Origin of the sequence: Zoogloea sp., assembly GCF_023150065.1 — a bacterium.
In the GTDB taxonomy this organism is placed as follows: domain Bacteria; phylum Pseudomonadota; class Gammaproteobacteria; order Burkholderiales; family Rhodocyclaceae; genus Zoogloea.
In genome coordinates, this window is sequence record NZ_JAKLLN010000014.1 from 57,672 (window position 1) to 113,991 (window position 56,320).

Genomic DNA, 56,320 nt, shown 5'->3' on the forward strand with positions numbered 1-56,320 from the left:
TGCCCAGGTTCTCGGTGAGGCTGCCCGACCACGAAGCCATCGGCGCGGGGATGAACACTTCCTTGATCTGGGTGCCCGGCACGTGGAACTTCTGCAGGTCGATGGCGTTGATCTGGTTCACCCCGCCGAGGATGAAGATGTCCTCACCCCAGGAAATCACCTGGTTGCCCAGCTTGAGCTTGCCGCGCTGCTCGCCGTAGCGGATCTCCTTGGCCACCCAGGCGTCCAGCAGGTTGGCCCGGGAGGTGGCCGACGACTCGGTGACGTCGGTGCGGCGGGTCTGGTCGGCCTTGAAGTCATGCAGCCAGTAAACCCGCGCCAGGGCGCTCCAGCCCTCCGGCGCCTTCAGGGCCAGGTCGTGGGTGCCCTTGAGGGCCATGGATACGATGTCGCCCTTCTTGTAGTTGAGGGTGCCGTCGTCGAAGTTGGTGTAGTTGAAATCGGCGTTGGCGTAGCCATTGCTGCCCTGGCGCGCCTGCAGCTGGTTGTTGGCGCCCCGGTTGGTGCCGCCGCTGTCGTTGCCGATGATGCGGGAGTCGGGGGACGACATGCGCCGGATGGCACCGAAGGACACGATCGAATCAAAGCTGCCCGAGAGGCCCTCCTCGCTGCCGAAGCGGAAGGCCTGGGAGGGGTCGGACCAGGCCGACAGGGCCACCGCCACGGCCAGGGTGGCCGGAGCCAGGCCGAAGCCGGCCCGGCGACGGGAAATCGCCATTGTCTTCATGATGGAAAACTCCTGGGTGAGGATCGTTGGCTGGGGGCGGGGATCAGCGCTCGCCGCGGCGGCGCAGTTCGTCCTGGCTGAAGGTGCCGGCATTGACGCGGCCTTCCTTGCCGGCGGTGAGATCCAGCACCTCGCCCTCGGCGGTCCAGTTGTCGGTCACGTAGCGGCGGGCCACCAGGTCGTACATCTGGTACTCGTAGGAGATGCACGCCCCCACGTCCGGCGCGGCCCACAGGCTGCCTTCCTGCACGCGCCACAGGTTGCCCTTGGCGTCATACATGTCCACGTGCAGCAGGGCCCAGGAATCCTCGTCGATGTAGAACACGCGCTTGGCAAAGCTGTGACGCTTGTCGCCCTTCACCGCAGCCTCCACCACCCACACCCGGTGGTTCTCGTAGCGCATGAAGTCACGCTTCACGTACTCGGGTCCGAGCATGTCCTTGAACTTGTTCTTCTTGTCGATCAGCCGGTAGCTGTTGTACGGGACCAGCATCTCCTTCTTGCCGACCAGCTTCAGGTCGTAGCGGTCGGGGGCGCCGGTGAACATGTTGATCTGGTCGACGAAGTACAGGTTGTCGAAGCCGGCAATCGGGTTGTCATAGGCAAAGGTGGGGGAGCGGCGCACCCGGCGCTGGCCCGGAAAGTAGATCCAGGCGTCCTGGGGCTTGTCCAGGTAGGCGTGGATCAGGTAGCCCTCGCCGGCCCGGGACGGGGGGCTGAGCACGTCGAACAGCAGCTTGGAGTCGATGCCCTCCAGATCCTTCAGGGTGCTGGTCTTGGGGTCATTGAAGGGGTAGAGCTCGAAGGCCCACTGGCGCAGCTCGACGATGCTGCCGTCCTTCTCGGGCATCAGGGCGGCGATCTGGGCGCGGCGGCCCTGGCCGGTGTAGCGGGTCTTGTAGTTCCACAGCACCTCGACACCGGTCTTGGGAATCGGGAAAGGCACGCCGGCGGTGTGGGCCTGCTCCAGACGCCAGCCGTCATCGCCGATCTTGGCGAAGGTGGCGTTCTTTCTGGTGCGCTCGGCCACCAGGTCGGGGGCCGGGCAGCTGCGGCGGGTCGGATAAACGTCGAGCTTGTAGCCCTTGTAGGCCTTGATCAGCGCGGCCTGGCCGGGGGGCAGCCGGTCGGCGTATTTGTCCAGGTTGCTGGCGTCCACCGAGTAGAGCGGCTTGTCGGCGGCGTAGGGGTCGAGGCGGCCGGGTTTCCAGCCCGCCGGCACCTTGCTGAGGCCGCCGTCCCAGGCGGGGATGCTGCCGTCCTTGCTGGCGGCCTTTTCGGCGCCGACGGGGGTGAGATCCTTGCCGAGGCGGGCGGCGTCCTGCTCGCTCACCGCGGCCTGGGCCGACATCGAGAAGGCCAGGGCCAGGGCACAGCCCAGGGCCTGGGGCCGGAAGAAGAAGTTCGCGTTTCTTTTCATGATGTGACTCCCTGTCAAAGTATTGAATCGGTGGCTAGCGGATGGCGATGCCCTGCTCCGCCAGCCGGCTCACCACCGTCGCCCGGGCGGCCGCCACGTCGTCCAGCGGGGCGCCGCGCAGGGCGGTCACCTCGCTTTCGGTGTACGGGGCAAAGTCGGCCGGCAGGGTAGGCGCCGAGAAGCTGCGCAGCATCCAGTTGAGGAGGCGGGCAATGTCGGCGTTGGAGAGTGCAGCGTTGGAAGTGCCGGGCACCTTCACCAGAAAGGCCCGCCCCTCGGGCACCTTCAGAAAATGGCCGAGCTGCGAGCGCATGTCGGGCACCCCGCCCGAATGCACCCCGCTGCCATCGGCCTGGTGGCAGCCGGTGCAGTGCAGGATGTACTGGCGGCGTGCCGCCAGATCGGCGTCGGCCAGGGCGTTGCCCGACAGCAGCAGCGCAGCGGCCAGCAGGGCCAGGCGGGCGCGTATCGGGGCCGGCCTCATGATCCGCTCCCCTTGCGCCCTGCCCCGTCACGCAGCTTGCGCACGTCATTGGGCCCCAGGCGCTCGGCCCGCGCCTCGGCCAGATCGGCCGCGGTGTAGGGCTGATGCCCCTCGGGCAGTGCACCAGCGTTGAAGCCGTCGAGCACATGGTTGAGGACGGCCGCCAGGGCCTCGTCGGGCAGCTGGGCGGCAAAGGGCGGCATGGCCCCGGTGTAGCGCTGCCCCTGGACGGTGATGGGGCCGACCATGCCGTGGGTGACGACCCGCGGCAGGTAGCCCCGGCCCGCCACCTGCAGGCGTTCGCCGAGGGTGCCGGCCAGCGGGGGCGCCAGGCCGGGCAGGCCGACCCCGCCCGGCTGGTGGCACACCGCACAGTGGGCGGCAAACACCGCGGCACCGTCGGCAGCCACCGCCGGGAGGGCGGCAGCGCTCAGGAAGAAGGCGAGCAGGCTGCGCATGACCGCCTCAGCCCTGCCCGTCCGCCACGCCGACGACGGCGGCCAGCGTGCAATGGAACATGGACGAGTCGTTCGACATGCACCAGTTGATGTCGTTATGCACGCCCATCCGGTAGGCCGGCCGTTCCCGCTCGTTGGTGTTGCACAGGCAACGTCCGCAGGCGGTCTTGCCGCAGCAGTCGTTGTAGCTGATGAGGTAGTCCTTGCCGTCGTCCGGGTTGCGGCAGGTGCCGATCCACGCCACCTTGGAGGCCTCGGTGCCCGGCGGGCAGGTGTTGGCGCTGCCGCCGCAGCACGAGCACAGGTAGCCGTCCTGGGCACAGTAGCGCCAGTATTCGCAGTCGGCCTCGCCGGGCTTGGCGTTGGCGGCCTTGCGGGCGGCGCCGGCGGCGGCCTGGGCAGTGCGGTCGAAGGGCAGCACCGGCAGCACGAAGGCGGTGCCCACCATCAGTTTTCCGATGCGGATCAGGGCGCCGCGCCGGGAGCTCTGCTGAGCCACCTTGCGGGTCTTCCGCTCGAATAGATCATCCAGCCATTTCATGTTTTCTCTCCTTGGGTTGGGGCGCTCAGGCGTGTTGGTGGTCGATGAACTCCTGCACCGAGGCCACGCCCATCTCCTTGGCGGTGAACAGGCTTTCCAGTTGCTCGCGGGAGTTCACCAGGCCCTTGGCCACCACCCGGCCGTGCTCGTTGAGCAGCACGGCGTAGGGCAGCTTGGCGACGCGGTAGGCGATGCCCGGCTCGCTGGACAGGACGTAGGGGAATTCCTTCAGATCGGCTTTCTCGTAGAAGGCCAGGTGCTCGGGCTGCTCGCCGTCGGAGGTGAGGATGACCCGCAGCCAGTCCTTCTCGGTGTTGTTCACCGAGCGCAGGATGGGCAGCAGCTTCTTGCACACCGGGCAGGTGGGCGACAGGAAGAACAGCAGGGTGCTCTTGTCACCGGGGCGGCCGATGGTGACGCGGGTGTTGCCCACCAGGGCCGGCAGGTCGAAGACCGGCGAGGCCTCGCCGACCTTGGGGCCGGTGTCCATCATCAGGGCGCCCATGGGGGCGACGCGTTCGTAGAGCACGCCGATCTGGCGGGCCAGGGCAAAGAGACCCACGAGGGCGGCCAAGACCGCGACCCACAGCAGGACGTTCGAAATCATCAGGGCTTCGTTCATGATCAGTTCCTCAGTTGAATCAGTCGGGGGTGGTTGGCCATCAGCTGGTTGGCGGCGGCGTAGATGCCCAGCAGGGCGAGGGTGCCGCCGGCCACGGAGAGGTAGTCGATCCACAGCAGGTCGCGCCCGCTGCCGTCCTGCCCGCCCAGTACGGCGACGATCAGGAGCAGGGTGTTGCGCGCCGGCAGGGCCCAGGTGAGGGTCGTGTGGCCCTCTGCCCCGCCGCAGCCACAGTCGATCTCGGTGTGGCCGCGCAGCAGGTTGGCGATGACGCCGGCGGTGGCCACACCCAGCACGGCCAGGGCCATCAGCAGGCCGGCGGTGCGGGTGGTGTCGAACAGCAGGGCGACACCGGCCAGGGCTTCCAGCACCGGAAAGGCCCGGGCGAACAGGGGCACGAGGGCCTCGGGCAGCAGGCGGTAGATGTCCACCGAGGCCTCGAACACCGCCAGGTCGCGCAGCTTCTGCCAGGCGCCGGTGAGCAGCACCACGGCCAGGGCCGCGCCACAGGCCCGTGCCAGCACGGGGTCAAGGGCAAGGGTGTCCATCAGTGCAGCTCCATCTGGGTGGGCGTCTCGCCAACGCCTTCCATGCGCTTGCTCAAAGTCAGCTTGCGGCTGGCGTCGAACACGGCGATGGCGGCCTTGACCCCGTCGTAGGCAAACAGCCGCGGGCGCTCGCCCTGGCTGACGGCCAGCGCGATGGCGTCGTTGCCGGGCGTGCGGGCAATGCGCTTCTTGCTCGCCAGATCGACGGTCCAGATCTCCTTGGCCGGCGTCTTGTGGCTGCCTTCCTTGCCCTTGTCGTGCATGCCGACATAGAGGCGGCCGCTGGCGTTGTGCTGGGCGAACACCTGATAGCCGCCCGGGCGCCAGCCCTGCTTGCGGTCGGCGGCGCCGAGCACGGACCACGGGGCGTCGTAGCTGGCCACCTCGCCCCCCACGTGGGCGGTGTGGATCTCGCCGTGGAAGGACACGAAGCGGTAGGTGTCGCCGTCCTGCTCGCTGTGGATGAAGATCGGGTCCTTGTCCGGATCGAAGAAGCGGGCGCTACGCTTCTGGGTGCGCACCTGGCCAGCATCGTCGAGGCTGACCGTCAGCAGGGTGCCGTCGCCGCACACGGTGGAGAAGCGCCCGCCCACGCTGGCCGCCGGCAGGATGGCCCAGCAGCCGGGGGTGGCCACCTCATTCACCGCTTTGCGGGTCTTCAGGTCGATGATGCCGACCGAGGTGGCCGGGGTGGCGTACTGCACGAAAAGCCAGCGCCCGTCGGCGGAGGGGCGGATGGTGCCCTTGTAGTGGAGGGACTGGGCGTGACGCGGCGGGATCTCGATCTCACCGGTGAGGGCCAGGGTCTGGGCGTCGTGCACATCCACCACGTCGGTACGCACGCCATGGCTGAGGCGCGAGTAGTAGGTGGTGGCGACGAAGATCTCCTTGCGGTCCGCCGACAGGGCGGCCTGCCCGGCCAGGCCGGTGGCGATGACGCCCTCGTAGCGCAGCTTCTCGCCATCGATGACGTGCAGGCGTCCATCCACGATGTGCCCGATGGCCACATCGTGCAGGTAGATCCGGTAGGGGTTGGGGGGCGGCAGCTTGCCGGTGGTGATCGATTCCGTGGGCAGCTCCGCCATGGCGCCGGCACTGGCGCCCAGTGCCAGGGCTGTGCTCAGCAGGCTTCCCGCAAAGGCTTTTCGCAGCACGTTTTCCTCCTTGTTGCCGCGGTGCCCGGTACGGTCTTTCTCTCTGCCGGGGCACCTGTTCGTCTGTCCCCCGGTGTGCTTCCGATACCGGGGTCTGCCTCAGGCCGGAAGGGCTTTCCGGTCTGCGGTCGAACAGATCTTGAGCGCGACAGGCGACCGGGCGTTATCCGAGATCGGCAATGCCAAACTGGTGCAAGTGCCTGTCCAAAAAGGGGATTTTTGTGTGCAGCGCACCATTTTCGGGCGCCTGACGGAAAGTCATGCAAGTCCCTTGCGCAAACCGGGGAATTGGTATTACTTTGGATATAAAGCGCCGGGCTACAGGCGCATGAACACACACAGAGAACACACACCATGACCTTTTCAGCCCGGCAGGACGGCCCGATCGAGAGCGAGCATTTCTCCTTCGCCGCCGCCTCGAGCGACGATGCCCACGACCACGCACGCAGCCTGCAGCACTGGAAGCAGGACTACGAACAGCTCTCCCCCGGGCGCTTCAGCGGGCACATCGAAGAGGTGTGGTTCGGCAACATCCAGATCTTCCGGGAGCGCACCAACCAGATCGTCCACGAGGCCGGATTTCCCTGGGAAGGCTCGCGTACCTTCGGAATTCCGCTGGAAGCGGAAGGTGAGGGCTGGTACTGCGGCGAGGTCTTCGACCGCAACTCGATGCTGACGCTGAAGGGCGGAGACAACCTGGATTTCCGCACCCCGCGGCTGCTCGACATCATTGCCGTGACCGCCGACACCGCCACCTTCAACGACTACTCCCGGCGCATCGAGGGCCGCGACATCGAAGCCGAAATCGGCAAGCAGCGGATCATCCAGGGCTCACCGGCGAAAGCCGGCGAGCTGCGTTCCTTCCTTCTGACGGTGCTCAACACGGTAAAAAGCACGCCGCACGTTCTTGAACACGCGGCGATGCGCAAGGCACTGGAACAGGCGGTGTACGGAAGCCTGATAGCCGCAATCGGCAACGGCAACGATGCGGTGCGCCCCCAGCACACCAGCCAGGCCCGCCGCCAGATCGTCGATCGGGCCCGCGAATACATGCGCACCCACATCGACGAACCCATCACGGTGGCCGATCTGTGCGCCGAACTGGACGTTTCCCGGCGCACCCTGCAGTACAGCTTCCAGGATGTGCTCGAACTCAACCCGGTGAGCTTCCTGCGCGCCATGCGCCTCAACGGCGTGCGCCGGGCCCTGCGCAAGGCCGACGGGGTACATGAATCGGTGGCCGACGTGGCTGCCCGCTGGGGCTTCTGGCACCTGTCCCACTTCGCCGCCGACTACAAGGCCATGTTCGGCGAGCTGCCCTCCGAGACCCTGCGCAACGGCAACCTGCGGCGCCTCGCGCCCCCCACCGGCAGCTGATTCCCCCCGCCCCCGCTCAAAAAGCACACAGCCCTCCGAAGAGGGCTGTGTGCTTTTTACTTCACCCGCGTCCAGCGGCGCTCAGAAGCGGCCCAGCTTGCGGTACAGGGTATTGCGGCTGATGCCCAGGCGCCGCGCGGCCGACGAGATGTTGCCGTTTTCGGCTTCCAGGGTGCGCTGGATCATGTCGCGCTCGATTTCCTCCAGCCGCCCCATGCCGGCGGCGGCGACACTGCGGGCAGGCGCTGCAGCATCGGCCGACAGGGGCGCACGACCCGCCGGCTGCAGGGTACAGGGCTGGGCGATCTCGCCGATCTCCTCGAAGATGTCGTCCGGCAGGTGCCAGGTTTCGATGGACTCCTCGTCGTCATCGAGCAGCGCGATGGCCACCTTGATGACGTTGTTGAGCTGACGGATGTTGCCCGGCCAGCGGTAGCTGAGGAAGGCCTCCATGACCTTGTGGGACACCTGCACCTTGCGGTCCGGGCCGGCCTCCTCACGGAGCAGCTTGTCGATCAGGCTGTCGATGTCGCTGCGCTCGCGCAGGGACGGCAGGTTGATGCACAGGCCGTTGAGGCGGTAGTACAGATCCTCCCGGAACCCGCCGCGGGCCACCTCCTCCTTGAGCCGCCGGTGGGTGGCGCAGACCAGGGTGATATCCACCGGAATGCTCTTGTTGGTGCCCAAGGGGGTCACGCAGCGCTCCTGCAGCACCCGCAGCAGGCGGGCCTGCAGGGACAGGGGCATGTCGCCGATTTCATCCAGGAACAGGGTGCCACCATGGGCCTGCTGGATCTTGCCCACGGCGCCCTCCTTGCGCGCGCCGGTGAAGGCGCCGCCGGAGTAGCCGAACAGCTCGGACTCGATCAGGGTTTCCGGGATGGCCGCACAGTTGAGGGCCACGAAGGGGCCGCTGGCCCGCGGGCCGCTGTTGTGGAAGGCCTTGGCGAACATTTCCTTGCCGGCACCGGATTCGCCCTGGATGAGGATGGGGATGTCACGACCGAGGATGCGGGTGCCCTTGTCGATGGCCGCCTGCAGGCGCTCGTCGCCGGTGGACAGGGATTGCAGGGTCAGGCGCGGCTTGGCGCCAACGGACGCAGCAGCCGGCACCACGGGCTCCTGGCGCCCGCGACTGGCCATGCGCTCGCCCTTCGCATCCACCAGCACCGGCGCATTGGCCGACAGGGAGCCGAAATTGCCACGCAGGCGGGCATAGAAGCGCTCGCCGTTACGACCCGAAATGGCAATCAGCGACGAGGGATCACGCCGCGCCCGGTCGATCAGGGTGCCCAGGGGCACGTCGAAAAGCATGTTGTAGTGGCGCCGGGGCAGATCCTCGCGGCGCATGCCGAGCAGTTCCAGCGCCGCCTGATCGGCCCCCAGCAGGTCGCCGTCGGGGCTGATTGCCAGCAGGGCCTCGCACAGGCTGCCCACGTGATCGGGGCGGGAGTGGAAGCTCAGCAGGCCCTGGTGGGCAAACTCGGATTCAAAGAGACGTTTTTCGATGATTCGTGAGGACATCTTGACCAGGCCGAGGGAGTGACGCTGAAAGGCGCGGTAGTCACTGGAGATGTCCAGAACTCCCATCAGGCGGCCCTGGGCATCCTGGATGGGTGAAGCGCTGCAGGTGAGGAAGGCGTTGCCTTCGAAGAAATGCTCCGATCCGAACACATTGACGGCGCCCCGTTCGGCCAGGGCCGTACCGATGGCATTGGTGCCCCGTTCAAATTCGTGCCAGCTGGCGCCAGGATGCAGGGCCACCTGTTCGGCCCGGCTCAGAAAGTCGGCGTCGCCGTAGCTCTGCAGCACCATGCCGCGGGCGTCGGCCAGGATCACCATGCTGTGGGAGTTGCGGATCTGCTCGAAGAGATGTTCGAGCACCGGTTGGGCGTGGGAAATCAGGGTGCGGTTGCGCTCCCGTGCTTCGGCGACTCCGCGCACGTTGGGCTCGCCAACCTCGACCCGGGCCGGGTCCAGCCCGGCCTGGCGGCACCGCTCCCAGGAACGCAGCACGTTCTGGTCGAGCAGGGCCTCCGGGAGTTCGCCCCGGCCAAAGTACAGCGAGCGCGCTTCCTGGAGGCTCACGGCACGAGCCTCGACGCTGAAAGGAACCTGCATCATCTCCTCCTCCGCTGATGCGGATTGTCACCGGCCCGGAGGCCGATTTTATCGGTGTGTTCCAAAATGTAGCAGGTGGGTCACATTTCAACAATGCGACTGCTCCACTACGACTCCTTTACAGCAAGTGTCGGGCCAGCTTATTGCACCATAAGAAAAACTGAAAAAGGGCGGCCCCATCAATGCCCTTCATCGCCCCCCTGCCCGACCCTCCGAATTGGCACGCCCCTTGCTGAATGGACAAGCACACGGTGGCCTGCCAACCCGCGGCCCACTCGATGAATTCCAATCATGACCAAAGGTGATCCAGGTGACTGTTCGCAACTCTTCCCTTCTCCGTGCCCTTTCCGCCGCCGCCCTGACCCTGGCCACGAGCCTCGCCCTCGCCCACGGTGACGTGGTACCCCAGGCCGTCGACACCTCTTCCCTCACGCAGGTCGGCAAGGACTGGCTGACCAAGAACCCCTATCTGGGCAACAAGGAAGCGATCCGCATCGGCGACTCCGCCTTCAACCAGAACTGCGCCCGCTGCCACGGCCTCGGCGCCGTCTCCGGCGGCATCGCCCCCGACCTGCGCTACCTGCCCGCCGGCCAGGAGGGTGACGAGATCTTCATGCAGCGCATCCGCAAGGGTGCCACCCGCGACGGCCGTGTGTATATGCCCCCGTTCGAAGGCATCCTGAGCCAGGAAGCCATGTGGACCATCCGCGCCTGGCTGGAGACCGTCCGTGAAGACTGATCGTCGCAGCTTCCTGCTTGCCGCCGGCGCCATGGCGCTGGCAGGCAGCCTGCCCGCCCGGGCCGACAGCCTGGAGGACATCCGCAAGCGCGGCAGCCTCCGGGTTGCCGTGTACAACAACTTCCCGCCCTACTCCCACCAGGGCAAGGGCATCGACGTGGAGCTCGCCGAGGCCCTCGGCAAGCAGCTCGGGATCGCCGTCCAGATCGCCGGCTACAACGCCGACGAGGACATGGACGACGACCTCCGCAACATGGTCTGGAAGGGGCATTACCTGGGCACCCAGCCTTCCGACGTAATGATGCACGTGCCGGTGGACTCCTACCTGCAGGGCAAGAACGACAAGGTGAAGATCTTCGGACCCTACCACCTGGAATCCATCGCCGTCGCCCGCCTGCAGCGCATCAACCCGATCCGCGGCTCGGCCGCCAACGCGCTGGAAGTGTTCACCCGCGAGAAGATCGGCGTCGAAGGCCGGACCCTGGCCGACGGCTTCCTGCTGGGCGCCCTCAACGGCCGCCTGCGCGACAACGTGGTGCACTTTGCCAACGTGGCTGCGGCAGTGGACAAGCTGAAAGCCGGCGAACTGGCCGCCGTGATGGGCTCGCGCTCGGAGATCGAGGCTGCGATGGGCAAGGATGGCCGCTTCGTGATCGAAGCCGTGCAGATGCCCGAGCTGAAGTTCAACCACTGGCCCCTGGGCATGGCGGTGAAGGCCGACGAGAACGCCCTCGCCGAGGCCCTGGCCGGCGCCCTCAAGGAACTGCAGAAGAACGGCACGGTCGCAGCCATCTTCGCCCGCAACGGCATCACCTACCTGGCCCCGACCCTCTGACCCCATGCGCCCAAGCCCTCTCCTGCTCCCGGCCCTGCTCGCCGGCCTGATCCTGCCCGCCGGCGTGCTGGCTGCGCCGTTCGCCTACGTCCCCAACGAAAAATCCGCTTCGGTATCGGTGATCGACACCGCCACCGACACCGTGGTGCGCACCCTGCCGGGCGGCAAGCGCCCCCGCGGCATCGCCACGGACGGCAAGCATCTGTACATCAGCGAAGCCCCCAGCAACAGCCTGGTGGTGGTCGATATCGACAGGGCCAGGCAGGTGAAGAGCATCCGCCTGGGCGAGTCGCCGGAGGGGGTCAGCGTATCCGCCGACCACCGCCTGATCGCCGCGGCAGTAGAGGAATCCAACAGCGTGGTGGTGCTGGATGCGCGCAAGCGCAAGCCCCTCGCCGAGATCAAGGTGGAAGGGGAAAACCCCGAGCACGCGGTGTTCAGCCCCGACGGCCGCTGGCTGCTGGTCAGTGCCGAGAATGCCGAGCAGGTGGACCTGATCGACGTGAAGGCACGCCGCCAGGTGGGCAGCATCCCGGTCGGCAAACGCCCCCGCGGCATCGGTTTCACCCCGGACGGCAAGCGCGCCTACGTGGCCTGCGAGCTGGCCAGCACGGTGTACGCCATCGACATGGAGAGCCGCAAGGTGATCGCCGAGATCAAGGCCGGCACCTTCTCCAACGGCGTGACCATGGCACCGGACGGCAGCCGGGCCTATGTTTCCAATGGCAAGGACGGCACGGTGAGCGTCATCCGCACCGCCGACAACCAGATCGAGGCCACCATCCCGGTGGGCAAGCGTCCCTGGAACATGGCCATCACCCCGGACGGCAACAAGCTCTACGTGGCCAACGGACGATCGAACAGCGTTTCGGTCATCGACACACGCCGTCTCGAGGTGGTTTCCGAAGTTCCGGTCGGCGAATTGCCCTGGGGAGTGGTCATAAACTGATCCTGCCGGTACAGCGCAAGCGACCGACTTCTGCACACCCCTGCGCAACGATGGAGCAATTGCTCCACTCTGGAGCAGCAATACAAAAAGGCCCTCACGGGCCTTTTTGCTTATCCGGAGACGGGATTACAGCTTGAGGATCCACTCCACCGCCGCCTTCAGATCCGCATCGCTGATCTTGTCGGCCCCATGCGGAGGCATCGGGATCTGACCCCAGTGGCCGCTGCCGCCATTGCGGATCTTGGCACTCAGCACGGCCACGGCATCGCCCTGCCCCTTGTACTTGGCCGCCACGTCCTTGTAAGCCGGACCGACACGCTTCTGATCGACGGCGTGACAGGCCACGCAGCGTGCCTTCTTGATGATTTCCTCCGACGCCATGACCGGCGATGCGGCGGCAAGACCCAGCGCGACAGCGCAAACCAGCGGGACAACTTTCATGAATGTGCTCCTCCGAATTCTGGATTGATTTTGATCAGCGAGGGCGGGCCGGACAGTCCGGGAGAAAAAACCGGACGGCACGAAGCCGCCCGAAAACCGCCTTGCACCCAGCTATCAGCAAAAAGTGTGCGGACCCCGGGAAAAGCAAAAAACCCCTTTCCTGACAACAACTTGGACAATATCGCAGACATCAGGGATGTGCACCTTCCGTGCTCAGGCCTTGCACACCTGCTCCATAGCGTTACGCCGACAATGAACACCTGCGGCCCCGCATGCCCGCCCGACGGCACGGACCGCCGTGGCGTCGATATGACAAGGGCCCGTGCAAGCCCTGTACTGACGGGAGCTCCAGGCTGGGCGCGGCCCCGCACATGCATATTTACAAAGCCCCTCACGCCACGGGCATGTTTCGTGCTGTTAAACCGGCGTGAAAGACACGGACCCCAACGCCCCCCCCCTCACCCCGGAAGCCATCCGGCGCTCCTGGGAACGCTGCGCGGCAAGCGGGCTGCGGCCCGACGAGCGCCAGCTGGATGATCGCAGCCCGCTTGCCAGCCTGTCGGATCGTCTGGAGGCGAACGCCCGCCTGGTGACCTACGCCCAACCCATCATGGAGCATCTGCACCAGCAGATCGCCCGCAGCTCGTCCACCATCCTGCTGGCAGACGACACGGGCACCATCCTGCGTTCGGTGGGGGACGCCGACTTCATCGAGCGGGCCGCCCGCGTCGCCCTCAAGCCAGGGCACTCCTGGTCGGAAGCCAGCATGGGCACCAACGCCATCGGCACGGCCCTGGCAGAACAGCGCGCGGTCGCGGTGATCGGTGACGAGCACTACCTGGACCGCAACAAGTTCCTCACCTGCATCGCCACGCCAATCCATGCCCCCACCGGTGGCGTGCTGGGCATCCTCGACGTGTCCACCAGCGCCCGCCTGACCCAGGTTCATGCCCAGGCACTGCTCCAGACCACCGCCGAGATCATCGAGAACCGCCTGATCGAGACCGTTGCCGATGCGGCGGTGGTGATCCGCTTCCACCACCAGCCCGAAGCCCTCGCCTCACCGCTGGAAGGCCTGGCGGTGTTCGACGAGGCCGGCAACTTCCTCGCCTGCAACCGGCGCGCCGAACGCCTGCTAGGCATTGCCGACACCCGCTTCACCCGGCCGCCCTTCTGGGAGATCTTCGAGACCCGCTGGAACAGCGTGCTCGACCATGCCCTGCAGAGCAGCGCCCGACCGACCACCCTGCGCAGCCATCTGGCCCGCGAGTTCGTCGCCCACGTGCTGGTCAGCAACCTGCAACGCCTGCGCGCCACCACGGCGCCCCGGGAGAGCACCGCCGCGCCCAACGCCCGCAACCTGCCCACCCTCGATGACCTGGATCTGGGCGACAAGGCGGTCAACCACGCCATCCGGCGCGCCCGGCGCATCCTCGGGCTGGACATCCCGCTGCTCATTCAGGGTGAAACCGGCACCGGCAAGGAAGTCTTCGCCCAGGCCTTCCACCTCAGCGGACCGCGCCGCAGCGGCCCCTTCGTGGCCATCAATTGCGCCGCCATCCCCGCCAATCTCATCGAGGCCGAGCTGTTCGGCTATACCCCGGGCGCCTACACCGGCGCGCGCAGCGAGGGCGCCCGCGGCAAACTGCGCGAGGCCCACGGCGGCACCCTGTTTCTGGATGAAATCGGCGACATGCCCCTCAAGCTCCAGGCCGTGCTGCTGCGGGTGCTTGAAACCCGGCGGGTCACGCCCCTGGGGGGCGGGCTCGAAGAAGCCATCGATCTGTCCCTGGTGTGTGCCAGCCACCGCTCCCTGAAGGCCCTCTGCGAGCGCGGCGAGTTTCGCCCCGACCTGTATTTCCGCCTCTCGGCCATGAGCCTGTCGCTGCCCGCCCTGCGCGAGCGCAGCGACATTGAAGCCCTGGCCCGGCGCCTGCTCCACGACGAATCCCCCGGGCGGCCGATCCGCCTGTCGGCTTCGTCCCTGGATCTGATCCGCCGCCACCCCTGGCCCGGCAACATCCGCCAGCTGCGCAACGCCCTGCGGCTTGCGGCCGCCATGCTGGCCCCCGACGAGGACACCCTGACCCCGGCGCACCTGCCTCAGGAGCTCACCGACGATCCGGACCTGCCCCCGCCCAGCCCGGCCGCCCAAAGCCTGCGCGCCGCCGAGAGCCGCCTGGTGGGTGACACCGTGGCCCGCCACAAGGGCAACATCTCCGCCGCCGCCCGGGAGCTGGGCATCACCCGCACCACCCTCTACCGCAAACTCCGCCAGCAGGCGGCGCCCTGACTGTTGCAGGGAGTAGCAGAGGTTGCGCCCCCCTTGGCCCGATGCGCTGAGAATGGCAAAGAGGACTCCAGGGGCGATGCGTAGGGGCGACTTCAGTCGCCCATCATGCACCGATCACCGACACGCCCCTGATCGAAGTCCGCGGGCGACTGAAGTCGCCCCCACAAGTGAGGCCCGCCTTCCCGGCCCGCCGTGCCCCTCGCCCTGTGGGATACTTCGGCCCGGACTGCCACCCAGGAACACGCGCCTTGAATCTTCGCCCCATTTCCGCCCTCGCCGCCGCGCTCACCCTCTCGGCCTGCGCGCCCGCACCCAGCCCCGTGCCTGCCGAGATGCAGGCCGAGTTCCAGCCCGGCATGAGCCTGGATGACGCCAGCAAGCGGCTCACCGCCCGGGGCACCACCTTCTCGGTCAAGACGGACGCCGAGTGCATGGCCCTGGTGGAACGCAGCCCCAACATCTCCCAGCTGCGCCCCCGGGGTGGCCCGTGCGTCTTCGGCAAGATCCCCCTGTCCAAAACGTGGTTCGGCGGCCATACCGATGTGATCCTGCAGATCGTCTTCACCGCTGACAACACCCTGGCCGACGCCCACTTCGAAGAGATCGGCAGCCTGCTGTAGGCCCCAAAAAGGAAAAACCCCGACGGGGGGACGACCGGGGTTCTTCGATACTGCATCCTTCACGGCCCGGGGCCGCGCGCGTCACACCATCACTTGGGCGACAGGGTCAGGATCCACTTCACCAGCTTCTTGGCGTCGGCTTCCTTGATGGCGACCTTGTTGGGGGGCATGGCCAGGCCGCTGACCTGATCCTTCCAGTGGCTGCCGTAGGGGTTCGAGCCTTCCAGCACCACACGGGTCAGGAACACGTCGGCACCCGGCTTGCCCTTGTACATCTTGGCCACGTCCTGCCAGGCCGGACCGATGGGGGCCATGCCGTTGGGGCCCGGGGTGCCGTGCTCGATGGAATGACAGGTCATGCAGCCGCTCTTGGCAGCCAGCGCCTTCATGTCATCGTCCACAGCAGCGGAGGCGCTCGTCGCGGCCAGGCCCAGACCGGCCAGCACTGCGATCTTGCGTAAGGCGTTCATCTTTCTTCTCCTTGACTAAAAAAGGGCTTCCATCCGTGCAGGCTCGTCACGCGGGGCTGGCCGACCAGTCGATCAGCCCGTAGCGCGCGGCAAGCCGCAGCAGCTTGAAATCGTTGTCGGCATCCAGCTTCTGGCGGATGGCGGACATATGGTTGTGGATCGTCTTCTGGCTCAGGTGCATGGTGCTGGCGATAGCCCCGGGGGACTCACCACTGGCGGCCAGGCGCAGCACATCGAACTCCCGGGGCGTCAGGCGCGACAGCAGGGCTTCGCCATCGAGGGCAGCCCCGGCCAGGGCCTGGGCCACGTCGGGAGAGAGCACCCGCCGGCCGGCCGCCACGTCGCGGATCGCATCGAGCAGCTCGGCGGGTTCACTGTTCTTGGTCAGGTAGCCCAGGGCCCCCACCCGCATGGCCTGGGTCACGTAGCTCGGATTGTCGTGCATGGACACCACCAGCACCCGCAGGCCGGGCTCCCGGGCCAGCATGCGGCGGATCGCGTCGATGCCGCTGCTGCCGCGCAGGTTCAGGTCGACGATGGCCAGGTCGGCCCCGCGCTCCACCAGGCGGGCATAGGCCTCGTCGGCCGAGGCGGCTTCACCGACCACCTGCATGCCCTCTTCGGCGTCGAACAGGCGCCGGTAGCCGTTGCGCACCACCGCATGATCTTCCACCAGCAGAATCCGGATCATGCCCTCGTCCTCCTCACGCCGGGCCCTGGGCCAGGGGCAGGCTCAGATGTACACGCAGGCCGCCGCCGGGGGCTTCATCGAGCCAGCAACGCCCGCCGGCCATCTCGGCCCGCTCCCGCATGCCCAGCAGGCCACCGCGCGCCTTGCGCACCACGTCGGCCACCTGCCCGACACCGTTGTCGCATACCGTCAGTTCCACTGCCCGTCCAACCTGATGCAGCGACAGGCGAACACGGCTGGCCACGCTGTGGCGCAGCACATTGGTCAGGGATTCCTGCAAAGTCCGGTACAGGGCCAGCCCGGCGGCCGGCGGCATGGCCGGCAAGGTCTGGGGAAATTCCGTCTCGATGCCGATATCCGGCGCCCGGCCGCGCCAGCCGCTGACCAGGTCGTTGAGGGCATCCACCATCTGCAGGCCTTCGAGGCCGTGGGGACGCAACTGCGAGAGCAGGGTGCGCACCTGGCCGATCATGCGGGTCGCTTCATTGCGTATGTCTCGGGCACTTTCCGCCAGGTCTTCCGGGGAGGCCCGGCCGGCATGGCGTTCGATGTAAGCGGCGGAAATATTGACAGCCGTCAAGGCCTGACCGAATTCATCGTGCAACTCCCGTGCCAGCTCCCGGCGCTCGCTTTCCTGCAGCTCCAGCAACTGGCGGGCGAGCTGCTGGCGGGCCGCGCGGGTTTCGGCAAGTTCGGCCGACAGGCGCTCCATGGCCCCGGCGATGCTGGCAAACTCCTTGAGGCGGAAGGGCGGCAGGGTGATCTTCTCCTCGCTGCGGCCAATGCGGGCGAGGCCCTGCTCCAGTTCCCGCACCGGCTTCAGGGCCCGGTGGGCGGCGAGCCAAGCGACGGCCGCCATGGCCAGGGAAAACAGCAGCAGGGTGATGATGACGCGCATGCCGTCACGCAGCACCTCGTGGATCTCGGCCCGGGCGTCGGCGCGGATCACCAGGGTGCCGTCTCCCAGGGGGATGCGACGCTCATGGATCTCGCGCCCCTCCATGAAGTAATCGACCAGCGCCGGCAGCACCCCGGCAGCGGGCGGCGCCACACCCTGCTCCAGATTGGAGCGCTCCACGGACAGCGCAACGTGTCGCAACTGACCACCTGCCAGCAGGGCCTCGAGCTCGCCGGCCCGCTGGCCGTCGGAGGCACGCAGGGCCAGGATGGTATTGACCAGCCGGGTCGAAGCCTCCATTTCTTCGGCCACGTCCTCCTGCAGGGCCAGCCCAACCCAGGCCACGGCCATCGCCAGCAGCGCCATGGCAAAGCCCAGCACGTAGCCAAACAGTCTCCAGCGCAGATCCATGTCTGCTTCCCCCATCTTGTAATACCCCCACAACCAGCAAGGCATGTGCCAGATCCCGGAAGTGGCGGGAAAACTTCCCGCCCCCGGGGGGAGGGCTTCCCACGACAGGGGCCGGAGGCGCCTTCCATACTGCGCCTCGTTCCGGGCCAAGGGCTGCATGGGAGGCCGGTCCGGAAGCGACCAACGACAAATCATCCGGAGACAAGGACTCACCATGAAGAACCGACGCGTCACCCTCAAACCCGGCCTGCTGGCCCTCGCCCTCACCGCCGCCTTCGCCACTTCGGCCCAGGCCGCCGGGACCAAGGTCACCTGGGACGACATCCGGAACGACGACAAGACCCCCGGCGACGTGCTCTCCTACGGCCTTGGCCTGAAGGCCCAGCGCCACAGCACCCTGAAGACGGTCAATACCAAGAACGTCGCAGGTCTCGTCCCGGCCTGGAGCTTCTCCTTCGGCGGCGAGAAACAGCGCGGCCAGGAAAGCCAGGCCCTGGTGCACGACGGCGTCATCTACGTGACCGCATCCTACTCCCGCATCTACGCCATCGACGCACGCAGCGGCAAGCGCCTGTGGGAATACGAAGCCCGTCTGCCCGAAGACATCCGCCCCTGCTGTGACGTGGTAAACCGCGGCGCCGCCATCTATGGCGACAAGATCTACTTCGGCACCCTGGACGCCGGCATCGTCGCCCTCAACAAGGACACCGGCAAGGTGGTGTGGCGCAAGAAGTGGGGCGATCACAAGGTCGGCTACACCATGACCGGCGCCCCCTTCGTGATCCAGGACCAGAAGAGCGGCAAGGTGCTGCTGGTGCACGGTTCGTCGGGTGACGAGTTCGGCGTGGTCGGCTGGCTGTTTGCCCGCGACACCGAGACCGGCGAGGAAGTCTGGGCCCGCCCGATGGTGGAAGGCCACATGGGCCGCCTCAACGGCAAGGACAGCACCTACACCGGCGACCCCAGCGCCCCCACGTGGCCCAAGGACAAGGACGGCAAGCCCACCGAAGCATGGCACCATGGCGGCGGCGCTCCGTGGCAGACCGCCAGCTTCGACCTCGAGAAGAACATGGTGGTCATCGGTACCGGCAACCCGGCGCCGTGGAACACCTGGAAGCGCACCCAGGAAGGCGACGATCCGCGCAACTGGCCCAGCCTGTTCACCTCCGGCCAGGCTTACGTGGATGCCAGCACCGGCGAGCTGAAGGGCTTCTTCCAGCACACCCCCAACGATGCCTGGGACTTCTCCGGCAACAACTCCGTGGTGCTCTTCGAGTACAAGGACACGAAGACCGGCAAGCTGGTCAAGGCCTCGGCCCACGCCGACCGCAACGGCTTCTTCTTCGTGACCGACCGGGAAAAACTGTCCACCGGCGCGGGCTACCCCAACAAGCCCACCTCCCTGATCGGCGCATGGCCCTTCGTTGAGGGCATCACCTGGGCCAAGGGCTGGGACGTGGCTGCCGGCAAGCCCATCGAGACCGGCAACCGCCCCCCCGAAGCCAAGCCTGGCGCCGACAAGGGTGACAGCGTTTTCGTCTCCCCGCCCTTCCTGGGCGGCACCAACTGGATGCCCATGTCCTACAGCCCGGACACCGGCCTGTTCTACATCCCGGCCAACCACTGGGCCATGGACTACTGGACCGAACACCTGACCTACAAGGCCGGCTCCGCCTACCTGGGCCAGGGCTTCCGCATCAAGCGCCTGTTTGACGACCACGTCGGCACCCTGCGCGCCATCGACCCGAAGAGCGGCAAGATCGTGTGGGAACACAAGGAGAAGTTCCCCCTGTGGGCCGGCACCCTCACCACCGCTGGCGGGCTGCTGATCACCGGTACCTCTGACGGCTATGTGAAGGCCTTTGACGCGAAGAACGGCAAGGAGCTGTGGAAGTTCCAGACCGGTTCCGGCGTGGTGTCCGTGCCCATCACCTGGGAGATGGACGGCGAGCAGTACATCGGCATCTCCTCGGGCTACGGCGGTGCAGTGCCCCTGTGGGGCGGCGACATGGCCGACCTGACCAAACAAGTCACCCAGGGCTCGTCCTTCTGGGCCTTCAAGCTGCCCAAGATCGCCCGCTGATCAGGGTGGCCCCGGGCCGGAACACCTCCGGCCGGCCCGGGGCTTTTTCCCTTTGCGCAAGCCTCCATAAGGAGTCCCCCATGCTTCGCCCCCCATTGTTCGCGCTGCTGGCCGGGCTGATGTTCGTCTCCGCGCCCGCCTCTGCCGCCGGCAACCCTGCCGAGCCCCAGGTCTATGGCACCTGCGGCATGTGGCCACACGCCCGCTGCCGGGGCGCCGACCTGCGCCACAAGGATCTCTCCGCCCTGGACCTGGCCGGCGCCGACTTTACCGGCGCCAACCTGGCCCGGGCCGACCTGCGCGCCGCCAACCTGGCCGGCGCAATCTTCGACGGCGCCGACCTGAGCGGCGCCCGCATGGCCAAGGTGAACGCCCCCGGCGCGTCCTTCCGCAACGCCAAGCTGATCGGCACCGACCTGGAATTCGCCAAGCTGATGCGCACCGATTTCACCGGTGCCGACCTCACCGTCGCCAACCTGGAGGCCGCCCGCACGCCCTTCGCCTGGTTTGTCGGCGCCCGCCTGACCAACGCCAACCTGCAGGAGACCAAGTTCAACGCCACCAACCTGCGCAACGCCAACCTGGAAGGTGCGCTGCTGCGCTACACCATCTTCCCCGACTCCTCCTTCGAGGGCTGCACCGGCTGCCCCACCGACTGGTGACCCCCAATGGCCGCCCCCATGCCCGCCCGCCGCATCCTGCGCTGCCTGAGCGCCGTGCTGCTGACCCTGAGCAGCGCCCTCGCCACCGCCGAGGTCGCCGACCCGAACGTGGTCGTCGACACCTCCAGCCTGCCCCCCATCGCCGTCAACGCCCCCGAGGGCAACCCCTACCGGGGCAACCCCCGGGCTGCCGAGATCGGCCGCGCGGCCTTCAACCAGGCCTGCTCCCGCTGCCACGGCATTGACGCCGTCAACAAGGGACAGGTCGGCCCCGACCTGCTCAAGATGGACCGCTCCTGCCCGCGCATCGCCGACCCGGTGGTCCGCCAGCTGTGCGTGCTGGATCAGGATGATTTCTTCCTGAAGTCGGTCCAGGACGGCAAGACCCGGGTCGGCGTGGTGCACATGCCCGCCTGGAAGGAGGTGCTGTCTCCCGCTGCCATCTGGACCATCCGCAGCTTCCTGGAAAGCAGCAGCCGCTGAAATCCGGGGCGGGACGGGGGATAATCCGGCGCAATCCCACGCCCTCCCCCGATCCGCCCGTGTCCACATCCCCCCTCATCCGCAGCGCCCGCCTTGCCGACCTGCCGGCAATCCTGCACATCCAGGCCCGCTGCTACAGCGCCATCGTCCCCGAATCCGCCGCGTCCATGGGCGCCAAGCTGGCGGCCGCCCCCGATACCTGCTTTGTGGCCTGCCGGGGCGAGCAGATCGTCGCCTACCTGCTGGCCCTGCCCTGGCGCTTCGACGCCCCGCCCTGCCTGGACGCCACCGAATGCCACCTCCCCGGGCAGCCCGACACCCTCTACCTGCACGACCTGGCGGTTGATCCCGCAGCCCGCGGCAGCGGCGCCGCCGATTCGCTGGTGCAGGCCTTCCTGTCGGCGCTGGCCCGCCTGCCGCTCCCCCGCGCCAGCCTGATCGCCATCCAGGGCTCCGCCCCCTGGTGGGCCCGCCATGGCTTCGCCCGGGTGCCCGTCGATGAGGCGCTGGCTGCACGGCTTGCGGGTTACGGCGAGGATGCGGCCTACATGGCCAGGCTCACAGGATGAAGGTCTTCACCACAAAGCCGACGAGCGCGCAGCCGGCAATCACGTGGATGACGTTCGCCTTGAAACGGAACAGGGCCATCGCGGCCCCCAGGGCGATGAGCGCCGACACCCACTCGAACCCGCCCGCGAAACCCTTCGGCCACAGGACGTGATAACCGAAGAACAGCGCCAGGTTCAGGATGACGCCCACCACCGCCGCGGTGATGGCGGTGAGCGGCCCGGTGAACTTCAGATCGTTGTGGGTCGTCTCGATGAAGGGCCCGCCCATCAGGATGAACACGAAGGAAGGCAGAAAGGTGAACCAGGTGACCAGCATCGCCGCCGTCGCCCCCGCCAGAAAGAGGCTGTCCGGGCCGAACACGGCCTTGACGTAGCCACCCACGAAGCCGACGAAGGTGACGACCATGATCAGCGGCCCCGGCGTCGTTTCGCCCAAAGCCAGGCCGTCGATCATCTGGGTCGGGGTCAGCCAGCCATAGTTGCCGACCGCTCCCTGGTAAACATAGGGCAGCACGGCGTACGCCCCGCCGAAAGTCAGCAGGGCCGCCTTGGTGAAGAACCAGCCCATCTGCGTCAGGGTATGGCCCCAGCCAAAAGCGGCCGTCAGCAGCCCCATCGGCACCAGCCACAGCAGGCTGCCGATGAGCGCGACCTTCACCAGCCTACCCCAGGCAAACCGGGCATGCTCTGGCGTCGGGGTGTCGTCATCAATCAGTGCCGGCCCGAAGGATTTGTCCGCCTTGCCATGCCCTCCCCCGGCCTTGAAACTCTCCGGTGCCATGCGCCCGCCGAAGTAGCCGATCACGGCGGCCGCGACAACGATGGCCGGAAAGGGAACATTGAGGGCAAAGATGGCGACGAATGACGCGCCGGCAATCGCCCACAACACATTGTTCTTCAGGGCCCGGGCGCCGATGCGGTGCGCCGCCTGCACCACGATGGCCGTCACCGCCGGCTTGATGCCGAAGAACAGACCCGCCACCAGCGGCACATCACCAAACGCGATATAGACCCACGACAGGCCAATCAGGATGAACAACGAAGGCAGCACGAACAGGCCGCCGGCAACGATGCCGCCCCAGGTCCGGTGCATCAGCCAGCCGATGTAGGTGGCCAGTTGCTGTGCCTCTGGCCCGGGCAGCACCATGCAATAGTTGAGCGCATGCAGGAAGCGGCGCTCCGAGATCCAGCGCCGGCGCTCCACCAGCTCCTCGTGCATGATGGCAATCTGCCCCGCCGGGCCGCCGAAGCTGATGAAACCGAGCTTGAGCCAGAACAGGAAGGCTTGCCATAAGCTGACTTCTGCCGCCCGGGTATCAGGTGCTTCAGATTTTGCCGTCAGGCTTGGATTCATGATTTCGGGCCTTTCTCAAAAGAGGCCAGGAGTCCGTCGAAAATAATGCCGGCCAGGGCCAGGAGTTGGTCGTCGTCAGACACGGTGTCGCGCAGGCCGGCCAGCGCGCACTCGATGCCCACCGCCTCCGGCGGCTGCACACCGCCCACGTCCAGGAAGTGCACCAGCGCCCCGAAGCGCTGCAGGGCGGGCGATTCCAGGCCGAAGCTGGCCAGCAGCACCTCAAAGCTGACGCGGCCCCCCACGTGGGTGAAGGTCGCGCCGTCAAAATCGAAACCCAGGGCGTCGGCCGGGCAATCGGCCGGCGTCGCCAGCCAGAGCAGCCTGGCCTGCGGATCGATGCAGCGGCGAATCAGCCAGGCGCAGGCCAGCCGGTCCACCCAGGGGCGCTGGCGGGTTGCCCAGAGGCGCCCCTGGTAATCCCCGATGCCAAGGCGGGCGATCGCCTCATTAACCGGCCGCGGCTCATCGGGCGACAGGGCCCAGGCCGCCCGCTGTTCGAGGTCACGCAAGGCCTCGTCGGCCTGTTTCCCCGCTTCACCGGGGAAAAAATCGATGGCCGCCAGATTGCCGAAGGTCTTGCGCAACTTGCGGGCGTGCTTCAGGGCCTCGTCGGCCGTGTCGGGGCTGAGCGTGCTCCGGGCTGCCGCAATATCGCCCAGCAAGATTGCAAAGTCTGCGCTGCGATCGAAGAGCCCCGCAAAGTTGCCGTCACGGGGCTCCTCGACGCGCACGACCAGTGCCGTTCCGCCCGCGGCACGCACATCCGTCGCAACCTTGTCCAGGGTATTCCGGCAGGCTTCCCGCTCCGGCATCAGATAGACACCATCCCTCAGCACAGCGGCACCCGACGCCTTGAGGCTGCGCCACGCACGCATGCGGGCCGTGGCGTTCTCGGTGGGAAGGCTGGTAATGAGCGCAATCCATGTATTCATGAGCACACTCTACCTTAATAGTAGATATTTCTACATGGCCGTTCTTCATCTACATCAGCGAGGCGGAGCGGGCTTTCAGGGGCCCTCCAAGCGCTATCGATGCCGCCAGAAAACCCGTTCCGCTCCCCCATCGGGTGATCCTGCCGGGCGCACCTCGCCCCACCCACCGGCACGGGCGGGCAGAATCCGGCACAATCCGCGCACTCGCCAGCCCCCCCTGACCCGATGCGTGCGCTTGTCCACCTCCTGTTCCTGATCCTTCTTGCCGGCTGTACCACGGTTGTCACCCAGGTCCAGCTCGACCGCCAGCTCGGCCGCCCCGATCCGGCGCGCTTCGACCGGCCCGCAACAGCGCCCGCCGAGGCCCCCGACTACCAGACCCGCGTGCGTCCCATCCTCGAACGTCGTTGTGTGGCCTGTCATGCCTGCTACGACGCCCCCTGCCAGCTCAAGCTGACCCGTCACGACGGCATCACCCGTGGCGCCAACCCCGACAAGGTGTATGCCGACGCGCGCCTGCTCGCTGCCAATCCGACCCGCCTCGGCTTCGACGCCACCAGCAACGCGGCCTGGCGTGACAAGGGCTTCCACCCGGTACTCAACGAACGGGCTGCCACCCCTCAGGCCAACCGGGACGCCAGCGTGCTGTACCGCATCCTGGCCCTCAAGCAGCGCAACCCGGGGCCCGACAGCGGCCCCCAGCCCGCCGACCGCTTCAACTTCGCCCTCGACCGGCCGCAATCCTGCACCCGCATCGAGGGCATGGCCGATTTCGAGAAGGAGCATCCGGAATGGGGCATGCCCTTCGGCCTGCCCGCCCTGAGCCCGGCGGAACACGACACCCTGAGCCGCTGGATCGAAGCTGGCGCCCCCTTCAGCCCCCGGGCACCGCTGCCGGCCCGGGTGCAGGCGCGGGTGGAAGAATGGGAGGCACTGCTCAACGGCGACAGCCTGCGCGACCAGCTGGCAGCCCGCTACATCTACGAACACTGGTACATCGGCCAGCTCTACATCGACGAGCAGCCCGAGTACCGCTTCGAGCTGGTGCGCAGCCGCAGCGCCCCTGGCCAGCCCATCGACGTCGTCGCCACCCGCCGCCCTTATGACGACCCCGGCGTGGCCCGGGTGTATTACCGCCTGCGCCCCAGCGACGAGACCCTGGTGGCCAAGACCCACATGCCCCTGGCCCTCGACGAGGCCCGCCGCAGCCGCTTGAAGAAGTGGTTTTTCGACGCTCCCATCGCCGTGAACCGCCTGCCCGGCTACGACCCGAAAACCGCCTCCAACCCCTTCGTCACCTTCAGGGCGCTGCCGGTGGATGCCCGCTACCGCTTCATGCTCGACGATGCCAGTTTTACCGTGATGGGCTTCATGAAGGGGCCGGTGTGCCGCGGCCAGGTGGCGCTCAACGTGATCAACGATCACTTCTGGGTGCTCTTCTACTCGCCGGAGAGCGAGGTGGCCCGCGACACCCAGGGCCTGCTCGACGCCACCCGCCCCAACCTGCGCATGCCCGCCGAGGACGACAGCAGCACCGGCATCCTGGCCTGGAACAAATACGCCCGGGCCGAGCGGCGCTACCTGGAAACCAAGAGCAGCTACATGGCCAGTTTTCCGCGCCTCAAGCCGCAGGTCACCGATCTGTGGAACGGCGACGGGCGCAACCCCAATGCCGGCCTTACGGTGTTCCGTCATTTCGACAGCGCCTCGGTGATCCGCGGCCTGGCCGGCGAGCAGCCCCAGACGGTGCTGTTGATGGGCTACCCTCTGTTCGAACGCATGCACTACCTGCTGGTGGCCGGCTTCGACGTGTATGGCAACACCGGGCACCAGCTCGCCACCCGCCTGTACATGGATTTTCTGCGCATGGAAGGTGAGGAGAACTTCCTCACCATGCTGCCCCTCAAGCATCGCCAGCGGGTGCTCGACCACTGGTACCGGGGCCGGCCTGATCCGCGGATCCGCCAGTTTGCCGACGCCCGCAGCTACTTTCCCGGTGAAAGCGGCATGCGTTACCGCACCGCGGATACCCTGGGCGAGCTTTACGGCAATGTGCACCGCCACCTGCGTCCGGTGCGCCCCGCCAGCCTCGACCTCGCCCCCAACGGGCTGAAGGCCGAGCAGGTGGCTCAGCTGCGCAGCCTCAACAGCATCACCGGCCGCAGCGCCTCAAGGATGCCCGAGCACAGCCTGCTGGTGGTGCATAACGGCAAGGGGCATGTCCGCGTCCTGTCCCTGCTGCGCAACAGCGCCCACAGCAACGTGGCCAGCCTGTTCGACGAAGCCGCCCGGCGCCTGCCCGATGAAGACAGCCTGATCGTCCTCGACGGCTTCGTCGGGGCCTACCCGAACGCCATCTTCCACCTGGACGCCGACGAGCTGCCGCGCTTTGTGCGAACGGTGCGCAACCTGGCCGACGACGACGATGTGCAGCGCCTCTACCAGCGCTTCGCCATCCGTCGCACCGACGCGCGCTTCTGGCGCATCAGCGACGCCATCCACGACTACTGGCAGAACACCGATCCCCGCCAGGCGGCCATCCTCGACTACAGCCGCCTCGACAATCGCTGAACAAGCACCAAGACAAAGGGCAGCCGAAGCTGCCCCTGCCGACACCACCGGATGGGGACGGCGTTCATCCCCGGGCCCCGGTCAGGCCCTTGTGCGGCGCCCCGTCAGGGCAGGCACAGCTTGCCGGTGACCGAGGCTGCCGTGCCGATGCTGCTGCCCAGCACGACAAGGTTGCCGGTGACATTGGCGTAAGCGCCCTTGCCGTCCGAGCCGGAGATCAGGATCTGCTCGGTCACGGCGCCAGTGCTCATGGAACCATCGGCAGCCAGCTTCACCTGGGCCACGATCACATCATTGCTGTAGAGCGCCGTGCGCTGCTTGCCCGAACCGATGTAAACAACGCTGCGGGCGGTCTGGATGCTCTGCCGCGGCAGCGAGGTGGCTGCATCGACCACGGCTGCCGGCGTCGCCGTGGGCCCGGCCAGGCCCACCAGCGGCTCGGCCGTCACGCCCGCATAGCCTGTGGCTGCCGGAAAGCCGACCAGATTGAGGGCCACGCTGAAGCACTGGTTCTGGTAGGCCGGCACCTGGCTGCCCAGGGTGTTGATCTGGCAGGCCGCATCGGGCAGCAGGCGGACGGTGCCCAGCACCGGCACACAGGCCGCGCCGGCAAAACCGGACGCCAGGGTCAGGATGATGGGAGCAAGGACTCGGGAAACAGCACGGGCATTCATGGGGGGGACGTCTCCTGGAAAGGTCATCGGACAACACGGGCCCACCCGGAAGCGCGCAGCCGCCGCGGTGGGCAATCTGTCGTCATGATGACGGCACGCTACCTGGACACGGGTCGGCTCCCTGCCGCGAGCGTGACAAATTTAACGAAACCCACCTACCCGGAAGAACACCACCCCACCACAGCGCTCCGGCAGACGCGGCAAAAGCCGGGCTTATCCCGGCATTGAATCAGGCGATTTGTGCAGTGCAGCATTTCGCACTAAGCTAAAGTAGCTGCCTCACGCCCACGAAGCCAGGCCGGGTCCATCTCCCACAAGAACGCGCCATGAACCCCACCAGCCCCGCCGGCAGCCGCCCCCTGCACCCCTTGCGCTGAAGAACCGCCCGCAGGAACGCTAATTGGCCCCGCCCTGCGGAGCCGTCGTCCATTCATCCAGCCCCCACTGCCCATGATCGTTCGCCCCCGCCCCACCATGCGTCAGCTCTTCTTCATCTGGAAGGGCTCCATCATTCCCCTGATCTTCCCCCAGGTGCTGTTCGTCACCGTGGTCGCCACCCTGGTCACGGTCGTCGCCACCTTCACCGGCCCGCGCTTTCCCGACTTCGCCAGCGGCCCCTTCACCTTCCTGGGCATTTCCCTGTCGCTGTTCCTCGGCTTTCGCAACAACGCCTGCTATGACCGCTGGTGGGAAGCCCGCAAGCACTACGGCAACCTGCTGGTGGTGATGCGCAGCCTGGCCCGCGACAGCCAGATCCTCGACTGTGATGCCGACGGCCGCCACCAGCGCCGCGAGCTGCTGCGCCTCGCCACCGCCTTCATCAAGGCCCTCACCGCCCGCCTGCGCGACCGCCCCGTCGCCGACGCCGTGGCAGGCGAACTGAGCGCCAGCGAACTCGCCGCACTGGCCACCGCCCGCAATCCGCCCGACCACCTGCTGCGCCGCATCACCGACCTGCTGCTCGACGCCCGCCGGCCCGGCCGCCTCGACTCGATCACCTACATGGGCCTGGCCGAGCACATCAACCAGCTCACCGCCATCCAGGGCGCCTGCGAGCGGATCCGCCACACCGCCCTGCCCTTCGCCTACACCCTGCTGCTGCACCGCACCGCCCACCTCTTCTGCGTGCTGCTGCCCTTCGGCGTGGTGCACTCCCTGGGCTACGCCACCCCCCTGCTCACCGCCCTGGTGGCCTACACCTTCTTCGGCCTGGATGCCCTTGGCGACGAGCTGGAAGAACCCTTCGGCACGGCCCAGAACGACCTGCCCCTGGACGCGATGACCCGCAACATCGAGATCGACCTGGCTGAGGCGCGGGGGCTGAGCCCGCTGCCCGCGCCCCTGGAGCCGGTGGATTTCGTGCTGATGTAAGGCCACGCGGCGCGACGGATCTCTCCCCGGGGAAACCCGTCAGACCGGTTTCAACTGCCCGGCAAATCGCTGTATAGTCGACTACATATCGACATACCCGGCAGGCATCCACCTGCACCAAGGAGCGTCAGCCGATGCCCTCCGTCCACCCGTCACCTGCCCCGGGAATTGCCCCCCACCCGGCGCTCCTGAAACACGCTGCGTGAGGCCCATCATGCATCTGCCCGACAGATCCCCCCTGTTCGTCACGGACAGCGGCACGACCACCCCAGACTGGATCAACAGCGCCTTCGGACAACCGGCTGCGCTGCCCGAAGGCCGGCCGACGCCTCGACGGGCAAGACTGATGGAGCTCGACGGCCACTTTCACTGTTCGCTGATCGGCACCTGCCTGGGCACCGGCGAACTGCGCAAACTGGTACCCCGCTTCACCGACGTCGACCGCAAGGCCAGCGATCTCGAGATCCACCACATGGCCGTCCGCCTCTCCAGCGAATCCCAGGCCGGATCGAAAGCGCTCCAGAAGCTGCTGGACACCCGCTACGCTCCGGAGATCAAACGCTTCAACCGCTACAAGTCGGCTGACGAGCTCAAGGCAGCCTGGTCGGAATGTCTCAAGGCCGGTGACGTGCCGGGTGCCTACTGGGCCCTGATGACCCACCCCGCCGCAACCGAATATCTGCGCCAGCTCGCCTTTGGCGAGGTGCACATGCTCTCCCACCTGGTGGGCGCCGCCAATCGCGCCGACATCCACCGCCTGCAGGCCCTGGAAGAAGAAAACACCCGGCTGCAAGACAAGATCGAGCGGCAGCAGGGCCGGCTCCAGGCGCTGGCCATGGAGCGGGAGGCCCTGCAGCGTCAGGCCAGGGCACGAACGGAAATCCCGCTGGACAAGCGCAGCCTGGCCCTGGAAGAACAGATCCGCGCCCTCGACAGCGCCCTCCATGCCAGGGACCAGAGCATCGCCCACCATCACGCCCAGACCCACCGCCTGGAGAGCGCACTGGGCGATGCCGAGGCCCGGATCCACTCACTGACGGTCTCCCTTCAGGAATGGAAGACGCGAGCCGACGACATGCGGGTCGAGTTGAATGCCCTCGACAGGCACCTGTCCTCTCCCCTGGAGCACCCCGGCACCACGCCGGCCCCCAAAGTCAGGCTGGAAGGCAAGCGGATTGTCTATGTGGGCGGGCGTCCCCATTCCACCCAGACCATCGCCAGCTATGTCAAATCGTCGGGTGGAGAGCTGATCATCCACGATGGCGGCGTGGAGGACAGGCGCAGCCTGCTGCCCAGCGCCATGGCGGGGGCCGACCTGGTCGTCTTTCCTGTGGACTGCGTAGCCCACAACGCCGTCACGCTGCTCAAGCGCGCCTGCGAACGCCATGGGGTTCCGTATCGGGCCCTCCGCACTGCCAGCTTTGCCAGCTTCATGGCCGCCGTGAGCCTGTTCGACGCGGGTGGCGCCTGCCCGAACGGCGGCACGGCCGCCCCGCACTTCTGCCTCAGACACGGCTAGTGCCGCGGAGCACCGGGCGCGATGGCAGGAGCAAGCCACCCCACCCTTCTCCCCAAACCTTTGATCAACGCGCCGGGGCGTGCAGGCCAATGCGGTTGCCCTCGCTGTCGGCAAGCATGGCGATGCTTCCGATCTCGGGCGACAGCCGGGTCGGCGGCATCAGCACCTTGCCGCCGGCAGCTTGGGCCCGGGCCAGGGGGATAGACAGATCGTCACCGCCGTCGAGGTAGATGACCACGAATGGCGAGGCCGGGGTGGGCTACCTGCTGCGCCCGGGCTACCGCCTGACCCCGCTGATGTTCGACCCGGAAGAGCTGGTGGCCCTGTCCCTGGGCAGCCGCATGGTGCGCAGCTGGGCCGATGGTGCCCGCAGCGAGCGGATCATCCAGCTCCTGGGGCTGGTGTTCTGGGGCGAAACCTGGACCCTCGGGGCCTGGTGCGAGCTGCGGGGCGATTTCCGCAGCTTCCGCCTGGACCGTATCGCCGAGGCGACCCCACTGGCCGACACCTTCGACAGCACCGGCATGCTCGCCCGCTACCTCCAGGCCGTGAAGGACGAGAGCTGTGAGGATGCCGCCTGAGGCGCCATTCCGGCCCCTTACTTCGCCTGCACGCCCGCTCCCGGCGCCCCTTCCCCAAGCCCACCCTCCTGCTTCCCTGACCACACGCTGTCCGGTGCTCCGTGCCGGGCACGGCGGGCAGCCGCCTTCGCCATCCAGCCGAAAGCCAGCGCGCCCACACAGGCCGTCATATCCACCCCGAGGCTGGACGGGGAGGTGTGGGCCCACATGTTCAGGCCCGGCATGAGCACGGCAACGCAGGACGTGAGCGGAATCGCCAGGGTGGACGCCGCCGCCAGCCACAGCAGACTCACCCCGGCCCGCGCCGCGCCGCGCATGAAGGCCCACGCGATACACCCGAAGAAGCAGCTGTAATAAAGGGGCCGCAGCCAGGCATCGGCATCGCCGACAAGCCCGTAAGCCCACTTGGACCCGACGATGCTCACCGAGATGCCGCAGACACAGCCGAGGCAAACACCGACAGTGGCGGCAGCCAGCAGGCGCACGTCCCGCCTTTGCGCCGGCACGCCCCCACCACTCCGCGGCTGTTTGCGGCGTCGGCTTTCGACCCACAGCAGATTGCCGCTGTAAAAGAGCCAGGCGCCGGCCAGCCCCAGCACAAAGTACATCCACTGCACCGGTGTTCCGCCAAACGCGGCCATGTGCAGCGCAAAGAAGCTGCTGATGAAAAGATTGGGCGTGCTCTGCCGGCCGGGCAGAAAATCGTTGCCGATCACCTTGCCCGAGTACGGGTCGAGCGCCGCAAAACCGCCCCGTGCCCGGGGCGAAACGGCCGCCGCATCCTTGCCCCACACCCGCACCACCGCCCGCGGCCCCGTCACCTGCTGGTACTGCAGCAGGGTCGGCTCGAAGCCCGGCGCAAAGGCTTTCGCCCGAGCCACCAGTTCGAGGGGCGGCAACATGGCCGCCGGGTCCCGCGTGGGCGCAGCCGTAGACGGCGGCGGCCGCTGAAAGGCAGTGCCCCATTTTCCGTCGTGGATCACGCTGTCCTGCACCACGTAAATGCCGTCGTGGTAGGCAAACACCACCGCCGTCAACGCCATGACCAGGTGAAAGGGCAGGCTGACGATACCCACCACGTTGTGGGCATCCAGCCACATCCGCTTCAGGTTCCTGCCCACCCGCAGGGCAAAGAAATCCTTGACCAGGGACGGCAGCAGCACCACGACACCCGAGACAAGGGCCAGGGCATACAGCACGGCAATAATCCCCATCACCCAGCGATTCGGGTCGCTGTCCACCGGCAGGCCCACCACCCGGTGAAGCACGTCGATGAAGGACGCCAGTTGGGAGGGATGGACAGACTCGATGCGCGCCTGCCCATCGGCATCGAGGGTCGCCGCGTAATGACGGACCGAGGTCTCGTCATGCTCATCCGCATCCGGATCACGCACCTGCCAGCCCATGCGCCCGGGCACCTGCTCGGTGTCCGTCAGATGGATGGTGAAGTCCCTGGCCGCCATAGGGTCTGCCGCCAGGACCCGCGCGATGAGTTGCGGCGTGTCCTCCAGGGCCACGGCCGGCATGGCCGCCGGCGGGGCCGCCCAGCGGGCAAGGGGTTCCTTGAAGACCGTCAACGCACCGGCGTAGAAGGCGATGAACAAGGCCATGCCGGCAATGATGCCGGTCCAGGTATGGACCGCTTTGTAGATACGGACGAACTCGGTTCTCATGATTCAGGCCCCAAGGATCAGAGCAGGTAGAAGGCGCCGGCCAGCCCGGCCGCGGCCATGCCGAGCCACAGCCAGGCCCGCAGCCCGCTGGAGAAGAAATAGACCCCGCTGAGCACCCCCAGCCAGATCGGCGGCACCATCCACATGGCGAGCTGCCCCCGGACGGACAGGGGCATGCCGGCATTGAGCCGGGAGAAGAGGCCGCTCAGGGCAAACGCCAGGACCGCCCCGAGCACGAGGCCGGCGAGGGTCTTGGAAAGCCAGTCTCGCTGAATCGGCGGATGGGAGGAACCGGCCATGTCAGCGCTCCCGCCCCATGCCGCGCAGGGCCCCGACATAGGGCAGCACCGCGAGGACGAGCATCAGGAGGGTGATCAGCACAAAGCTGGCTGTCAGCCGCTGCATCGCACCGGCAAGGCCCAGCCAGGCCAGGACGATCAAGGCCACCCCCGCAACGCGCGCCGGCATGACCGGCAGGGCAGTGACCCGCCAGCGCTGATTGGGCGAGGCCAGATAGAGGCAGGCGCAGCCCGCAATGCCGGCAAGGAGCCCGGTGAGGATGAGGAGGTTCATGCGTCGGAATCAGTCAGGTGTAGAAGGGGGCGTGCCAGGCCAGGGCTGCTCCAGGAAGAACTGAACGCCCCGGCTCATCGCGGGCAGCCAGACGGGGCCGTGGTCCTCGCCGGCCAGCTCGTGATAGACCACCCTGCCCTGCCCGCCGGGCTGCGCCTGCAGCTGACGGGCGAGGGCCCGGGCTTCCGGAATCATGCTTCGGCTCTTGATGAGGGCCAGCAGGTCGGGGGGGTAATTGCCCTTCGGGGGGTCGTCCTCCAGGGCGCCGACGCTGATCTGCACCCGGGGCGGGCCGCCTCGCGCCTGGCGGGCAGACTGCCCTTTCACGACCCAGTGCTCACGCCACCAGATCGACGGACTGGAGGCGATGAAGGTGGAGAAACTGTCCGGCCGGGTGAGCAGCGCATGGGCCACCAGCAGACCGCCGAAGGAGTGCCCGAAGAGCGCCTGGCGGGTCCGGTCCACGGGGTGGCGCGCCTCGATCAAGGGCTTCAGCTCCCCCTCGATGAAGTCGAGGAAGAGATCCGCTCCGCCGCCGCCATCGTCAGCCCCTGCGGCAGCACCGCCGGGGGTGTAGTCGCGCCGGCGGGCAGCGGTGTCGAAGTCCGCATCGCCCGGGTAGCCGATCCCGACCACCAGGGGCGGCACATGGCCGGTCACCTCCCGGCGGGCGGCTGCGCTGCGGGCCAGGAAGGCGGCAACCGGAAAGGCCGCGTTGGCGTCCAGCACATAGAGCACGGGATGGCCCGCCGGGGGCGGCGGTGACGCGGGCACGGACACGAAGATCCGGTACGCATGCCCGGTCTGCCGAGCCTTGATGTCCGTCTGGCGGGCAGCCGGCAGCACCACGCCGGACCACTCGGCCTCCCTATCTGCCACTGCGTCGGCCGCCGTCGCCGGGAGCCCTGCGGCCCCCAGCAGGACACCGGCCGACACACCCATCACGAGGCGTCGAATCCGCCTCATCACAGGTCGAAGGTCGCCGAGGCCGACACGGTGCGCGGCGCGCCCAGGGTCGCCATGGAGAAGCTGTCGCTGAAGCTGCCCGACCAGTAGTGCTTGTCGAAGAGGTTGTTGATGTTGAGGCGCAGCACCACCCGGCGTTGCTCCATCCGGGTCACGTAGCGGGCACCCACGTCCACCGTCGTCCAGCTGGGAATCTGCTGCTGATTGGCGGCGTCCAGGTACTGGCTGCTGGTGGTGGTGACACGCCCACTGAGGGTCAGGCCGGAAAGCCAGGGCGTATCCCACTCGCTGCCCAGATTGCCCTGCCAGCGGGGGGCACCGATGGCTTCGTTGCCGTTGTAGCGGTCGTAGGCCGTGCGCGTCTGCTCACCCTTCGTGTAGGCCAGCCCGCCCAGCAGGCGGACCGAGCGGGTGAGTTCGCCGAAGGTGTTCCATTCCACCCCACGCACGCGCTTCTCGCCCTCGTCGGTGTAGGTGGGATTGGCGCTGCTGCCGATGGCCACCATGGTCGGCTTGGTGATCTCGAACAAGCTCACGGTGTTCGAAAAGCCCCCGGCGCTCCACTTGCCGCCCAGCTCCTTCTGCTCGGTCTTGTAAGGGGCGAAGACGAAGTTCCGGTTGGTCGCCAGGGTGTCCGACACGGTGTCACCGCGGCTCAGCCCCTGCACATAGTTGGCATACAGGGAGATCGACGGCCCCCAGGGCTTCACCACCAGCGCCAGCGCCGGGGTGACGACGCTCTTGTCGTACCTGGCGGTCACCGCGCCGCTGGTCGCGCTGTAGTTGAGGGTCTTGACGTTCTGATTGCGCAGGCCGAGGGTCAGGCGGACCCGATCATCGAGGAAGGACACGGTATCCACCAGCGCAAGGCTGGACAGGGTCGTGTCACTGGTTTTCGGCGCCCGGGTCGGCGCCCGGGGCATGACCAGGGTCGTCAAGGGCGAGTCGATGTTCGACGTGACCCCCGCCGCCGAATTGGTGGCCGAACCGCTCTCCTGCTCCAGATTGGTCAGATGCAGGACGAGCTCATGCCCGACCCCGGCCGTCGCGAACTGGGACCTCAGTCCGAGCTCGGACGAGACACTGTCGGTGTAGGCGCGGGTACCGTTGGTTGTCGCGGTGAAGTTGCCGTTGGCGGCGATGTTGCGTGCATGGGTGCCGTTGATGAAGCCGACCGACTCGAAATCCATCACCCCCAGGCCGGCAAAGGCCGTCAGGAAACGATTGAACTCATACTCCGCCCGCGCCACTACGGCCTTGCTCTCCAGGGTGCCGCTGGCACCGGGGAAGAGATTGGTGCGGGGGCTGCGGGCGTCGGGGACCGGCGTCGTCGCCTGAAACCAGTACATGGCCGGCGTCCCGCCCGAGAAGGATTCCTTGCTGTAGTAGGCATCCACGGACGCCTTGAGGGCCTTGCCCCGGTAATCCGCCGCTGCCGACACGAACTCGCGCTTCTTGGACTGACCATCCAGATCCGTGTCGCCGTCATTGAACGCTCCGTTGATGCGCAGGCCCGCCTCCTTGCCCTCGCCAAACCGGCGCCCCACATCCAGAGTGGTTCCAAACTGGCTCTTGGACTGATAGCCCACCGACACACGGTTCAGGGCTTCGTCACCAGCGCGCTTGGGCACCAGGTTGATCACCCCGCCCACACCGCCACCCGGCGCCATGCCGCTGAACAGTGCACCCGGCCCCTTCAGCACCTCGACCCGCTCCACCGCCTCCAGGGGCGCATGGCCGGTGGGCGCCAGCCCGAACATGCCGTTGAGGGCAAGCTCCGAGGCGCTCACGTCGAAGCCGCGGATACGGTAGTTCTCGTAGGCGTGGCCGTTCGAGGTGGTAAAGCGCACGGACGGATCATTGGCCATCACATCGGCCACGTTGCGCGCCTGCTGATCGGCGATCAACTCGGCGGTGTAGCTGGTGATGTTGAAGGGCACCTCCATCACGTCCTGGTTACCCAGGGCGCCAAGCCGGGCCCCACGCGCCACCTGACGACCCGCATGGGGCGCGGGCAGATCGGACACACGCTCCGCATCCACCGACACCTTGACCGCCGACAGGGTGGCCTCCCCCTCTCCACCTCCAGCCCCCTGAGCCAGCACCAATGCCGGACACACGATCGTACTCACTGCCAGCGCGACCGGAGTCATTCGCAGCGCCATGTTTTCTGTTCTCCTTGAATGGATGAAACACTGGCTGGCGGCGGCTGGCTTGTGCGGAAAGCTGAGGATGTACGGGCCGGATGGCACCACGACCGCTCAACGAAAGCCGCCACTTTAAATGATAACAATTATCATTTCAATGCCGTGAGTTGACCGGCGCCCCAAAACGGCGGGACGCAACCGCCCGTCCATCACCCGTGATGGCATGCCAGAATCCACCTCCCATCACACATCGCACTGCCTGTTTCATGCGCCACGCCGCCCCCAACCCCTGCCTGGACTGCGGCGCCTGCTGCGCCAGCTTCCGGGTGTCCTTCTACTGGTCGGAGGGCGAGGCCCGCGGCCTGCCTGAACAACTTACCGAGCAGGTCAATGCCTGGTTCAGCTGCATGGCCGGCACCAACCAGGCGCAGCCCCACTGCATCGCCCTCGCCGGCCAGGTCGGCGACGCAACCCAATGCCGCATCTACGAACAGCGCCCCTCCCCCTGCCGCGAGGTGGAGGCCGGCGACAGCCAATGCGCCAAAGCCCGTACAAAGCACGGGCTGCCTGCGGTAATTTGCGAATGACTTGCATTTGCAAACAGCAACAAGTCTCGATAACATCGATCAGGTTTCCTACCTTTCCAGCATCGACCCCACCATGACCAAGCTGAAAACCCTCGCCACCCTGCTGGCTGCCAGCGTCACCCTGGGCAATACGGCGCTTGCCGCCGATACCGAGCTGAACCTCTACACCGCCCGCCATTACCAGACGGACGAGGCGCTCTACACCAACTTCACGGCCCGTACCGGCATCAAGATCAACCGCATCGAAGGCAAGGAAGAAGAGCTGCTGGAGCGCATCCGCAACGAGGGCAAGAACAGCCCGGCCGACGTCTTCATCACCGTGGATGCCGCCCGTCTGGCCGCCGCCGACCAGTACGGTATCTTCGCCGACGTCGATTCCCCGGCGCTCAAGGCCGCCATTCCGGCGCACCTGCACACCAATCGCTGGTTCGCCTTCTCCACCCGCGCCCGGGTCATCGTCTATAACAAGCTCGACGTAAAGGCCGACCAGGTACGCAACTACGAAGACCTGGCCAAACCCGAGCTGAAGGGCAAGGTGTGCACCCGCTCCGGCAACCACCCCTACAACCTGTCCCTGGGTTCCGCGCTGATCCAGCACATCGGCGCCGCCAAGACCGAGGAATGGGCCCGTGGCCTGGTGGCCAACTTCGCCCGCGCCCCCAAGGGCGGCGATACCGACCAGATCAAGGCCGTCGGTGCCGGCGAATGCGGCGTGGCCCTGGTCAATTCCTATTACCTGGCCCGCATGTTCAAGTCCACCAAGCCCGAAGACCAGAAGGCCGTGGAGCGCATCGGCGTGGTGTGGCCCAACCAGTCCAGCTTTGGCGCCCACATCAACATCTCCGGTGGCGGCATGCTGAAGACCGCCCCCCACAAGGAAGCCGCGGTCAAGTTCCTGGAATATCTGGCCTCCCCCGAAGCCCAGGACTACTTCGCCAACGGCAACAACGAGTGGCCGGTGGTGGCCGGCGTGAAGGTCTCCAACCGCGGCCTCGACGCCATGGGCAAGAACTTCAAGACCGACACCCTGCCGGTGGGCAAGCTCGCCGACACCGTGGTCGAAGCCCAGAAGATCTACGACCGGGCCGGCTTCCGCTAAGCCGGCGCAAGGCGCACCGCAATACCGTAAAGGCCGGGGAGTTCCCGGCCTTTGCATTTCCTGTCGCGCCGCAGCACATTATTGCCAATCATTCTCATTAACATTACAATTGAAACAAGATCCTACGGGCAAGCCAGCCATCAGCTAGCCAAGCCAGCCAGCCTCAGGTCGTGAAACTTCACCAATCCATCACGAGAGGCTTTGCCATGGCTCACAAGAAATCCCGCCGCGCTGCGGACCGTCACCGAACCCCCGACACCTCCGTTGCTGCACCGGCACCCGAAAAGATCGTGCTGCCCCTGGGTGCCATGATGTTTGCCGCCTCCATGGGCGCCTTCGCCCAGACGCCCGCCCAGGGCGAGGAGAAGACCCTCAAGCCGGTGGTCGTCAAGGCCGACGCCGAACGTGAGCAGGAAGGCAAGAACACCCTGCGCACCACCACCACCCGCATCGGCAAGGGCAAGCAGGAACTCCGCGACATTCCCCAGTCCGTCACCGTGGTCACCGAGAAGCTGATGGACGATCGCAAGATCGACACCGTCAAGGAAGCCCTCAAGATGACCTCGGGCATCACCTTCCTGGCAGCCGAAGGCGGCGAGGAAGACATCCGCCTGCGCGGCTTCCCCCTCAACACCACCGGCGATCTGTTCATCGACGGCATGCGTGATCCGGCCTTCTACGACCGCGACACCTTCAATTTCGACCGCATCGAGGTGCTGCGTGGCTCCGCCTCCATGCTCTTTGGCCGTGGCTCCACCGGCGGCGCGGTCAACCAGGTCAACAAGCAGGCCCGCCTGCTCGACGAAACCCAGGTGGACCTGACCCTGGGCAGCCACCAGTACCGCCGCGTGGTGGCCGACATCAACGTCAGGACCGGTGAAGACTCGGCCCTGCGCATCAACGCCATGCGCACCCTGGCCGACAACAATGGCGCGGGCACCAGCCTCGACAAGTACGGCTTTGCCGCCGACTACCGCTGGGGCATCGGCAGCCGTGACGAGTTCGAGGTGGGCTTTTTCTACCTGGAGAACAACAACGGCATCAACTACGGCCTGCCCTACATCCGCAAGAGCGCGACCGACGCATCCCTGACCACCATCCCGGTCGACCCCAAGAGCTACTACGGCGCCAAGAGCGACTACAACCACGGCTCCGCCGGCTACGCCACCTTCGCCCATACCCACCGCTTCTCCAGCGACACCGAGTTGGTCACCAAGGTGCGCAAGGGTGACTTCAACCGCGACCAGCGCGCCAGCACCGTGCGTATCGCCGGCGCCGCGCTGCAGCCTGGCGGCATCCTGGCCACCCGCGAGAACTTCAGCAACGATACCGTGCTGAACCGGGGCACCCAGAACAAGATCCAGAGCATGGAGAACCTTTTCGCCCAGAGCGACCTGTCCACCAAGTTCGAAGCCTTCGGCCTCAAGCACCAAGTGCTCACCGGTGTCGACTTTGCCTGGGAGAAAAAGATCGTCCGCGGCGCCCGCTCCGCCGCCCAGGGCGGTGTCGCCGTCCCCAACAAGCCCACCACCACCATCGGTGGCGGCGGCACCGGCTGGGTTGACGAAGACGCCCGTACCATCAGCAAGACCAGCGAGTTCGAGAGCATGGCTGCTGGCGTATACGCCCAGGATCTGATCCAGGTCGCGCCCTACTGGAAGCTGCTCGCCGGCCTGCGCTACGACGCCATGTCGGCCCAGTACGACACCTTCAACCTGACCACCAACGCCATCACCAACTACCAGCAGTCAATCTACAAGATGAGCAACCGCGTCGGTGTGCTCTTCCAGCCCTCCGACCGACACTCCTTCCACCTGTCCTACGGCACCTCGTTCAACACCTCGGGCGACACTTACTCCTACAGCGCCCAGAACGTGAACACCCCGCCCGAGAAGAGCATGAACCTCGAGCTGGGTGCCAAGATCGACTCCGAAGATCGCCGCATGAGCAGCCGCTTTGCCCTGTTCCGCGGGGTCAAGCTCAACGAGCGCAACACCGACCCGCTGCTCAACATCGCCGTGCTCTCCGGCAAGCGCCACGCCACCGGCTTCGAGACCGACGTGATCGGCAAGATCACTCCGCGCTGGGAGCTCTACGGTTCCTACACCTGGATCTGGGATGCCGAGATCGACAAGGGTGCGGAAGGTGCCGAAGGCGTGGGCGCACGTCCGTCGCTGATCCCCAAGCACCAGGGCACCCTGTGGAGCACCTACCAGGTCACCGAGAAGCTGCGTGTCGGTGCCGGCGCCAACGGCCGCACCCGCATGACGCCCAACCGCAACCCGGCAGGCCTCTACTCCGACGGCTATGTGACCTACGACGCCATGGCCGAGTACGAAGTCCTGCAGGAGCGCCTGACCGTCAAGGCCAACCTCATCAACCTGACCAACAAGTTCTACGCCGACTCGCTGTACGCCAACGGTCACTACATCCCCGGCTTTGGCCGGACGATCTACGTGACCGGCACGCTGAAGTTCTGATCCGGTAAAGGGCAGGGCCCGGAGCGACCTTGATCAAGCGCAAGGTCGCTCCGGGCAAATAGGTTTGTAATGACACGCATTCTCATCAAACCCGGCACGCCCTACTCTTCACACCCTTCAGCCATGCTCCTCCAGATCCCCGAACTCCTCACCGCCGACGAAGTCCGCCAGGCCCGTCAGGCCCTCGCCGACGCCCCCTGGGCGGATGGCCGTGACAGCGCCGGCCCCCAGGCCGCCACCGTCAAGAACAACCAGCAACTGCCCCACGACTGCGCCGCCGCCACCCTGATCCGTCAGCTGGTGCTGCGCGCCATCGACCGGCACCCCCTCTTCCTCACCGCCGCCCTGCCCAAGAAGATCTTCACCCCCCGGGTGAATCGCTACGGCGGCGACACGCCCTACTACGGTGGCCACGTGGACAACGCCATCCGCTTCCGTGCCGACACCGGCGAGCGGGTGCGCACCGACGTATCGTGCACCGTTTTCCTGGCCGACCCCGACGAATACGACGGCGGCGAGCTGCTGGTACAGGACACCTACGGCGCCCGCGGCGTCAAGCTGCCCGCCGGCCACGCCGTGCTCTACCCCGGCACCAGCATCCACGAAGTCACCGCGGTCACCCGCGGTCACCGCCTCGCCTGTTTCTTCTGGATCGAAAGCATGGTGCGCAGCGACGAGCAACGCCGCCTGCTCTTTGACCTGGACATGGCCATCATGCGTCTGCGCGAGAAGGACGGCGAGACCGACGAAGCCGTATCCCTCACCGGCACCTATCACAACCTGCTGCGCATGTGGGCCGACACCTGAGTCATGAGCACCCGCAACACACTGCCCGAGGGCGTGATCTCCCTCCCCGCCCATGAGGCCCACGCCCGCCACGTCCTCGACGCCAATGCCTGGGCCTACTTTGCCGGCGGCGCGGCCGACGAGCACACCCTGCGCGCCAACCCCGCCGCCTGGGAGGCCCTGGCGCTCCATCCCCGCATCCTGCGCCCGGTGGCCGGCGGGCACACCCGGGTCAGCCTGCTGGGGCGCAGCCTGGCCCACCCCATCCTGCTCGCGCCGGTGGCCTATCAGCGCATGGCCCATCCCGACGGCGAGCTGGGCAGCGCCGTGGCTGCGTCGGCCCAGGAAGCCGGGCTGGTGCTCAGCACCCAGGCCAGCACGCCCCTTGAAGCTGTCGCCGACGCCATCCGCAGCGACCCCGACCGGGGCCCCTTGTGGTTCCAGCTCTACCTGCAGCACGACCGGGGCTTCAACATCGAGCTGATCCGACGCGCCGAAGCCGCCGGCTATGAAGCCCTGGTCCTCACCGTGGACGCGCCCTGCAGCGGAGCCCGGGACCGGGAGCGCGCCGCCGGCTTCCGCCTGCCGCCGGGTATCAGCGCCGTGAATCTTGCGGGCCTGCCGCCCCGCCCGGCGCGGGATCTGGCCCCGGGCCGCAGCGGCCTGTTCGACGACCTGCTCCACGACGCCCCCACCTGGAACGACATCGCCTGGCTGCAGGCCCAGACCCGCCTGCCGGTGATCCTGAAGGGGGTGCTGCACCCAGAGGATGCGAGAGAGGCCGTACGTCAGCAGGTCGGTGGCCTGATCGTCTCCAACCACGGCGGACGCACCCTCGACACCCTGCCCACCACCGCCAACGCCCTTCCCGCCGTGGTGGACGCGGTGGATGGCAGCCTGCCGGTACTGGTGGACGGCGGCATCCGTCGGGGCACCGACGTGCTCAAGGCCATGGCCCTGGGCGCCAGCGCGGTGCTCATCGGCCGCCCCTACATCTTTGGTCTGGCCAACGCCGGTGCCCTGGGCGTCGCCCACGTCATCCGCCTGCTGCGGGACGAGCTGGAGATCGCCATGGCCCTGTGCGGGGCCCGCACGCTGCAGCAGCTGCCCAACGGGCTGCTGGGCAAGCCCGCGCAGCCCGCCCGCTGACCCCGCCTTACAAGCGCAGGCGGGCCACTTCCGCCTCCAGCTCCCGGGCCACGGTCAGCAGTTCCTCCGCCTGGGTACGGTTGGTCGCCGCCGCCTGGCTGGTCTCCACCACCGATCTGGACACCGAATCGATACTGCCGGAGATCAGCTGACTGGCCTGGGTCTGTTCCCGGGTGGCGTCGGCGATGTCGGCCACCGCCGCCGAGGTCCGCTCGGCGCGCTCGTGGATCGCCTCCAGGGCCGCCTCGACCCGGCGGGACACCTCCACATTGCGCCCCACCTGCTCCACCGCCCGGCGCGCCGAGGTGGCGACCGAGCTGACGCCCTCCTGGATGCTGCCGAGGGTGGTGTTGATCAGGGCGGCCGACTTGGAGGACTGCTCGGCCAGCTTGCGCACCTCGTCGGCCACCACGGCAAAGCCACGGCCCTGCTCCCCCGCCCGGGCCGCCTCGATCGCCGCATTGAGGGCCAGCAGGTTGGTCTGCTCGGAGATGTCACGAATGGCGTTGACGGCCTGGTGGATCTCCGTCGAACGCTCGCCCAGCGCCTCCACCTGGGTGGCCGCATCGCGCACCGTGTCGGCGGTGCTGCGCAGATGGGCGATGCTGTCATGCACCGTCCCCACCCCTTCCTGCACCGAGGCAGCAGTCTCCCGCGTCAGGGCCAGGGCCCTGTCCGCATTCGACGACACCTGCTCGACGCTTAGCCCCAACTGGCGGGTAGTGTCCGCCATGTCCCCCGCCGTGGCGCTCTGCTGGCGGGTGGCCTCCCCGAGGCTGCGGGACGAATCCGACATGTCCGCCGCGGTGCGCTGCAGGTGATCGCTGGTCTGGCGGATGCTGCCCGCCAGCACACGCATGGAGTCAGCCGCGCTGTTGATGCTCTGGCCGATCAGATCGATCTCGCTGCGGCTGCCCGGCACCACCTCGGCACGAACCGACAGGTCGCCGCCGCCAAAGCGCGACACCAGGCCCGCCAGATGGGACAAGGGGCTCAGGCGCTGCCGCAGGAAGAAGGCCAGGGCCAGCACCAGCAAGGCCCCGCAGCCTATCGCCAGCAGGGCGATCTGGTTGCGCAGGGCGTTGGACTCCTCGACAAACTCATCCACCCACGACCCGGTGGCCACCAGCCAGTGGAGCTCCGGCAGTTCCCGCACCACCACCATCTTATCGGCCTCGGCGGCGCCGTCACCCCAGCGGTAAACCAGGGTTCCGTTGCGCTTCTCGATCAGCTCACCGACGATGCGCTGCACCGCCGGGTCCATCTCGGCCAGGGTCTTGCCCTCAAACTTGGGGTGGTAGATGAAGCGCACATCCTTGGCGTCGCCCGAGGGCACCGAGATGATGTAGGGGTAGCCGGTTCTGCCGACCTTCATCGCCCCCAGCTTGTCCTTGATGATGCGCACATTCGACTCGGCATCCACCCGCATGGTCACCGCCCCCACCACCTTGCCCGAGGCATCCTTCAGCGGTTCGGCGGCCAGCACGAACATCTTGCCGTTACGCTCCAGGGAGCCCAGGAAGGGCTTGCCGGTAAGCAGGATGGAGGGATAGTCGCCGTTGTTGTCCACCAGCTCCCCGTGGCGGGGGTTGCCCTCCTTGTCCTTCAGGAGCGTCGCTGCGCGGTAGAAGCGGTCGCCCTTGCGCACCAGGAAGGCCGGCTCCCGATCGGTATGGAGGCGGTTGTAGGCGGCCAGCACCTCGGTGTTGGCATTCAGCACCAGATTGCCGATGGCCACGCCCGGCAGGGTCGCCTTGCCGGTGGGCAGTTCGGCACCGGTCAGCCGGGCCGGGCCGGGCATCGACTCGATGAACTGAGTGAGGGCATCCCTGGAACGCTTCTCCAGGCTGTCCTTGGCATAGGCCAGCATGGAGATGGTCATGTCGGCCTGCAGGGACAGGGACTCTTCCGCCCGGGCGATTGCGTTCTGGCGGGACATGATGGCCACGGTGGCCACCAGGATGGCCACCATCAGGGTGACCCCGACGGTGCACAGCAGGACAACCTGCCGGACGATGGGCTTGTGCTTCAGCATGGACTTTTCTCGAAGTGGGCAAGACGCCCTCTCCGTATCGGCCCAAACGCGCCGGAGTTGAGCCCTACGCCGGCGGAATGCCCCGCCCTGTCTTGCGCTACGCCAGCCGGCTACTCGTCGAAGGCGTGGATGAAATCCCGGATGCGGGGGTAGATCTGGCGCTCCCAGCGCTTGCCGTTGAACACCCCGTAGTGCCCCACCGAGGCCTGCAGGTGGTGCTGCTTGCGATACGGCGCCAGCTTGCTGCACAGATCGTGGGCGGCCAGGGTCTGGCCGATGGAGCAGATGTCGTCCCGTTCGCCCTCCACCGTGAACAGCGCGGTGCGGCGGATCGCCTCGGGCTTCACCACGCGGCCGCGGTATTCCAGCACGCCCCGGGGCAGGTGGTATTCCTGGAAGACCTTGCGCACCGTCTGCAGGTAGAACTCGGCGGGCAGATCCATCATGGCCAGGTATTCGTCGTAGAACTCCTTGATGCCGTGGGCCTTCACCGTATCGCCTTCCACGTAGTGCCCGTACATCTTGCGGAAGGACTCCTTGTGCCGGTCCAGGTTCATGCTCATGAAGGCCGAAATCTGCAGGAAGCCCGGATACACCCGCCGCAGCGCCCCCTTGTAACGCAGGGGCACCACGCCGATGAGCTTGCTCTCGAACCACTCGATGGGCTTGCCGGTGGCCAGGTTGTTCACCTCGGTGGGGTTGATGCGGCAGTCGATGGGCCCGGCCATCAGGGTCATGCTGCGGGGCTGGTGGGGGTGCTTGTCCTCGGCCATGACCGCCACCGCCGCCAGGGTCGGCACGGTGGGCTGACACACCGCCACCAGATGGGTGTGGGGGCCGAGCCAATCCACGAAACGGATGATGTGCTCGATGAAGGTGTCCAGGTCGAAGGCCCCCTCGGACAGCGGTATGTCGCGCACGTTGTGCCAGTCGGTCACGTACACGTCGTGGTCCTGCAGCAGGGTCTGGACGGTGCCCCGCAGCAGGGTGGCAAAGTGCCCGGACACCGGCGCCACCAGCAACACCTTGGGCTCGGTACCGCTGGTCGGTGTCTTGCGGAAGCGCAGCAGGGAGCAGAACGGGGTGTTGAAGACCACCTCCTCGCTCACCGTACAGGTGCCGGCGGGGGTGTCCACAGTGTCGATATTGAAGGGCGGGCGGTGATGGGTGAGCCCGGACAGGGCCAGCACCTCACAGGCCGCGGCCGCCTTGCGCAGGGTGCGGCTGTGGGGCAGCCAGAACAGGCTGTGATGTAACCAGGGCGCCAGGAAGCGCGCCGCACCGCGCATCGGCGTGGTCATGTCGGCCACGGCCTGATAGGCCTGGTAGTGCAAGGCAGGGCTGTTGGGGAGCATGGTGTTTTTGTAGTGCCGCAGTTGGGTTCCGGATACTAGCAATAGGCATGCCGTCACAGACGCCCTTTCAGGCACGTGGCTTGCTCGCAGGCTTGTCACGACACGCACACCAGGCCCATCGCCCCACCCCGAACGCCTTGCCGGAGAACCCCATCATGGCCGTCACCCTCACCCTGAGCAGCAAGAATTACTCGTCCTGGTCCCTGCGCGGCTGGCTGATGGCCCGCTTCGCCGGGCTCAACTTCAAGGAGGAAATGGTCGAGCAGGACGATGCTGGCGCCCGCGCCGAGCTCCTGCTGCTGGCCCCCTCGGTGCGCGTCCCGCGCCTGACCCACGGCGAGGTCTCCGTGTGGGACACCCTGGCCATCGGCGAATACCTCAACGAGCTCAAGCCCCAGGCCGGGCTGCTGCCCGCCGATGCCGCCGCCCGGGCCCACTGCCGCTCCATCTGCGGCGAGATGCACTCGGGCTTCAGCGCGTTGCGCTCGGCCCTGCCCATGAACCTGAAGGCCCATTTCCCCAAGTTCACCGTGTGGTCACGGGCCCATGGCGACATCGAACGAGTCACCGAGATCTGGCGCGACTGCCTCACCCGCTACGGCGGCCCCTTCCTGTTCGGCGCCCGGCGCACCCTGGCCGATGCCATGTACGCCCCCGTGGCGACCCGCTTCCTGACCTACGACGTCGCCCTCGACGAGGCCTGTTCAGCCTACTGCCGGACCATCATGGCCATGCCCGAAATGGGCGAATGGATGGCCGCAGCGAAGCTCGAACCCGACGATATCGAAGAGCTGGAAGTGGAGTTCTGAAAGACGCTTTCGCACCGTCCTGATGCAGGTGCCTGTCGGTGGTGCATGCGCCGGCAGGCGGGGGTTGCCAACCCTCCTCCATCCGGCCGAGAAAACTCGGCCACAGCGCAACTTTGGCATACTCAAGCGAGATCTTCGCCCGGTAGAATCCTTGAAGGCAGTCGAGATCCAAATGGTCCAGATCCAGCTCGCCCACCAAGGGCAACGGTGCACCCCTGCACCGCAGAAGAGAGGATCGACTCGCCCCTCTACCCCCAAGACCCCAGCCCGAGGAAGCCAACATGCACCACGGTGAAACATCCCCCCGTCCTGCCACGCCGCCCAGCCTTGGCGCGCGGGCCGTCGCCCTGCTGCTCACCGCCAGCCTGTCCCTGAGCGGATGCCAGTCCGGTGGTCTGGGCGCCGCCCAGACCAGCACGCCTGCCGGCAGCAATACGTCCGCAACGCAGACCAACCCCTGGAACGCCTGCATCATCGGCGCGGTGGTCGGAGCCGTGGGCTTCACGGTTTACACCCAGTACGTGAATCGCAAGGGCGGCGGGGCCAAGTTCTCGGCGGCCGACCAGCGCAAGATCCTCGCCGCGGTGGTGCTCGCCGGCTGTGCGATCCCGGCCGCCGCAACCGCCATCGGCAATGCCTTCAAGAACGACGCCGACCGGGTCCGCCACGAGGATGCCTTCGCCCGTGCCGCCAAGCGTGCCGGCCAGTCGAGCACCAATGATCGCGAGCGTGAGCGCATCATCGAGCAGTACGAGAAGCTCCCCCCCGCACGCAACCCGGCCGACAAGCGCAAGCGGGACGAAGAACTCAAGCGCCAGCTGGACAAGCTCGGCACCCCCAGCGTCGAAGAAACATGGACCAGCGAAACCGGTACCGGCGGCGTGGAAATCGGCGGACCGGTGAAAGACCCGACGGTCTCCGGGCAGGACTGCCGCTACATGAAGGAATACGTCCGCAACCCCGAGGGCCAGCAGGTCCAGAACAAGGTGTACGCTTGCCGCAAGGGCCCGGGCGAGCAGTATGTGCGGGTGGATCCCAACATCATGCAGGGGTAAGCCCCATGGTTTGCGCAACATCCTCGCACCGCCGCAGGCAGGTCGCCATGGCCTTGCTGCTGGCGGGCGCCGCCCTGGGGGCCGCGGCCGCCGAACCCAACGCCGAACGCTTTCCCTGCAAGCCCCTCAAGGAAGGGGGCTGGGCCGTGCTCGCCCACAACGGAATAAAGGGCGAGATCCGCTACCGCGACGGCCGGGTCGAGCCGGGGGACGGCGAACTGCTGAAACGCGCCATCAACGCCTGCAAACGCAACGGGCCGGTCCGGCTGGTGGATTTCAGCTCTCCGGGGGGCAGCGTGAACGAGGGGGTCAAGATGGCCCTCCACATCCGTGAAGCCGGCCTGGACACACAGATCAGCCCGGGCAGCTACTGCACCAGCGCCTGCACCTTTGCCTTCCTCGGCGGGGTCAACCGTGCCATCTCCGCGGCGGCGAGCTACAACGTGCATGCCTTCAGCAGCTTCATGGCCGACCCCCAGTCCTGCGACACGATCGGCCCCGGCAGCCTCTCGGCATCCGGCCGCCCCGCCCTCTTCTACCTGATTGCCCTCAACACGGCCCTTGGCGCGGGCATGTCGGAAGATGCCATCACCCGCGCCTTCACCGAGTACGGCAAGCGTGCCCAGTGCGACCCGCGCTCACGGATGCCGGCGAAGTTCGACTTGGCCATCCCCATGTATCTGCCGGTGGCCACGATCTTCCGCAAGGAACTCATCCGCTTCGAGATGGAGTCGGCCCGCAACATGCTGGGCCTCGTCTCCGGCAACGAGTTCGGCAACCGCCTCCGCCATGCGCCGGGCGCCTCCCCCGGGCAGCGCTACGAGCGGTGCACGCAGCTGAGCGCCGAGATCTACGGCCCGAACTCGAAGTTCATGCAGGAACGCCTGCTCACCCGGGACAACGTGGGCGCCCTGTTTCCCCGCTTCGAGGCCCATGTGATCAACATGGAGATCCTCGACACGCTGGCGGCGCGCTTCCCCGAGGTCAAAACGCGCCTAGAGGCGGTCATCCGCAAATCCGGGCAGCAGCAAGCCCTGCAGCAGTGGCGCGGCCTGCCGGTGGCCAGGCAGGCGCAGACGAAACCGCCAGCGATCCCCGAGATCGACCAGCTCGCCGCCTTCATCCGCGACGGCACGGAAGACCCGCAGCTCCCCATCCTGGGCCTGAAGACGCTGGAGCCGGAGAGTTTCTCCGGGGCCAAGCAGCTGTTCTGCCTGCTCGAAGGCCTGGGCGACGTGCGTCTGCCGGGCAACAGCGGCACCCCGAGCTACCTGGACCGCATGTTCTCCGTGTCCATCCTGACCACCAAGTCCGTTGATCGCCAGGAGCTGCAGGCCATGGACATCATTACGGATACGGAAGGAGGCCCGCGATGACCCCCGCCCCCCGCCTGTGCAGGCTCGCGGCCGCGGCCCTGCTCGCCGCCACGTCGATCGCCCACGCCGCCGACACCGCCAAGGGCACACAGCTCATCGCCGCCGTTGAGAACCTGCTCGGAGAGAAGCTGGGCGATGCCCGGGTGGAAGCCCGGGTGCACTGGACGCACCTCAACGCCGACGGCCTCGTGGACGCCATCGTCGTGGTGCGCAACCAGAATACCGGCGACTGCTTTCCCGACCAGGGGGTGATCTGCCAGCTGATGGTGTTCCGCGGCCAGGCCGACGGCTTCGAGCGCATCTACCGCAGCACCATCGACGAGCGGGGCGTCGCCCTCGCCGCCCCGGCTCCCGGCAGCCTGCGCGAGTTCGTGCACTTCTACCGCCCGGCGGGTGCCGAGCGCGCGCCCTATGCCGTGCGTGCCGCCGAGGGCGGCTACCGCCGCAGCCCGACGCCCCTCAGCCGCGAAGAGTTCGACAACCCGGCGCGCCAGCAGCTTCAGCTGCGGGCCGATTTCGAGCCCCTCGCCCCGGCCTCCGCTGCCGCAGCCCTGCCGGCCATCGGCGGCACGGTCGTGCGCGCCTATGGTTCCAGCTTCCTGCCCGCCCACAACATCCTGCGCGGCGAAAAGTCGGGCCAGCAGGTGATGGAGGCCGCCGTGAAGAGCTGGCGGGAAACCGAACCGCTGCTGGCCAACCAGCTGGGCAAGCTCGTTGCGCGCCAGCTGCTCACCCGCTCCGTCACCCTCTCGTTCCAGGGCTGCAACGACTGGATCGCGATTGTCCGGCGCCGGGTGGACGTGAGCGGCGCCGAAGACGTCCCCCTCTGCTACGAATACCTCATCAAGACCGGCGGCGAAGCCAACCCGCCCGCCGCCCTGTTCTACGCCTTCGGGTCCCTCGGCCCGGCGCTGGTGCGCTTTTCCGGCCAGCCCCTGCCACGGCAGCCCGACGACGAAGGCTTCCGCGGCTACCTGGCGGGCTACCTCATTCCCGACCGGGAGAGCGCCCGCGCCCTGTGGACGGTGGATGGCCCCCGCTATTACCGGGAGATGGGCGAGCTGTTCATCAAGGTCACCGACACCGACAAGGCCGAGGACGGCATTTTCCGGCGCGACTTTGCCGTCCGCTTCAGCGCCATGGCCTGCGCCCTGCGCCTGCGCGACAAACCCGCCTATGACCGGCTGCTCACCGCGGCCGATGGAATCCGCAACGACGACGTGTTCGCCAACGGCGAAACCCGCAACGTGGCCCTCAGCCACTGGGCCCGCAGTACCGAAAAACAGTGCACCGAAGCCGCGAGCTGGCTCAAGACCCGAGGTATCCAGTGAAGATCCGTCAAACACTCCTCCTGGGCGCGATCCCTGCCGCCCTGCTCCAGGGCTGCGCCTCCGTCCCCCTCGAAGGCAACGAGAAGGTGGTGTGCTACCACCCCAAGGCCATGGGCATCAACGCCCCCTATGGGCAGTACGCGCTGGTTGCCGGCAACCCCCTGGGCGCACCGGTGGCCACGCCGGACCCACGCCGCCGCCTCCCCGCCCCAGCCGTCCCCGGTAGCACCCCCGAGCGGGTGGTGGACAGCACCAGCCCCGACAGCCAGAGCGGCAGCCTGTGCTTCACGCTCACCGCCTACAGCGCCCAGGCTGCCCAGAGCAGCGGTACCTGCCTGGCCGTGCGCGGCCCCCGCGGCCTGCTGCCGGTGCGTGAGGGCAGCTCGCGTTTCGGCGTCACCTGGAAGGAGGCCGGCTTCCGCAACCCCCTGTGGGAGCGTGCCCTCAGCGCCGAGCAGGCGGACGCAGGCAACATCCGCCAGCGCACCGACGCCCTCGCCACCCAGGAAGACGCCCGCAGCGCCATCGAAACCCGGCGTAGCGGCCTGGCCCAGCAGGGCTTCACCCGCCGGGACGAGTGCGAACGGGACACCAAGACAGCCCCGACCCCGCCGCCCCGCCCGGTGCTGGCCGTGGACGAGAGCGCCCGCGCCAGCACCGCCCGCAGCCTGTGCGCCGACAGCTGGCGCAGCGTGTTCGGCGGCGACGCCCGCAAGCTCTTCAGCCTCGCCCGCATGGACGCCGACTGGACGGCCGCGGCCGGCACGCCCCGCGGCGCGGATCTGCCCAAGGCGGTCCAGGGCATGCTCCCCGCAGCCCGCCTGAGCCCCTCGGACCGGGGCCTGCTGAAAGGCGCGATCAGCGACAGCGAGGCGGACGCCGACATCATCGACATCTTCAGCCGCCTCCAGACCCGCTGCGTGGCCGGCCTTGGCGAAGCCATGAAAACCGGCTTCCAGCAATGGCAGGAGCGCCAGCGCATGGCCCTGGCCGCCCCGGCCGAACGCCGCAGCGCCTGCCTGGCCCTGTTCGACGGCATGGATCGGGACCAGGCCCGCCTCGACGAGGCCACGCGCCAGATCGAACGCATCGACGCCGAACGGGCCGCCAGCGGACGCGGCCCCCTGGCCCCGGGCAAGCCCATCGACCTGCGCAACCTGAGCTGCGGCTGAGAGCCCTCAGCGGAACAGCGCGTCCACGTCCACCGACTCCTTCACCCCCACGCTGGCCTGGTCGGCGTGGATCCAGCGCGCGGCCCGGGCGCGGCCCAGATCGCGCAGCATGTGCAGGAAGGAGCGGGTGGCGTTGAGCTTGCTGGCCGTGCCGGCCTGGGCCAGCTCCTCCGCCTCGATCAGGTGAAAGCGCAAGGCCATCAGCTTGCGCTCGAAGCGCCCCAGGGGCATCCAGCCCTCCCCTTCGGTGATGTGCCGGCGGGCGTGGGCGATCATGCGCATCTCCCGCAAAAAGGTGGTCGAGAAGCCCAGCTCCACGCTGCGCGCCGCGATCTCCTCGGCACTGCGCGGCGCCTCCGGGCGCAGCAGCGGGTTGAGCAGGATCAGCAGGATGTCCGGCGTGCTGCACTCGTACATCAGCGGATACACCGCCGGATTGGCGGTGAAGCCCCCATCCCAGTAGGCCTCGCCGTCGATCTCCACGGCGTGGTGCAGGGTGGGCAGACAGGCCGAGGCCAGCAGCGCGTCCTCGCTCAGCTCGTGGGTCTGGAACAAGCGCACCTTGCCCGTGCGCACCCGGGTCGCGGCGATGAAGAGCTTGAGGCGGCAGTCGTGCCGGATGCGCTCGAAGTCGAACTGGGCGCGCACCACGTCGCGCAGGGGGTTCAGCTCCAGGGGGTTGAGCTGATAGGGCGAGAACACCCGCGTCAGCGCCAGCATCATCGCCATGGGCGCGGGCAGCGCCCCGTCCCCCGCCGGGTTGAAGCTGTGCATCAGCTCCAGCTCCAGGGGCGTGGAATCGGCCACCGCCTCCCAGAAGGCATTCAGGCTGGCCCGGGCACCCTCGGCACCGCCGGTGGTCCAGCCCTGGGCCAGGGCCACCGCGTTCATGGCCCCGGCACTGGTACCGCTGACGCCCTCAAGGGCGATCCCTTCCTCCAGCAGCCGGTCCAGCACGCCCCAGGTGTAGGCACCGTGGGCGCCGCCCCCCTGCAGGGCCAGGCTCAGACACTGCGGCCCGGCGGCCTCCTTCTTCCACCAGCGACGGATCGACATGGCTTCATCCCCTTTCAGGTGATTTGCTGCAACGCACAATACCTGAAGGATGGACGCACAGGGGTTGCAGAAGTTCGATGGCGGCTACAAGACACGAAATGCCAGCGTTCAGTCGCCGGGCGCGGCTCGCCCCCATCGCAACCACGAAAGAGCCCCCCAGCATGCTGGCGCTGTCGATCGTATGTGGAGGCGCGCTGGTCGCGCCACACTCGAAGCGGGTCACCCACCGGCCCACAAGCATCTGTTGCCATCAAAAACACCAGGCCCTGAACCTGTGCAGAGCCGCCGCCCCGTGCTCTACTCACATCGGTCAGAAATCCCGTCCGCCCCCCATGCACCCGCCCTCCCAGCCTCACCCCACGCAAGGCCTGTCGGACACCACGAAGGGCCTCATCGCCGGCCTGCTGGTCGTGGCCTGCTGGTCCGGGTTCAACATCGTCTCGCGCTTTGGCACCAAGGGGCTGTTCACACCCTTTGACCTGGCCGCCATGCGCTACGGCGTTTCCGGCCTGCTCGGCGGGCTCTACTTTCTGCGCAACGCCCCCTTCGCCGACTGGCCGCGCTACCTTTCACTCAGCGTCTTTGGCGGCCTGGGCTACGGGCTGTTCGTCTATTCCGGCTTCTCGTTTGCCCCCAGCGCCCACGCCGGGATCTTCGTGAATGGCGGAATCCCCTTCTGCACCGCCATCCTCGTGGCGCTCACCACCGGCTTCCACCTGGCACGGCAGACGCTGATCGCCCTCGGCCTGTCGGCCTGCGGGCTGCTGCTGATCGGCATCGACAGCCTCCTGTCCCATCACGGCCAGGACGAGCTGACCGGAGACCTGCTCTTTCTGGCGGCCGCCATGTCCTGGTCGGTCTTCGGCCTCCTGATGCGCCGCTGGCAGATCCGGCCCGCGCTGGGCGTCTGCGGCATCGCCTTCTTTGCCCTGCTGCTCTACGAGCCCGTCTACCTGCTCTACCTGCCCAAGAACCTGCCCGCCGCCGGATGGGGCGACATCGCACTGCAATGCGTCTACCAGGGCTTCATCGCCGCCATGCTGGCCGCCGGCCTCTACAGCTACGCCAACCAGAAAATCGGCGCCTGCCAGGCCTCGATGATGCTGTCGCTGGTTCCGGCGGTGTCGGCGATCGGGGCCTACTTCATCCTGGATGAGCAACTGACCTGGACGGTGATGCTGGGTATCGTTGTGGTGTCGGTGGGCGCGGTGATCGGGGCGATGCCGGGGCGCGGCAGCGGGCGGTGATTGATGTTCTCGATGGCGAGCAGTGTCGTGATGCTCAAAACTCGGCGTGCAGTCGCATGGCAAAGAAGTTTGCCGGCCCACGGTCCGCGTTGTACGCGGGGTTCCACATCCGCTGGTAGTCGGCGGTCAGGAAGGTGTTCTTCCAGACGCTGAGGCTGTAATAGGTCTCAAACAGCTGCTCGGGCTTGTAATCAAGAGCGCCGTCGCCGATGAAGAACGAGATTCCGCCGGCTTCCAGATACTTGCGTCGGTCTGACGACAAGGTGTTGTGCGCGAGGCCGACACCGAGGGTATCCATGCCCCGGCCCCATGCAGACCCTTTCAGCGCAAAGCCTGCCGCGATTGAGCCGTCTGTCTCGGTAAAGGCATAGGTCTCCGTCCGACCATCTGCCTTCATGGCGCGCAGAAAGAAACCCAGGTCGTCATTGATGGCCTGCTCGATATTGATGCCTGCGCCATACTTGATCTTCTCTCCGTTACGCACCGCCAGGATGGCTTGACGATCGGCGTCGGGGTTGGCGTTCAGATAGTCGAGCGCATCCTTGAAGGAGGCCAGCACGGCCCGGCTGCGCCAGGCAAGCAGACGAACCTTGCCTGGTTGTCCGAGCAGCATGTGGGCGTGCTCCAGTTCGATCTGATCGCCGTAGTGCCTGCCGATCTGGAAATCAGTGGGCAGCATGTTCGGCACCTTCGGCCCCGTCATTCGGCCAACGCGAAGTACCCAGTCATCCTGATACCACTCCGCCGCGAAGCCCCAGCCAAATCCTCGGGCATCCGCCGCATAGTCGAACGACAAGGGGGCCATGAAGCTGGCGTTCATGAAGTGAGTGCGGGGATCCTTGGCATAGCGGTTGTCGTCGAATATATCCAGTGTCGAGAAGTTGCCGACCGTCAGGACTATGCGATTCTTGTCTACGGTGCCCGCCATCTGATTCAGATCGGCTTCGACCGCCTCATCACCGCCGCCCAGCCCCCATGTCTGTCGCAGGAACAGCCGCTGGCGATAGAGCTTGGGACGGTTGCCGGCCGTTCGCGTCAGCTCTCCGTTCGTGAAACCACCGCTACCGGACAATCCCGAGAACGGTATGCCCTGGGTGATCTCAGGGTTCAGATAGACCTCTCCGCCCTGCCACGTACGCATCCCAAGATAGGCCGTTGCCGTGGCGGTGTAGCTGATTTCCCTGGAAGCCTGGAGACTGTTCTGTCCGCTGTACGCAGCAGGCATGCCTGGCTTTGTCTGCCAGATATAGGTTCCCTGAAAGCGAGCGGTATGGTCCTCGTATTCGTCACTGGCCGAGTAAGCGGAGACGCTCGTGCAAAAGGCGCTAGAGACCATGAGCAGACGCATGGCCACGACAGGGGATGGCAGGCAAAAACGCATTCTTTTCCTTGAGGCAGAGTCGGGGGGCAGCCTTCGAGGGTCAATGCAAAGGACCGGTCTGCACAAACGGATGCGCAGACGCCGAAGATTGCCTGGAGTGCGCTCCCCAGTGGGACAAAGCGATAACCGTCACTCAAACAAGGGCCCACGAGGGGTCTCCGGGAAATGAAGATCCGCGGATTTTCGCAGCGCACCATACGACAGTAAGGTTACCAAATGGCGACAATCATCTGGATTCATGAGTGCCACCCTTGCCGGCGGGGGCATCTGTCGTCAGGACGCGTTGATCTCGCCAAACGCTATGGATGCTTTCAAGAACCAGGAGTAGTATACAAAACAACTACAAATCATATACGAGGCATCTGCGGTGGGAATCGTCAAAATTTCAGACCATATGCATGAAAGCTTGCGCCTGACCAGCGCGGCCCTGAGTCGCTCGATCAATGCGCAAGCAGACCATTGGCTCCGTGTCGGCATGCTTTCGGAACTCAACCCCAACCTTCGCTACGACGAAATCTGTCGCCTGCTGATCCAGGCCGAGCAGCAGGCACATGACGATAGCGACCTGCCCGATTCATTGTCGGAGAGGGTGGCATGACTGGCGCCAAAGCAACGCCCCTCCGCTCCGAGGCCGAGTTGGCCATGGCTCGGCGTGCCGGCAAACTGGCCGCCGATATCCTGTCCATGCTTGCCGAGCACGTTAAGCCAGGCGTAACGACCAATGAGCTGGACAAGCTATGCCATGACTACATCGTCAATGTGCAACGCGCAATTCCGGCCAATATCGGCTACCACGGCTATCCCAAGACGATTTGCGCGTCGGTCAATCATGTCGTTTGCCATGGAATACCGTCCGACCGGAAGCTGAAGAACGGCGACATCGTCAACATCGACGTCGCCATCATCAAGGACGGCTGGTTTGGCGACACCAGCCGCATGTACTTCGTTGGAGAACCGGGCATTCTGGCGAAACGGCTGGTTCGTACAACCTATGAGGCAATGCGGGCAGGCATCGAGCAAGTGCGCCCGGGCGCCACGCTGGGCGATGTCGGTCATGCGATCCAGACTGTTGCCCATCGCGAAGGGTTCAGCGTTGTTCGCGAGTACGGTGGCCATGGAATAGGAACGGTATATCACGATGAACTTCATGTTCTGCACTTCGGAAAGCCTGGCGCCGGTTTGATGCTCGAGGCAGGCATGGTGTTCACCATCGAACCGATGCTCAACGCCGGAAAGGCCGGCATCAAGCACCTGCCTGATGGCTGGACTGTGGTCACCAGGGATCGGTCGCTCTCGGCCCAGTGGGAGCATATGGTGGCGGTAACCAGGAACGGCTTCGAAGTGCTTACACCCTGGCCGGATGGCTACGGGGATTACGCCGCGATCATGTCGTTTCCCGAGGAACGAAGTGCTGCACGGGAGCAGAAGACGGACTGAGCAAG

General features: G+C 66.9%; 53 protein-coding genes (1 of these 53 running past the window's edge). 27 read left to right on the forward strand and 26 right to left on the reverse strand.

What is annotated here, in order from left to right:
• The 8 genes in view from L6Q67_RS15610 to L6Q67_RS15645 are tightly spaced (at most 43 nt apart) and all read right to left on the reverse strand, a layout consistent with a single transcriptional unit that may run on beyond the window.
• Positions 1-727, reverse strand: partial view of a DUF1302 domain-containing protein gene (locus L6Q67_RS15610; protein ID WP_296571233.1) — the start only. It extends 1,052 nt beyond the left edge of the window; 727 of the gene's 1,779 nt are visible here — the first part of the coding sequence; the start codon lies at positions 725-727; its stop codon lies off the left edge, out of view.
• 43 nt (positions 728-770) lie between these two features.
• The gene (locus L6Q67_RS15615) at positions 771-2,147 is read right to left on the reverse strand and encodes a DUF1329 domain-containing protein (RefSeq protein WP_296571235.1); all 1,377 of its coding nucleotides are present in this window, start codon (positions 2,145-2,147) and stop codon (positions 771-773) included.
• 34 nt (positions 2,148-2,181) lie between these two features.
• Positions 2,182-2,631 (reverse strand): hypothetical protein, encoded by a 450-nt coding sequence (locus L6Q67_RS15620; protein ID WP_296571242.1) that lies wholly within the window; start codon positions 2,629-2,631, stop codon positions 2,182-2,184.
• Entirely contained in the window at positions 2,628-3,089 is a 462-nt protein-coding gene (locus L6Q67_RS15625) for a cytochrome c (RefSeq protein ID WP_296571244.1), read from the reverse strand. The genes L6Q67_RS15620 and L6Q67_RS15625 overlap by 4 nt, the downstream gene beginning before the upstream one ends.
• A 7-nt stretch (positions 3,090-3,096) precedes the next feature.
• On the reverse strand, positions 3,097-3,630 hold the full coding sequence (locus L6Q67_RS15630; protein WP_296571247.1) for a methylamine dehydrogenase light chain: 534 nt from the start codon (positions 3,628-3,630) through the stop codon (positions 3,097-3,099).
• A gap of 25 nt (positions 3,631-3,655) precedes the next feature.
• A complete protein-coding gene (mauD, locus tag L6Q67_RS15635; RefSeq protein WP_296410762.1) occupies positions 3,656-4,252 on the reverse strand; it encodes a methylamine dehydrogenase accessory protein MauD in 597 nt (198 codons plus the stop codon).
• A gap of 2 nt (positions 4,253-4,254) precedes the next feature.
• Positions 4,255-4,800: a MauE/DoxX family redox-associated membrane protein gene (locus L6Q67_RS15640; RefSeq protein WP_296571250.1), complete on the reverse strand. Its 546-nt coding sequence runs from the start codon at positions 4,798-4,800 to the stop codon at positions 4,255-4,257.
• Entirely contained in the window at positions 4,800-5,954 is a 1,155-nt protein-coding gene (locus L6Q67_RS15645; RefSeq protein ID WP_296571252.1) for an amine dehydrogenase large subunit, read from the reverse strand. The genes L6Q67_RS15640 and L6Q67_RS15645 overlap by 1 nt, the downstream gene beginning before the upstream one ends.
• A 354-nt stretch (positions 5,955-6,308) precedes the next feature.
• Between L6Q67_RS15645 and L6Q67_RS15650 the strand changes: the two genes are divergently transcribed.
• Positions 6,309-7,331 carry a helix-turn-helix domain-containing protein gene (locus L6Q67_RS15650; protein ID WP_296571255.1) on the forward strand — a complete coding sequence of 341 codons (1,023 nt, stop codon included), beginning with the start codon at positions 6,309-6,311 and terminating at the stop codon, positions 7,329-7,331.
• A gap of 81 nt (positions 7,332-7,412) precedes the next feature.
• Here the strand turns inward: L6Q67_RS15650 and L6Q67_RS15655 are convergent, their stop codons facing one another.
• Positions 7,413-9,455, reverse strand: coding sequence for a sigma-54-dependent Fis family transcriptional regulator (locus tag L6Q67_RS15655; RefSeq protein WP_296571258.1), 2,043 nt, complete (start codon positions 9,453-9,455; stop codon positions 7,413-7,415).
• A gap of 298 nt (positions 9,456-9,753) precedes the next feature.
• Here L6Q67_RS15655 and pedF point away from each other — a divergent pair, with 298 nt between their 5' ends.
• Genes pedF through L6Q67_RS15670 form a run of 3 tightly spaced genes read left to right on the forward strand, consistent with a single transcriptional unit; the run spans position 9,754 to position 11,975 of the window.
• Positions 9,754-10,191: a cytochrome c-550 PedF gene (gene pedF / locus L6Q67_RS15660; protein ID WP_296571260.1), complete on the forward strand. Its 438-nt coding sequence runs from the start codon at positions 9,754-9,756 to the stop codon at positions 10,189-10,191.
• A complete protein-coding gene (locus tag L6Q67_RS15665; protein WP_296571263.1) occupies positions 10,181-11,026 on the forward strand; it encodes an ABC transporter substrate-binding protein in 846 nt (281 codons plus the stop codon). Before pedF ends, L6Q67_RS15665 begins: the two co-directional genes overlap by 11 nt.
• A gap of 4 nt (positions 11,027-11,030) precedes the next feature.
• On the forward strand, positions 11,031-11,975 hold the full coding sequence (locus tag L6Q67_RS15670; RefSeq protein ID WP_296571265.1) for a beta-propeller fold lactonase family protein: 945 nt from the start codon (positions 11,031-11,033) through the stop codon (positions 11,973-11,975).
• A gap of 126 nt (positions 11,976-12,101) precedes the next feature.
• On the opposite strand, the gene L6Q67_RS15675 is transcribed toward L6Q67_RS15670, so the two are convergent.
• Complete coding sequence (locus L6Q67_RS15675) at positions 12,102-12,416, reverse strand: c-type cytochrome (protein WP_296571268.1); 315 nt, start codon at positions 12,414-12,416, stop codon at positions 12,102-12,104.
• A 427-nt stretch (positions 12,417-12,843) separates the two neighbouring features.
• Here L6Q67_RS15675 and L6Q67_RS15680 point away from each other — a divergent pair, with 427 nt between their 5' ends.
• Both L6Q67_RS15680 and L6Q67_RS15685 read left to right on the forward strand, forming a co-directional pair.
• Complete coding sequence (locus L6Q67_RS15680) at positions 12,844-14,709, forward strand: sigma-54-dependent Fis family transcriptional regulator (RefSeq protein WP_296571270.1); 1,866 nt, start codon at positions 12,844-12,846, stop codon at positions 14,707-14,709.
• A gap of 248 nt (positions 14,710-14,957) precedes the next feature.
• A complete protein-coding gene (locus L6Q67_RS15685) occupies positions 14,958-15,329 on the forward strand; it encodes a hypothetical protein (RefSeq protein WP_296571273.1) in 372 nt (123 codons plus the stop codon).
• Positions 15,330-15,418: 89 nt separating this feature from the next.
• Here the strand turns inward: L6Q67_RS15685 and L6Q67_RS15690 are convergent, their stop codons facing one another.
• The 3 genes from L6Q67_RS15690 to L6Q67_RS15700 are packed head-to-tail and all read right to left on the reverse strand — an operon-like array spanning position 15,419 to position 17,799.
• The gene (locus L6Q67_RS15690) at positions 15,419-15,799 is read right to left on the reverse strand and encodes a c-type cytochrome (RefSeq protein ID WP_296571284.1); all 381 of its coding nucleotides are present in this window, start codon (positions 15,797-15,799) and stop codon (positions 15,419-15,421) included.
• A gap of 46 nt (positions 15,800-15,845) precedes the next feature.
• Positions 15,846-16,490, reverse strand: coding sequence for a response regulator transcription factor (locus tag L6Q67_RS15695; RefSeq protein ID WP_296571287.1), 645 nt, complete (start codon positions 16,488-16,490; stop codon positions 15,846-15,848).
• 13 nt (positions 16,491-16,503) lie between these two features.
• Positions 16,504-17,799, reverse strand: a complete 1,296-nt coding sequence (locus L6Q67_RS15700) for a sensor histidine kinase (RefSeq protein ID WP_296571290.1) — start codon at positions 17,797-17,799, stop codon at positions 16,504-16,506.
• 214 nt (positions 17,800-18,013) lie between these two features.
• Between L6Q67_RS15700 and L6Q67_RS15705 the strand changes: the two genes are divergently transcribed.
• The 4 genes from L6Q67_RS15705 (at position 18,014) to L6Q67_RS15720 (ending at position 21,596) form a co-directional block, all read left to right on the forward strand.
• Complete coding sequence (locus L6Q67_RS15705; RefSeq protein ID WP_296571293.1) at positions 18,014-19,882, forward strand: methanol/ethanol family PQQ-dependent dehydrogenase; 1,869 nt, start codon at positions 18,014-18,016, stop codon at positions 19,880-19,882.
• Between the two features lie 80 nt (positions 19,883-19,962).
• Positions 19,963-20,544 carry a pentapeptide repeat-containing protein gene (locus tag L6Q67_RS15710; protein WP_296571296.1) on the forward strand — a complete coding sequence of 194 codons (582 nt, stop codon included), beginning with the start codon at positions 19,963-19,965 and terminating at the stop codon, positions 20,542-20,544.
• A gap of 6 nt (positions 20,545-20,550) precedes the next feature.
• Positions 20,551-21,027, forward strand: a complete 477-nt coding sequence (locus tag L6Q67_RS15715) for a c-type cytochrome (RefSeq protein ID WP_296571298.1) — start codon at positions 20,551-20,553, stop codon at positions 21,025-21,027.
• 59 nt (positions 21,028-21,086) lie between these two features.
• Positions 21,087-21,596, forward strand: a complete 510-nt coding sequence (locus L6Q67_RS15720; protein WP_296571301.1) for a GNAT family N-acetyltransferase — start codon at positions 21,087-21,089, stop codon at positions 21,594-21,596.
• Here L6Q67_RS15720 and chrA read toward each other — a convergent pair.
• Both chrA and L6Q67_RS15730 read right to left on the reverse strand, forming a co-directional pair.
• Positions 21,586-22,950 carry a chromate efflux transporter gene (gene chrA, locus L6Q67_RS15725; protein WP_296571303.1) on the reverse strand — a complete coding sequence of 455 codons (1,365 nt, stop codon included), beginning with the start codon at positions 22,948-22,950 and terminating at the stop codon, positions 21,586-21,588. The two genes, L6Q67_RS15720 and chrA, sit on opposite strands and share 11 nt — an antisense overlap.
• Positions 22,947-23,885 (reverse strand): chromate resistance protein ChrB domain-containing protein, encoded by a 939-nt coding sequence (locus L6Q67_RS15730; RefSeq protein ID WP_296571305.1) that lies wholly within the window; start codon positions 23,883-23,885, stop codon positions 22,947-22,949. Before L6Q67_RS15730 ends, chrA begins: the two co-directional genes overlap by 4 nt.
• Before the next feature lie 225 nt (positions 23,886-24,110).
• Here L6Q67_RS15730 and L6Q67_RS15735 point away from each other — a divergent pair, with 225 nt between their 5' ends.
• Positions 24,111-26,456 (forward strand): fatty acid cis/trans isomerase, encoded by a 2,346-nt coding sequence (locus tag L6Q67_RS15735; protein ID WP_296571308.1) that lies wholly within the window; start codon positions 24,111-24,113, stop codon positions 26,454-26,456.
• Positions 26,457-26,560: 104 nt separating this feature from the next.
• Here the strand turns inward: L6Q67_RS15735 and L6Q67_RS15740 are convergent, their stop codons facing one another.
• Positions 26,561-27,130, reverse strand: coding sequence for a hypothetical protein (locus tag L6Q67_RS15740; RefSeq protein ID WP_296571311.1), 570 nt, complete (start codon positions 27,128-27,130; stop codon positions 26,561-26,563).
• 450 nt (positions 27,131-27,580) lie between these two features.
• On the opposite strand from L6Q67_RS15740, the gene L6Q67_RS15745 reads away from it, so the two are divergent.
• The gene (locus L6Q67_RS15745) at positions 27,581-28,501 is read left to right on the forward strand and encodes a bestrophin family protein (protein ID WP_296571317.1); all 921 of its coding nucleotides are present in this window, start codon (positions 27,581-27,583) and stop codon (positions 28,499-28,501) included.
• Positions 28,502-28,715: 214 nt separating this feature from the next.
• Complete coding sequence (locus L6Q67_RS15750; RefSeq protein ID WP_296571322.1) at positions 28,716-30,020, forward strand: DUF2325 domain-containing protein; 1,305 nt, start codon at positions 28,716-28,718, stop codon at positions 30,018-30,020.
• Positions 30,021-30,084: 64 nt separating this feature from the next.
• On the opposite strand, the gene L6Q67_RS15755 is transcribed toward L6Q67_RS15750, so the two are convergent.
• Complete coding sequence (locus tag L6Q67_RS15755) at positions 30,085-30,258, reverse strand: hypothetical protein (RefSeq protein WP_296571324.1); 174 nt, start codon at positions 30,256-30,258, stop codon at positions 30,085-30,087.
• Here L6Q67_RS15755 and L6Q67_RS15760 point away from each other — a divergent pair.
• Entirely contained in the window at positions 30,251-30,601 is a 351-nt protein-coding gene (locus tag L6Q67_RS15760) for a YafY family protein (RefSeq protein WP_296571329.1), read from the forward strand. The genes L6Q67_RS15755 and L6Q67_RS15760 overlap by 8 nt on opposite strands.
• A 17-nt stretch (positions 30,602-30,618) precedes the next feature.
• Here the strand turns inward: L6Q67_RS15760 and L6Q67_RS15765 are convergent, their stop codons facing one another.
• Genes L6Q67_RS15765 through L6Q67_RS15785 form a run of 5 tightly spaced genes read right to left on the reverse strand, consistent with a single transcriptional unit; the run spans position 30,619 to position 35,978 of the window.
• A complete protein-coding gene (locus L6Q67_RS15765) occupies positions 30,619-32,274 on the reverse strand; it encodes a PepSY domain-containing protein (RefSeq protein ID WP_296571332.1) in 1,656 nt (551 codons plus the stop codon).
• Positions 32,275-32,291: 17 nt separating this feature from the next.
• Positions 32,292-32,573, reverse strand: coding sequence for a hypothetical protein (locus L6Q67_RS15770; protein WP_296571335.1), 282 nt, complete (start codon positions 32,571-32,573; stop codon positions 32,292-32,294).
• A 1-nt stretch (position 32,574) separates the two neighbouring features.
• Positions 32,575-32,847: a hypothetical protein gene (locus L6Q67_RS15775; RefSeq protein ID WP_296571338.1), complete on the reverse strand. Its 273-nt coding sequence runs from the start codon at positions 32,845-32,847 to the stop codon at positions 32,575-32,577.
• Positions 32,848-32,856: 9 nt separating this feature from the next.
• The gene (locus L6Q67_RS15780) at positions 32,857-33,813 is read right to left on the reverse strand and encodes an alpha/beta hydrolase-fold protein (RefSeq protein WP_296571341.1); all 957 of its coding nucleotides are present in this window, start codon (positions 33,811-33,813) and stop codon (positions 32,857-32,859) included.
• The gene (locus L6Q67_RS15785) at positions 33,813-35,978 is read right to left on the reverse strand and encodes a TonB-dependent siderophore receptor (protein ID WP_296571344.1); all 2,166 of its coding nucleotides are present in this window, start codon (positions 35,976-35,978) and stop codon (positions 33,813-33,815) included. The genes L6Q67_RS15780 and L6Q67_RS15785 overlap by 1 nt, the downstream gene beginning before the upstream one ends.
• 248 nt (positions 35,979-36,226) lie before the next feature.
• On the opposite strand from L6Q67_RS15785, the gene L6Q67_RS15790 reads away from it, so the two are divergent.
• From L6Q67_RS15790 to L6Q67_RS15810, 5 genes are all read left to right on the forward strand, one after another.
• On the forward strand, positions 36,227-36,547 hold the full coding sequence (locus tag L6Q67_RS15790; protein WP_296571347.1) for a YkgJ family cysteine cluster protein: 321 nt from the start codon (positions 36,227-36,229) through the stop codon (positions 36,545-36,547).
• A gap of 73 nt (positions 36,548-36,620) precedes the next feature.
• Positions 36,621-37,646: an extracellular solute-binding protein gene (locus L6Q67_RS15795; protein ID WP_296571350.1), complete on the forward strand. Its 1,026-nt coding sequence runs from the start codon at positions 36,621-36,623 to the stop codon at positions 37,644-37,646.
• A 206-nt stretch (positions 37,647-37,852) separates the two neighbouring features.
• A complete protein-coding gene (locus tag L6Q67_RS15800; RefSeq protein WP_296571353.1) occupies positions 37,853-40,126 on the forward strand; it encodes a TonB-dependent siderophore receptor in 2,274 nt (757 codons plus the stop codon).
• A gap of 69 nt (positions 40,127-40,195) precedes the next feature.
• A complete protein-coding gene (locus tag L6Q67_RS15805) occupies positions 40,196-40,933 on the forward strand; it encodes a Fe2+-dependent dioxygenase (protein WP_296571357.1) in 738 nt (245 codons plus the stop codon).
• 3 nt (positions 40,934-40,936) lie between these two features.
• Positions 40,937-42,061, forward strand: coding sequence for an alpha-hydroxy acid oxidase (locus L6Q67_RS15810; protein WP_296571360.1), 1,125 nt, complete (start codon positions 40,937-40,939; stop codon positions 42,059-42,061).
• A gap of 7 nt (positions 42,062-42,068) precedes the next feature.
• On the opposite strand, the gene L6Q67_RS15815 is transcribed toward L6Q67_RS15810, so the two are convergent.
• The gene (locus L6Q67_RS15815) at positions 42,069-44,096 is read right to left on the reverse strand and encodes a Cache 3/Cache 2 fusion domain-containing protein (RefSeq protein WP_296571363.1); all 2,028 of its coding nucleotides are present in this window, start codon (positions 44,094-44,096) and stop codon (positions 42,069-42,071) included.
• Between the two features lie 110 nt (positions 44,097-44,206).
• Positions 44,207-45,451, reverse strand: coding sequence for a polyhydroxyalkanoate depolymerase (locus L6Q67_RS15820; protein WP_296571366.1), 1,245 nt, complete (start codon positions 45,449-45,451; stop codon positions 44,207-44,209).
• Positions 45,452-45,606: 155 nt separating this feature from the next.
• Between L6Q67_RS15820 and L6Q67_RS15825 the strand changes: the two genes are divergently transcribed.
• The 5 genes from L6Q67_RS15825 to L6Q67_RS15845 all read left to right on the forward strand — a co-directional run bounded on the left by L6Q67_RS15825 (position 45,607) and on the right by L6Q67_RS15845 (position 51,194).
• A complete protein-coding gene (locus L6Q67_RS15825) occupies positions 45,607-46,260 on the forward strand; it encodes a glutathione S-transferase family protein (protein WP_296571369.1) in 654 nt (217 codons plus the stop codon).
• Positions 46,261-46,541: 281 nt separating this feature from the next.
• Positions 46,542-47,315, forward strand: a complete 774-nt coding sequence (locus L6Q67_RS15830; protein WP_296571372.1) for a hypothetical protein — start codon at positions 46,542-46,544, stop codon at positions 47,313-47,315.
• 47 nt (positions 47,316-47,362) lie between these two features.
• Complete coding sequence (locus L6Q67_RS15835; RefSeq protein ID WP_296571375.1) at positions 47,363-48,691, forward strand: hypothetical protein; 1,329 nt, start codon at positions 47,363-47,365, stop codon at positions 48,689-48,691.
• Positions 48,688-50,022 (forward strand): hypothetical protein, encoded by a 1,335-nt coding sequence (locus L6Q67_RS15840; protein WP_296571378.1) that lies wholly within the window; start codon positions 48,688-48,690, stop codon positions 50,020-50,022. The genes L6Q67_RS15835 and L6Q67_RS15840 overlap by 4 nt, the downstream gene beginning before the upstream one ends.
• Complete coding sequence (locus L6Q67_RS15845; RefSeq protein WP_296571381.1) at positions 50,019-51,194, forward strand: hypothetical protein; 1,176 nt, start codon at positions 50,019-50,021, stop codon at positions 51,192-51,194. Before L6Q67_RS15840 ends, L6Q67_RS15845 begins: the two co-directional genes overlap by 4 nt.
• Positions 51,195-51,200: 6 nt before the next feature.
• On the opposite strand, the gene L6Q67_RS15850 is transcribed toward L6Q67_RS15845, so the two are convergent.
• A complete protein-coding gene (locus L6Q67_RS15850) occupies positions 51,201-52,250 on the reverse strand; it encodes a patatin-like phospholipase family protein (RefSeq protein ID WP_296571384.1) in 1,050 nt (349 codons plus the stop codon).
• Positions 52,251-52,582: 332 nt separating this feature from the next.
• Between L6Q67_RS15850 and L6Q67_RS15855 the strand changes: the two genes are divergently transcribed.
• Positions 52,583-53,497 (forward strand): DMT family transporter, encoded by a 915-nt coding sequence (locus tag L6Q67_RS15855; protein ID WP_296571386.1) that lies wholly within the window; start codon positions 52,583-52,585, stop codon positions 53,495-53,497.
• 34 nt (positions 53,498-53,531) lie between these two features.
• On the opposite strand, the gene L6Q67_RS15860 is transcribed toward L6Q67_RS15855, so the two are convergent.
• The gene (locus tag L6Q67_RS15860; protein WP_296571389.1) at positions 53,532-54,845 is read right to left on the reverse strand and encodes a carbohydrate porin; all 1,314 of its coding nucleotides are present in this window, start codon (positions 54,843-54,845) and stop codon (positions 53,532-53,534) included.
• A gap of 400 nt (positions 54,846-55,245) precedes the next feature.
• Between L6Q67_RS15860 and L6Q67_RS15865 the strand changes: the two genes are divergently transcribed.
• Together L6Q67_RS15865 and map are read left to right on the forward strand one after the other, a co-directional pair.
• Positions 55,246-55,476 (forward strand): ParD-like family protein, encoded by a 231-nt coding sequence (locus L6Q67_RS15865; protein WP_296571392.1) that lies wholly within the window; start codon positions 55,246-55,248, stop codon positions 55,474-55,476.
• Positions 55,473-56,315 carry a type I methionyl aminopeptidase gene (gene map, locus L6Q67_RS15870; RefSeq protein WP_296571395.1) on the forward strand — a complete coding sequence of 281 codons (843 nt, stop codon included), beginning with the start codon at positions 55,473-55,475 and terminating at the stop codon, positions 56,313-56,315. The genes L6Q67_RS15865 and map overlap by 4 nt, the downstream gene beginning before the upstream one ends.
• Positions 56,316-56,320: the final 5 nt, after the last annotated feature.

Bases quoted from the DNA above. Each gene is read 5' to 3' on its own strand.
- L6Q67_RS15615 (WP_296571235.1), bottom strand. From the start codon at position 2,147: ATGAAAAGAAACGCGAACTTCTTCTTCCGGCCCCAGGCCCTGGGCTGT.
- L6Q67_RS15620 (WP_296571242.1), bottom strand. From the start codon at position 2,631: ATGAGGCCGGCCCCGATACGCGCCCGCCTGGCCCTGCTGGCCGCTGCG.
- L6Q67_RS15625 (WP_296571244.1), bottom strand. From the start codon at position 3,089: ATGCGCAGCCTGCTCGCCTTCTTCCTGAGCGCTGCCGCCCTCCCGGCG.
- L6Q67_RS15630 (WP_296571247.1), bottom strand. From the start codon at position 3,630: ATGAAATGGCTGGATGATCTATTCGAGCGGAAGACCCGCAAGGTGGCT.
- mauD (WP_296410762.1), bottom strand. From the start codon at position 4,252: ATGAACGAAGCCCTGATGATTTCGAACGTCCTGCTGTGGGTCGCGGTC.
- L6Q67_RS15640 (WP_296571250.1), bottom strand. From the start codon at position 4,800: ATGGACACCCTTGCCCTTGACCCCGTGCTGGCACGGGCCTGTGGCGCG.
- L6Q67_RS15650 (WP_296571255.1), top strand. From the start codon at position 6,309: ATGACCTTTTCAGCCCGGCAGGACGGCCCGATCGAGAGCGAGCATTTC.
- L6Q67_RS15655 (WP_296571258.1), bottom strand. From the start codon at position 9,455: ATGATGCAGGTTCCTTTCAGCGTCGAGGCTCGTGCCGTGAGCCTCCAG.
- L6Q67_RS15670 (WP_296571265.1), top strand. From the start codon at position 11,031: ATGCGCCCAAGCCCTCTCCTGCTCCCGGCCCTGCTCGCCGGCCTGATC.
- L6Q67_RS15675 (WP_296571268.1), bottom strand. From the start codon at position 12,416: ATGAAAGTTGTCCCGCTGGTTTGCGCTGTCGCGCTGGGTCTTGCCGCC.
- L6Q67_RS15690 (WP_296571284.1), bottom strand. From the start codon at position 15,799: ATGAACGCCTTACGCAAGATCGCAGTGCTGGCCGGTCTGGGCCTGGCC.
- L6Q67_RS15695 (WP_296571287.1), bottom strand. From the start codon at position 16,490: ATGATCCGGATTCTGCTGGTGGAAGATCATGCGGTGGTGCGCAACGGC.
- L6Q67_RS15700 (WP_296571290.1), bottom strand. From the start codon at position 17,799: ATGGATCTGCGCTGGAGACTGTTTGGCTACGTGCTGGGCTTTGCCATG.
- L6Q67_RS15705 (WP_296571293.1), top strand. From the start codon at position 18,014: ATGAAGAACCGACGCGTCACCCTCAAACCCGGCCTGCTGGCCCTCGCC.
- L6Q67_RS15710 (WP_296571296.1), top strand. From the start codon at position 19,963: ATGCTTCGCCCCCCATTGTTCGCGCTGCTGGCCGGGCTGATGTTCGTC.
- L6Q67_RS15715 (WP_296571298.1), top strand. From the start codon at position 20,551: ATGGCCGCCCCCATGCCCGCCCGCCGCATCCTGCGCTGCCTGAGCGCC.
- chrA (WP_296571303.1), bottom strand. From the start codon at position 22,950: ATGAATCCAAGCCTGACGGCAAAATCTGAAGCACCTGATACCCGGGCG.
- L6Q67_RS15730 (WP_296571305.1), bottom strand. From the start codon at position 23,885: ATGAATACATGGATTGCGCTCATTACCAGCCTTCCCACCGAGAACGCC.
- L6Q67_RS15735 (WP_296571308.1), top strand. From the start codon at position 24,111: ATGCGTGCGCTTGTCCACCTCCTGTTCCTGATCCTTCTTGCCGGCTGT.
- L6Q67_RS15740 (WP_296571311.1), bottom strand. From the start codon at position 27,130: ATGAATGCCCGTGCTGTTTCCCGAGTCCTTGCTCCCATCATCCTGACC.
- L6Q67_RS15745 (WP_296571317.1), top strand. From the start codon at position 27,581: ATGATCGTTCGCCCCCGCCCCACCATGCGTCAGCTCTTCTTCATCTGG.
- L6Q67_RS15750 (WP_296571322.1), top strand. From the start codon at position 28,716: ATGCATCTGCCCGACAGATCCCCCCTGTTCGTCACGGACAGCGGCACG.
- L6Q67_RS15760 (WP_296571329.1), top strand. From the start codon at position 30,251: ATGACCACGAATGGCGAGGCCGGGGTGGGCTACCTGCTGCGCCCGGGC.
- L6Q67_RS15765 (WP_296571332.1), bottom strand. From the start codon at position 32,274: ATGAGAACCGAGTTCGTCCGTATCTACAAAGCGGTCCATACCTGGACC.
- L6Q67_RS15770 (WP_296571335.1), bottom strand. From the start codon at position 32,573: ATGGCCGGTTCCTCCCATCCGCCGATTCAGCGAGACTGGCTTTCCAAG.
- L6Q67_RS15775 (WP_296571338.1), bottom strand. From the start codon at position 32,847: ATGAACCTCCTCATCCTCACCGGGCTCCTTGCCGGCATTGCGGGCTGC.
- L6Q67_RS15780 (WP_296571341.1), bottom strand. From the start codon at position 33,813: ATGAGGCGGATTCGACGCCTCGTGATGGGTGTGTCGGCCGGTGTCCTG.
- L6Q67_RS15785 (WP_296571344.1), bottom strand. From the start codon at position 35,978: ATGGCGCTGCGAATGACTCCGGTCGCGCTGGCAGTGAGTACGATCGTG.
- L6Q67_RS15790 (WP_296571347.1), top strand. From the start codon at position 36,227: ATGCGCCACGCCGCCCCCAACCCCTGCCTGGACTGCGGCGCCTGCTGC.
- L6Q67_RS15795 (WP_296571350.1), top strand. From the start codon at position 36,621: ATGACCAAGCTGAAAACCCTCGCCACCCTGCTGGCTGCCAGCGTCACC.
- L6Q67_RS15800 (WP_296571353.1), top strand. From the start codon at position 37,853: ATGGCTCACAAGAAATCCCGCCGCGCTGCGGACCGTCACCGAACCCCC.
- L6Q67_RS15805 (WP_296571357.1), top strand. From the start codon at position 40,196: ATGACACGCATTCTCATCAAACCCGGCACGCCCTACTCTTCACACCCT.
- L6Q67_RS15810 (WP_296571360.1), top strand. From the start codon at position 40,937: ATGAGCACCCGCAACACACTGCCCGAGGGCGTGATCTCCCTCCCCGCC.
- L6Q67_RS15815 (WP_296571363.1), bottom strand. From the start codon at position 44,096: ATGCTGAAGCACAAGCCCATCGTCCGGCAGGTTGTCCTGCTGTGCACC.
- L6Q67_RS15820 (WP_296571366.1), bottom strand. From the start codon at position 45,451: ATGCTCCCCAACAGCCCTGCCTTGCACTACCAGGCCTATCAGGCCGTG.
- L6Q67_RS15825 (WP_296571369.1), top strand. From the start codon at position 45,607: ATGGCCGTCACCCTCACCCTGAGCAGCAAGAATTACTCGTCCTGGTCC.
- L6Q67_RS15830 (WP_296571372.1), top strand. From the start codon at position 46,542: ATGCACCACGGTGAAACATCCCCCCGTCCTGCCACGCCGCCCAGCCTT.
- L6Q67_RS15835 (WP_296571375.1), top strand. From the start codon at position 47,363: ATGGCCTTGCTGCTGGCGGGCGCCGCCCTGGGGGCCGCGGCCGCCGAA.
- L6Q67_RS15840 (WP_296571378.1), top strand. From the start codon at position 48,688: ATGACCCCCGCCCCCCGCCTGTGCAGGCTCGCGGCCGCGGCCCTGCTC.
- L6Q67_RS15850 (WP_296571384.1), bottom strand. From the start codon at position 52,250: ATGTCGATCCGTCGCTGGTGGAAGAAGGAGGCCGCCGGGCCGCAGTGT.
- L6Q67_RS15855 (WP_296571386.1), top strand. From the start codon at position 52,583: ATGCACCCGCCCTCCCAGCCTCACCCCACGCAAGGCCTGTCGGACACC.
- L6Q67_RS15860 (WP_296571389.1), bottom strand. From the start codon at position 54,845: ATGCGTCTGCTCATGGTCTCTAGCGCCTTTTGCACGAGCGTCTCCGCT.
- map (WP_296571395.1), top strand. From the start codon at position 55,473: ATGACTGGCGCCAAAGCAACGCCCCTCCGCTCCGAGGCCGAGTTGGCC.